The sequence below is a fragment of the Kitasatospora indigofera genome (genome assembly GCF_014655955.1).
GTDB lineage: Bacteria > Actinomycetota > Actinomycetes > Streptomycetales > Streptomycetaceae > Kitasatospora > Kitasatospora indigofera.
In genome coordinates this window covers 1-56,858 of sequence record NZ_BNBO01000044.1, presented here as the reverse complement: position 1 = coordinate 56,858, position 56,858 = coordinate 1, and the positions used below count along the sequence as shown (strand labels likewise).

The following is a 56,858-nucleotide window of genomic DNA, read 5'->3' as shown; positions in this document are numbered from 1 at the left end:
GCACGCCCTCGAAGAGGACGATCAGCACGGTGCGGGTCGTCATGCGCCCCAGCCTCGCAGCGGTCCGGGACGGCAGCAATGACGTGCTTCCCACCATTCCTGCCATCGGCCGGGCCTGCCGTCCGGCCCTCCTGCCGTCCGGCCGTCCTGCCGTCGGGCCGTCCTGCCGTCGGCGCCGGGCACCTCCCGCCGGCGCCGGCGAGCACCCTCAGCGGGCCGGAACCCTCAGAGCAGTCCGGCGAGTTCGCCGCGGGAGGCGACGCCGAGCTTCGGGTAGGCCTTGTACAGGTGGTGGCCGACCGTGCGCGGGCTGAGGAACAGCTGGGCGGCGATGTCGCGGTTGGACCGGCCCTGCGCGGCCAGGCGGACGATCTGGAGTTCCTGCGGGGTGAGCACCGCGAGCGGGCCGCCGGCGGGTCCGGCGGGGGCGGGCGTACCGGTGGCGGTCAGCTCGGTGCGGGCCCGCTCAGCCCAGGGCCGGGCGCCGAGCAGGTCGAAGGCTTCGAGCGCGGCGCGCAGGTGCGGACGGGCGTCGGTGCGGCGGCGCTCGCGACGCAGCCACTCGCCGTAGAGCAGCGCGGTGCGGCCCTGCTCGAAGGGGCGGCCGGAGTCCCGGTGGAGCTCCAGGGCGGCCAGGTAGCCGGATTCGGCGAGCTCGTCCGGGCCGAGCAGGGCCTGGCAGCGCAGCCGCAGCGCGTGGGCCCAGGGCTGCCCGGTGGCGGCGGCCCAGCGGGCGAAGCGCTCGTACGGTTCGGCGGCCGACTCGGGGGTGCCCAGCCGGACGGCGGCCTCGACCAGGTCGGGGACGGCGCGGGTGGCGCCGACGTGGTGGCGGTGACGGCCGGTGGTCAGCGGCCGGAGCCGGTCGGCGGCCTCGCCGGCCCGGCCCCGGCCCAGGTCGAGCAGGGCGAGCGCCCACTGCGCCCACGGCTCGCCGGCCGGCGGGGCGCCGCCCGGCCCCGCTCCGGCGAGGGCCCGGCGGACCAGGGCCGCGCAGCTGTCGGCGTCCCCGCGCACCGCCGCCAGATAGGCCAGCAGTGAGCCGAGTTGGCTGACCCACTGGCGCTGGCCGGTGTCCTCGGCGAGGGCGAGCGCCTCGGTCGCGGTGACCTCGGCGTCCCGGTGGCGCCCGTGGAAGAGCTCGGCCTCGGCGAGGAAGAACTGCACGGTGGGCAGCATGCCGACGGCGCCCTTGGCCCGGGCCTCGGTGGCGAGCCCGGCGGCGAGCTCGTAGGTCTCGTCGTCCCGGCCGAGGATCAGCGTCGCGCCGCAGAGCTGCACCAGGTCGCTGGGGACGGCGCCGGCCCGGCGCGCCTCGGCGGCCGTCTCGCGGGCGGACGGCAGGGGCGGCGCGGGGCGGCCGAGCAGCGGGAGGGTCCCGGCCAGCAGGTGGCGGACGAGCGGCGCGGCCGGCTCCCCCGCCGGCAGCCGCAGGTCCGCCAGCCGGTCGAGGACGGCGCCCACCGGCTCCTCGCCGACGTACCAGGCCGCGTGGAAGGCCTGGAAGAGCATCCGGGCGGCGTGCGAGGCCTCGATGCCGGGGGTGCAAGCGTCCAGCAGCAGGCGGTACGCGGCCGGGTGGTCGCCGCGCCAGAAGTGGGCGGTGGCCCGGACGTGCGCGATCATCGCGTGCGCGAAGGGGTCGTCGGTGCGGGCGCCGGCCCGCTCCGCCAGTGCCTCGGCGTGCTCCAACCGGCCTTCCTCGGTGGCGGCTTCGGCAGCCAGCACCAGCCGGCGGGTGGCGCCGTCGCGGTCCGGGGTGAGCCGGGCGGCCCGCTCGTACGCGGTGGAGGCGGCGCCGTGCCCGCCCCGGGCCTCGGCACGCTCGGCGGTCCGCTCCAGGGCGTCCGCGAGGGCCGCGTCGGGGGCGGTGGCGGCGAGCGCCAGGTGCCAGGTACGGCGGTCGCCGTCCTCCAGGGCCTCGCCCAGGGCCCGGTGCGCCGCCGAACGCTGCTGCAGCGGCGCGCGGTGCAGGATCGCGGCCCTGACCAGCGGATGCCGGAAGGCCAGCACGGCGGCGCCCTCCGGGCCGGTGATCCGGACCAGGCCGGCCTGCTCGGCGGGGGCCAGGGCGTCGGGGCCGGCGCCGAGCGCGGTGGCCGCGCGCAGGACGGCCGCCAGGTCGCCGGCCTCCTCGGCGGCGGCGGCCAGCAGCAGCGTCTGGGTGGCGGCGGGCAGTCCGCTGACCCTTCCGTGGAAGGCGAGTTGGAGCCGGCTGGTGAGCGGCAGGCTGCCGGAGCCGGCGCTGCCGGCCGGTTCGGCGGCCAGCGCCGCGGGCAGCTCGGTCAGGGCCAGCGGGTTGCCCCGGGCCTCGGCCAGCACCCGGCGCCGGACGTCCGGCGGCACCCGGCCGGCGCCGCCGGCGGGAGCGTCGGCGGAGCCGGCCGGACGATCGGCCGATCCGGCCGGGGCTGCGAACCCGGCCGGGGCTGCGAGCAGTTCGGCGGCGGCCGCCTCGTCCAGCCCCGCGAGCCGCAGCTCCGGCAGGCCGGCCGCCGGGAACGCGCCCTCGTCGTCGCGGGCGGCCAGCAGCAGCACGACGCCCTCCGCCTGGAGCCGCCGGGCGGCCAGCAGCAGCGCCTCGGCGGAGGAGCCGTCCAGCCACTGGGCGTCGTCCAGCAGGCACAACAGCGGCTTCTCGGCGGCCATTTCGGCCAGCAGGCCGAGGGTGGCCAGGCCGGTCAGCAACCGGCCGGCGGCCGGCCCGGACTCCTCGGCCAGCCCGAAGGCGCCCTCCAGCGCCCGGCGCTGCGGCCCGGGCAGGGCGGGCAGCCGGTCCAGCCCGGGCGCGAGCAGCAAGGTGAGCCCGGCGAAAGGGAGTTCCGCCTCGTACTCGACCCCGGTCGCCCGGATCACCCGGAAGTCCGGCCCGGCGGCCGACGCGGCGTGCTCCAGCAGCGCCGTCTTGCCGATGCCCGGCTCGCCGCGCAGCACCAGCACCCCGCTGCGGCCGCCCCGCGCCTCGTCCAGCAGGCGGCCGATGGCGGCCTGCTCCGCACCCCTCCCGTACAGCATGCCCCCGACCCTACCGACCTCAACGCCGGTAGGACCGACGGCGATTACCGATGCGTGACCGATTCGGCCGGCGGGCGATCTCCGTACCTTTTTGACCAGCGGGAACGGCCCGCCACCGAGGACGAGGGAGCAGGACCATGACGGATCTCCAGCAGCTGGCCGAGCGCTACATCGCCACCTGGAACGAGGCCGACGCCGACGTCCGCCGCAAGCTGGTGGGCGACCTGTGGAGCGAGGACGGCGAGTACACCGACCCGCTGATGGCCGTCACCGGCCCGGACGCGATCTCGGCGGCGATCGGCGCGGCCCGGGCGCAGTTCCCGGGGCTGGTGTTCACCCTCGGCACCGTGGACGCGCACCACAACCTGGCCCGGTTCACCTGGGACCTGGGACCTGCCGGGGCGGAGGCGCTGATCGTCGGCTTCGACGTCCTGGTGGCGGACCCCGAGGGCCGGGTCGCGTCGGTGCTCGGCTTTCTGGACCGCGTCCCCACCGCGTGATGCCCCACCGCGTGATGCCCCATCGGGGGACGCCCCATCGGGGGACGCCCCATCGGGGGACGCCCCATCGGGGGACGCCCCAAGCGTCCCCCGGGCCCGGCCCAGTCCCCGCCCCCAACCCCACCCCCCGTTCCCGACCCCGGCCCTGGACCCAGCCCCAGGCCGGGCCCGGGGCCCGCGAAGAGCCCGGCACCGAGGAGAGTCCCGCGATGAGCAGCATCCTGCGCAGCACCCGGCCGGTCCCCCGGCCCGAGTCCCCGGCCCCGGGCACGCACCCCGCACCGGCCCCGGCCGGACGCCCCGCCCGGGGCCTGCTCCCGGTCGTCCTGACCGCGACCTTCATGACCGCCCTCGACTTCTTCATCGTCAACGTCGCCGTCCCGTCCGTGCAGGTCGACCTGCGCGCCGGACCGGCCGCCGTGCAGTGGGTGATCGCCGGATTCGGGCTGGCCCTGGCCGCCGGGCTGGTCACGGCCGGGCGGCTGGGCGACCGCTACGGGCGCCGCCGGGTGTTCGCCCTCGGGCTGGCGCTGTTCACCCTCGCCTCGGCCGGCTGCGGGCTGGCCCCGACGGCGGGCGCGCTGGTCGCCGCCCGGGTGCTGCAGGGGCTGGCCGCCGCACTGACGGGCCCGCAGGTGCTCGCCATCCTGCGGACGGCGTTCAGCGGCGCCGCGCAGGCCAGGGCGTTCGCGATGTACGGGCTGACGCTGGGGGTCGGCGCGGTGTTCGGGCAGCTGATCGGCGGCCTGCTGATCCGGGCCGACCTGTTCGGCCTGGACTGGCGGACCTGCTTCCTGATCAACCTGCCGGTCGGCCTGGCCGCCCTGCTGCTGGTGCGCCGCTGCCTGCCCGAGTCCCGCGCGCCGCGGCGCCCCGGGCTGGACCCGGCCGGCGTCGTCCTGGTCACCCTCGCCCTCACCACCCTGGTGCTGCCGCTGATCCAGGGCCGGGAGCAGGGCTGGCCGCTGTGGACCTGGCTCTGCCTGGGCGGCTCGGCCGTCCTGCTGGCCGCCTTCGGGGTGCACCAGCACCGGCTCAGCGCCTCCCCGCTGGTGGACACCCGGCTGTTCCGCGAGCGTGCCTTCGCCGCCGGGATCCTCGCCCAGCTGGCGTTCTGGCTCGGCCAGGCCTCCTTCTTCCTGGTGCTCGCCCTCTACCTGCAGCAGGGTCGCGGCCTGGACGCGCTCGGCGCCGGCCTGGTGTTCACCGCGATCGGCCTCGGGTACCTGCTGACCTCGGTCACCGCGGACCGGCTGGCCGCCCGGATCGGGCGCCAGGTGGTGGCGGTGGGCGCGCTGCTGATGGCCGCCGGCCTGGGGCTGATCGGCCTGGCCGCCTACGGGGCGGGGACCACCGGCAGCGTCTGGTGGCTCGCGCCGGGCCTGTTCGTGGACGGCCTCGGGATGGGGATGGTGATCGCCCCGGTGACCACGACGGTGCTGACCAGGGTCGCCCCCGAGCTGGTCGGCTCGGCCGCGGGGGTGCTGGCGACCGTCCAGCAGGTCGGCGGGGCGCTCGGGATCGCGCTGATCGGCATCGTCTTCTACGGCGCCGACGGGTTCCCGCGGGGCTTCGAGCTGAGCGTGGCGGCCCTGGCGGTGCTGGAGCTCGTGCTGGCGGCGCTGGTCCAGCTGCTGCCCCGCACCGGCCCGGCCCCCGCCGTTACGGCACCGGCCGGGGGCGCCCGACCGTCCGCCTGACCGGCCCGGCCCTCCCCGCCCCGCGGTCCCGGCAGCCCCTGCCGGGGCCTCCGGCGTTCCGATCACCTCCGCGCATCGGGTTGGATGGGCGGATGAGTGACGACAAGAGCGCGGTGCCGGTCTGGGAGCAGCGGTTCAGGGCGGCGCGGGTCTCCCTGCCGGACTGGGCCGAGGACGCCCCCGACCGGTCCCTGTACGTGTCGAACGCGACCGGCACGTACGAGGTGTACGCCTGGGACCGCGCCACCGGCGTCCACCGCCGGGTGACCGACCGGCCGAACGGCACCACCGACGCGGAGCTGTCCCCGGACGGCGAGTGGATCTGGTGGTTCGACGACAGCGACGGCGACGAGTTCGGCGTCTGGCGCCGGCAGCCGTTCGCCGGCGGACCGGACGAGCCGGCCGTCCCCGGCCTGGCCGCCTCCTGGTCGGCGGGCCTGGCCCTGGGCCGGGACGGCACCGTGGTGGTCGGCCGCTCCACCGACGAGGACGGCACCACCCTGCACCTGCGCCGGCCCGGCGCCGCCGAGCCGGAGGAGATCTACCGGCACGAGGAGTACGGCGGCATCGGCGACCTGTCCCACGACAGCACGCTGCTCGCCGTCGACCACACCGAGCACGGCGACGCGATGCACTCCGCGCTGCGGGTGCTCCGGCTGGCCGACGGCGCGACGGTCGCCGAGCTGGACGAGGTGACCGGCCACGACGAGCCGCGCGGGGTGGCCTGCCTGGGCTTCGCCCCGGCCGAGGGCGACTCCCGGATGCTGGTGGCCCACCAGCGCCGCGGCCGCTGGGAGCCGATGCTCTGGGACGTCCTGACCGGCGCCGAGACCGAACTGGTGCTGCGCGACGAGGACGGGCGCGAGCTGCCGGGCGACGTCACCGCGCAGTGGCGGCCGGGTGCCCGGTCCCTGCTGGTGGAGCACGAGTTCGAGGCCCGCAGCGAGCTGTTCTCCTACGACCTGGAGCAGGGGCTGCTGACCAGGCTGGCCACCCCGCGCGGCACGGTCGGCGGGGCCACCGCCCGCCCGGACGGCTCGGTGGAGTTCCTCTGGTCCTCCGCCGCCGAGCCCTCGGCGGTCCGCTCGACCTCGGGCGCGGTGGTGCTGCGGGCACCGGGCGAGGTGCCGCCCGGGTCGGTGCCGGTCGAGGACGTCTGGGTGGACGGCCCCGGCGGGCGGGTGCACGCGCTGGTGCAGCGCCCGGCGGGCGAGGGCCCGCACCCCACCGTCTTCGAGATCCACGGCGGTCCGACCCACCACGACAGCGACTCCTTCGCGGCCGGCCCCGCCGCCTGGCTGGACCACGGTTTCGCAGTCGTCCGGGTCAACTACCGGGGCTCCACCGGCTACGGGCAGGCCTGGACGGACGCGCTGCGCGAGCGGGTCGGGCTGATCGAGCTGGAGGACATCGGCGCCGTCCGCGCGTGGGCGGTGGCGAGCGGCCTCGCCGACCCGGCGCGGCTGGTGCTCTCCGGCGGCTCCTGGGGCGGCTACCTGACCCTGCTCGGGCTCGGTGTGCAGCCGGAGGACTGGTCGCTCGGCCTGGCCGCCGTCCCCGTCGCGGACTACCTCACCGCGTACGGCGACGAGATGGAGGCGCTCAAGTCGCTGGACCGTACGCTCTTCGGCGGGACGCCGGAGGAGGTGCCGGAGCGCTGGGCGGCGTCCTCGCCGCTGACGTACGTCGAGCGGGTCCGGGTGCCGGTGTACATCAGCGCCGGGCTGAACGACCCGCGCTGCCCGATCCGCCAGATCGAGAACTACGTCGAGCGGCTGGAGCAGCTGGGCCGGCCGCACGAGGTGTACCGCTACGATGCCGGCCACGGTTCGCTCGTGGTCGACGAGCGGATCAGGCAGCTGCGGCTGGAGATCGACTTCGCGCTGCGGCACCTGGACATGGGGGAGAACCGATGAGGAACCGCACCGGGCCGGCGGCCGTGGTGATAGCCGTCGCCGCGCTGGCCCTGACCGGCTGCGCCGGCGAGGACGCGCAGGCCTGCCCGGACACCCGGCAGGTCTTCACGCCCGCGGCCACACCGTCGGCCGCCCCGTCGCCGAGCCGGACGCCGGCCGTCCCGACGGCCACCAGGGCGGCGTTCGGCGGCGCGGGCGCGGTGCACCCGGCGGTGTTCAGCAGCCGGCCGGCGTCCGCCCCGGCCGGGCCCGGCGGGGCAGGCGCCGCAGTCGCGGACGCGACGCTCGCGACCGGCGGCACGGAGGCGGCGGGCGCGACCTCGGTGAGCCTCTTCGCGAAGAGCTCGAAGAGCAGCAGCTCCAAGAGCAGCAGTTCCAAGAGCAGCGGTTCGAAGAGCAGCAGCTCCAAGAGCAAGCGGAAGGTGCGCCACCACACCGACCACGACGACGACACCAACTCCTCGGGCAACAACAGCTGCGACGACCCGTACCCGACGAGCTCGCCGTACCCGTCCTCGTCCCCCTCGCCGTCGCCCTCCTCGTCGGCGAGCGGCGCGGCCGCGGTCCCGACCCCGTCGGCGAAGCCGGTCGTGCCGTCCCCGGCGCCCTCGGTCAAGCCGTCCCGCTAGCCCGGGCGTTCCTGCGGTCCCGCCGTCCCGGCACCTCGCCGGGGCCGGCCGGGGCTCAGTCCAGGGCCGGGTCCAGTCCGAGGGCCCGGTCCTGCTCGGCCTCCGCCTCGCGGCGCACCAGGCGGAACCACATGAAGACGACGAAGCCGCCGAAGACGAACCACTCCAGCGTGTAGCCGAGGTTCTGGAACGCCCGCAGGCTCAGTCCGTCGCCGCCCTGCGGCTGCACGGTCGGCACCACGGTCAGGCCGGCCGGCACGCTGTCGGCGGCCACCCAGCCGTCGTACCAGCCGTCGTAGGGGAGCATGTTGAGCAGGGTGGCCCGGCTGATCGTGCCGAGCTGACCGGGCGGCAGGCCGCCTGCGACCGCGCCGTTGCTTCCGCTGCTCTCGCCCGCCTGCAGCCGCCCGGTGACGGTGACCTCGCCGGCCGGCGGCGCGGGCGCTGCTGCGGGCGCGCCCGGGGCCCAGCCCCGGACGACGGCGACGGTACGGCCGTCGGCGGTGCGCAGCGGGGTCAGCACGTAGTAGCCCTGCCGGCCGTCCAGCACCCGGTCCGGCACGAGCAGTTGGTGTCCGGCGTCGAAGCTGCCGGTGGCGCTCACGTTCCGGCCGACGGTGGCGGTGCTGACCTGCGGGTCGGCCTCGGTGAGCACGCCGCCCAGCGGCTCCGCCGCGACGGCCCCGGCGGCGGCCACGGCCGCGCCGGTGTCCCGGTGGGCGGAGACCCGGTCCTCGAACCGGCCGAGCTGCCAGGAGCCCAGCCAGAGGCAGACCGCGACGGCCACCAGGGCGAGGACGGTGCTGCTCAGCCAGCGCGGAGTCAGGAGGAACCGGTACACACCCCCCACGGTAACCAGTGCCCCCGGATCGCCGGACCGCTGGGGTGCGCCCTGTCCGTCCGTGGCGGGCCGACGGTGCGTTCCCGGCACTCCCCGGCACTCCCGGTTCCCTCGCCGGTCACCACGCCGTTCGCCACGCCCGTCACCGCGCACGGGCTGCACGGAACGCGCCGGGCGAGCCCGGACGAGGCCGGACGGCCGTTCGGCCGCCGCGGCGGCCGGCTGATCGGCCGGTGCTCAGCCGGTGGTGGTGGGGCCCGAGGGGGCGGGCGGGGCCGGCTGCGGAGCCGTCCGGTAGACCGTGCCGGAGCAGGCGCCCGCGACGGCGGCCATGACCGTGACGGCACCGGCGGGCGCCGGGGTGTACGCCAGGGTGATGCTCGCGGCGGGGGCGCTCGACCCGGCGGTGGGGCTTGCGGTCGGGCTGGGCGCGCTGGTGGCACCGGCCGACGGGGAGCTGGAGGCAGCCGCCGCCAGGCCCGCCGTCGGCGCGGCCGAGGGGCCGTCCGCGGCCACCCGCGGCGCCGGCGAGGCCGGCTCCTGCGGGCCCGGGGCGGCCGGCCCGCCGGGCCGCGGGCAGGAGCTGCCGCCCGGCACCCAGCCGAACTGCACCCGGTACGCGGCCTTCGGCGCCAGGACGGGCGGCCCGGCGGCGGCGATGCCCACCGGGTCCGGCAGCGCCGTCGCGGCGTCGCCGGCGAGGTGGTCCAGGACCTTCACCAGGGCCGGGTCGGACCCGGACGCGGCGCTCACCAGCAGGGTGCCCGGCCCGCCCAGTACGCAGCTGCGCCCGGAGGTGTTAACCAGCGTGAAGGAGCCGTAGACCGCTCCCGCCGCGTCCGGCTCGCCGACCTGGGCGGTGCCCTGGCCCAGATCTGCGCGCTCGCACTCGGGCGGTGACGGCGCGCCCGCCCCCGGCCCGGCGGAGACGGCGCCGGCCGCCGTCCCGCCCGCGCTCGCCGCGGCGGTCGTGCTCGGTGACCCGGGCCAGCCGCCGGTCGTGCCGCCGGCGCCGCCCCAGGAGTAGGGGCCGCTCGGCCGGCCGGCCGGGGCCCCGCCGGTCGTCCGGGCGGGCGTGGGCACGGTGCCGGTGGCGTCCGCGGTACCGACCGCGGCCGGGCCGGAGAGGCCGAGGCCCTCGGGGTAGTGCAGGGCGGGCAGAACGACCGCGGCGGCCACCGCCACGGCGACGGCGCCCGTCCAGACGCCCCGGCGCACGGCCCGGCGGCGGGGCACCCCGCTGCGGATCCGGGCCAGCGCGGTGCCGTCCGGGTGGAGTCCGGCGACGGAGCGCCGCATCAGGTCCCGGACGAGCAGTTCCTCGGCCGACAGCGGCCCGCCGGGGCCGGCGAGATCGGCGACGTCGGCGGCCGGGCGGCCCGGCCCGTCGGGACCGCCCGGCCCGTCCAGGTCCCCCGGGGCCTCCACGGCGCCGGGGCCGCCCGGGCCGCCGGGGCCGACGGGACGGCCGGTACCGCGGACGTCTTCCGGGCCCCCGTACTCGCCGGGTCCACCGGGTTCGCCGGGCGGGGCGGCCGGCCGGGGCGCCGGCCGGTGGTCCTCGGTCATTGCCCCGCCTCCATCTGCACCCGCAGCGCGGCGAGCCCCCGTGACCCGTACGCCTTCACCGAGCCGAGCGAGATGCCCAGGGTGTCGGCGACCTGCGCCTCCGTCATATCCACGTAGTAGCGCAGCACCAGCACCTCCCGCTGACGACGTTGCAATCCCCCCAGAGCGGCCTTCAGTTGGTCGCGCTCCAGCGCATCGTAGGCGCCTTCTTCTGCACTGGCCATGTCAGGCATCGGCTTCGGCAGCAGCCGCAGGCCGAGGATGCGCCGGCGCAGCGTGGACCTGGAGAGGTTCACCACCGTCTGCCGCAGGTAGGCGAGGGTCTTCTCCGGCTCGCGGACCCGCCGGCGGGCGGCGTGCACCCGGATGAACGCCTCCTGGACGACGTCCTCACAACTGGAGAGGTCGTCGAGGAGCAGCGCCGCCAGCCGCAACAGGGAGCGGTAGTGGGCCTGATAGGTCTCGGTGAGCAGGTCTTCGCTGGTACCCGCCGTGCCGGCTGCGACCGCCGTCATCGTGCTTTCTACCGACCTATCCACCGGCCGCAGGGCACGCGGGGGCAGTGTCGCGACGTTCATCGCCCCGACACCGGCCCCTACCCCGACCATGTTCGCCACGCCCGTTGGACACTCGATCCCCTGTCATGGTTGCCCAGCTCGCGGCACATTCTCCCGCATAGGCCGAATCCCCCTCCAGGGGTGGGAGGGGGATTCTGACAGTTTGTCTCAGAAGAGGCCCGGCAGTACCGGTTCGCCCGGCCGTGCACGGCGGTCCCGAGCGGTCCGGGACGCGGCGCGGCGGCCGTGCGGCCGGGGCCGGGCCCCGCCGCACCGGGCGGCGGGACCGGGCCGGTGGCTCGGCGGCCGGTGGTTCAGCGGCCGGTGCCGCCGTAGACCACGGCCTCGTCCGTGTCGCTGTCCAGACCGAAGGCGGAGTGGACGGCGCGGACGGCCTCGTTCACGTCGTCGGCGCGGGTGACGACCGAGATCCGGATCTCCGAGGTGGAGATCAGCTCGATGTTGACGCCGGCCTCGGAGAGCGCCTCGAAGAAGGTCGCGGTGACCCCCGGGTTGGAGCGCATGCCGGCGCCGACCAGGGAGATCTTGCCGATCGCGTCGTCGTAGCGCAGCGACTCGTAGCCGATGCCCTCCTTGACCCGGCCGAGCGCGTCGATGGCCTTCTGGCCCTCGGCCTTCGGCAGGGTGAAGGAGATGTCGGTCAGACCGGTGGCGGCCGCCGAGACGTTCTGCACCACCATGTCGATGTTGACCTCGGCATCCGCGATGGCGCGGAAGATGCGGGCCGCCTCGCCCGGCTTGTCCGGCACGCCGACGACCGTGACCTTGGCCTCGGACGTGTCGTGGGCGACCCCGGAGATGATGGCCTGCTCCATCTCGCCCCCTTCGGGCTTGGTCGGGTTGGTGCTGCTGACAATGGTCCCCGGAAGCCCGGAGAAGGACGAGCGTACGTGAATCGGGATGTTGTAGCGGCGCGCGTACTCGACGCAGCGGTCCAGCAGCACCTTGGAACCGGAGGACGCGAGTTCCAGCATGTCCTCGTAGGCGATCCAGTCGATCTTGCGAGCCTTCTTGACCACCCGCGGGTCGGCGCTGAAGACGCCGTCCACGTCGGTGTAGATCTCGCAGACCTCGGCCTTGAGCGCCGCCGCCAGGGCGACGGCGGTGGTGTCCGATCCGCCGCGGCCGAGGGTGGTGATGTCCTTGCTGGACAGCGAGACACCCTGGAAGCCCGCCACGATCGCGATGTTGCCCTCGTCCAGGGCGGTGCGGATCCGGCCGGGCGTCACGTCGATGATGCGCGCCTTGTTGTGGACCGAGTCGGTGATGACCCCGGCCTGACTGCCCGTGAACGACTGGGCCTCGTGACCCAGCGATTTGATCGCCATGGCCAGCAGCGCCATGGAGATCCGCTCCCCAGCGGTCAGCAGCATGTCGAACTCACGGCCGGCAGGGATGGGTGACACCTGCTCCGCGAGTTCGATGAGCTCGTCCGTCGTGTCGCCCATCGCGGACACCACGACGACGACCTCATGGCCGTCCTTCTTGGTGTCGACGATTCGACGGGCCACGCGCTTGATGCCCTCGGCATCCGCAACGGATGAGCCGCCGTACTTCTGCACGACAAGGCCCACGTGCGCTCCTCGACTTGTGTCGGTTCTCCGGTGGCCGGGTCAGCCGCGGGTGGCGCCTGCCGGCCGCCGGACCCCCGGTGTGCACCGGGGCTCTGCGGTCCGCGCCAGTCTACCGAGCAGGGCGGGCCCGCCAGCCGTTTTCCATATGATGAGACGCCTGTTTCACCTGATGGTCAACCGTCCGACACTCCGACGGGCAGGTCTGCGGACCGGCCGGTGCGGGCCCGGAGAATCGGCGGGCGGCGAGGGGCGGGCCCCGGAATTCTTTGACCGGCCCACGCCGAAAAGTTTTTCCGAGGCCTGCGTCACAGTCCCTCCACAAGCCCGTGCCGGCCGCCGGCCGGGCTCCGGAGCCCGCCGGGGCGTCCACCGCCCCGGCGGGCCGGCGCCGCCCGGCGCCACCCGGCAGCACCGCGGCCCTACAGGCCGAGTTCGGCCGCCATCAGGTCGCCCGCCTGCTGCTCCAGCTGCTCGTCCGTCAGCCCGTCGTCGTCCGTGTCCGCGCCGTCCTCGGCCGCGCCCAGCGGGCTGTCCAGCCGGACGTGCGCGATCAGCGACTGCAGCGCGCGCAGCACCGCCGAACAGGTCGAGCCCCAGTTGGAGAGGTACGAGAACTGCCACCACCAGAGCGCCTCGCTGACCCGGCCCTCGCGGTAGTGGGTCAGCCCGTGCTGCAGCTCGCTGACGACGCCGGCCAGATCGTCCGAGATCCGGAAGGCGTTCGGCCTGGTCGGCGGCTCGTACGGGTCGAAGACCTCGTGGTAGACGTCGATCGGCGCCAGCAGTTCGGCCAGCCGCTCGCGCAGCTCCACGCCGTCCGGCTCCGGGCCCGCGTCGGGCTCGAACCGGTCTTCCGGCACGACGTCCTCGATCGCGCCGAGCCGGCCGCCCGCCAGCAGCAGCTGCGACACCTCCAGCAGCAGGAGCGAGACCGCGCTGCCGGGCTCGTCGCCCTTGGCCACCTCGGTGACCGCGAGGACGAAGCTCTCCACCGAGTCCGCGATCTGCACCGCGAAGTCGTCCGGCTCCGAGCCGTGGGCGTGCGTGTGGGTACCGTGCGTCTGGTCAGACATCGAGCAGTCGTCTCCCTTCGAAGGCCCGGCCGAGGGTGACCTCGTCCGCGTACTCCAAGTCCCCGCCGACGGGCAGTCCGCTCGCCAGCCGGGTCACCCTCAGGCCCATCGGCTTGCAGAGCCGGGCCAGGTAGGTGGCGGTCGCCTCCCCCTCCAGGTTGGGGTCGGTGGCCAGGATCAGCTCGGTGACCGTGCCGTCCGCGAGCCGCGCCAGCAGCTCCCGGATCCGCAGGTCGTCCGGGCCGACGCCCTCGATCGGGCTGATCGCGCCGCCCAGCACGTGGTAGCGGCCGCGGAACTCCCGGGTGCGTTCGATCGCCACCACGTCCTTGGACTCCTCGACCACGCAGATCACCGCGAGGTCGCGCCGCGGGTCCAGGCAGACCCGGCAGCGCTCGGACTCCGCGACGTTGCCGCAGACCGCGCAGAACCGGACCTTGTCCTTGACCTCCAGCAGCGAGTGCGCCAGCCGGCGGACGTCCGTCGGGTCGGCCTGCAGGATGTGGAAGGCGATCCGCTGCGCGCTCTTGGGCCCGACGCCGGGCAGCCTGCCCAGTTCGTCGATCAGGTCCTGAACCACGCCCTCGTACAACGTCGTGCCTTCCCTCGTGCCTGCGGTCCGGTCTCCCGGTCCTGTCCGCGGTACCGGTCGCCCGGTGTTCCGCCGTCCTGCCGTGCTCCGCCGTCCTGCCCGGTCCTTCCCGGCCTGACGGGGGAAGCGGCCATGCCTCCGGCCGCCCCGCGGCGGGTGCCGGAGGTCCGGTGCCATCATCCAACGAATCGGGCGCCGGACACACCGTCCGACGCCCGACTCCCTCACAAATCACACAATGCCGTCGCCGTGGTCACCCGCTGTTCGAACGGACGCCCCCGGCCGGCCGGAAGCGACCGGGCCTGACCGCACCTGGACGAGGTACGGGGCGGGGCAGGCGTGCGAGGCGGGTGTGCGCGCGGCGCAGGGTGTGTCCGGCCGGAGCCGGGTGGTCAGAACGGCAGACCGGGGATGCCGCCGCCGCCCAGGCCCTGGGTCAGCGGGCCCATCCGCTCGGCCTGGATCTTCTGCGCCGCCTGGTTGGCGTCCCGGACGGCCGCCAGGACCAGGTCGGCCAGGGTCTCGGTGTCCTCCGGGTCCACGGCGGCGGGCGCGATGGTTAGTGCCACCAGCTCACCGGCCCCGGTCACCGTCGCCTCGACCAGGCCACCGCCCGCCGAACCGCTCACCTTCGCCTCGGCCAGCTCCTGCTGGGCCCGGGCGAGCTCCTCCTGCATCTTCTGCGCCTGCTTCAGCAGCTGCTGCATATTGGGCTGGCCACCACCGGGGAACACGGCTCACTCCTGCCTTGGTTCGGACGTCGGGTACGCCCTGCATCACACCGCCGACGCGGCGGCTCCGGACCCGGAACCCCGTACCGCGGTGTACGTCACCGGCGAGCCTACGTGCTGCGGGTGAACGGCGCGGGCCCATCCGGCGCGGAACCGCCGCGGCCCGCCCCCGGCCCGAGCCGGGGCTGTGCCCTGGCGTCCGTCGTACCGCTGCCGTGCCTCCGCCGTGCCCCTGCCGTCCCTCCGCCTTGCCTCCGCCGGTCCGCACCGGGCCCTGGGCCGGGCCCGCACGCGGCCCGGCCCTCGGCTGCGCGGCGGCGGCGCCGGGGTACCGCCTGGACGCCGCTGACCGGACGACGGCGCCCGCGTCTCTCACCCTCCCGTGTGGTGGATCTCCTCCAGGATGGTCGCGCCCAGCTCGCGGATGATCAGCTCCTGCCCGGAGAACGCCTCGGCCTGCGGGGCCGGACCGTCGTTCTCGGACATGTCGTCCTCCGGCCCCGCCCCCGGGCCGGCCTGCGGCGCAGCCGGTTGCGGCGGACCGTCCGACGGCCGCCCCTGGGCCGGCCCGGGCCCCTGGCCCGGCCCGCCCTGCGCCGAGGGAACCGGCTGGACGGGCGGCGCGGCCTGGACCGGCCGGGCCGGCGGCGGCGCGGCCGGTGTCGACATCGGCGTGAAGGCGGCCGGTGCCTGCGACAGCGGTCCGGGCGCGGCCGAGGCCGCGTGGGCGCCACCGCCCCAGCCACCACCACCGCCGACACCGCCACCGGAGGCGGGCGGCGGCGCACTGCCGCCGGACGGGTCGACGATGCACTCGATCCGCCAGTCCACGCCCAGCGCGTCGGCGAGGGCCTGCTTCAGGACGTCGTCGCTGTTGCTGCTGACGAAGCTGTCCCGGGCGCCGGCATTGATGAAGGAGACCTGCAGCACGCTGCCGTCGAAGCCGGCCACCTGCCCGTTCTGGCTGAGCAGGATCCAGGTGAAGCGGCGGCGGTTCTTCACCGCCTCCAGGATCTGCGGCCACATCTGCCGGATCTGCGCCGCACCCTGCGCCGCGGCGGGCGACGGCTGGCCGCCGCCGGGCGGCGCCACCACGGGGGCCGGAGCGGCCACCGGCGCGGGGGCGACCGGAGCCGGCGCCACCGGCTGCGCGGGCGCCGGGGCGGGCGCCCCGCCGGCCGGCGGGAAACTGCGCGGGATCGGCCAGGCCCCGGGGGCCGGTGCCCCCGCTGCCGCGGGCTCGGGGGCGGCCGGGGCGGGGGCCGGCGCGACCGGCGGGTAGGCCGCCGGGGCGGGGGCCGGCACGGGAGCCTGGTACGCGGGTACGGCGGGCGCGGGCGCCTGCGGCACGGCGGCGGCCGGAGCGGCCGCCGTCGGCATCGCCGCGACCCCTGCTCCTGCTCCTGCCCCGAACCCTGCCGGTGCCTGGGCTGCGAAACCGCCGGCGGCCGCCCGCCGCTCCAGCTTGTCGAGGCGGGCCTGCAGCGACAGCTCGTCGCTGTACGCCCCGGGCAGCATCACCCGGGCGCAGATCAGCTCCAGCTGCAGCCGGGGAGCCGCGTTGCCCCGCATCTCGGTCAGGCCGGTGTTGACGATGTCGGCCGCGCGGCTCAGCTCGGCCGCGCCGAAGGAGTCCGCCTGCGCCTGCATGACCGCGACCCGGTCCGCCGGGGCGTCGATCAGGCCCTTCTCCCCCGCGTCCGGGACGGTGGCGAGGATCACCAGGTCGCGCAGCCGCTCCAGCAGGTCCGTCACGAACCGCCGGGGGTCGTGCCCGCCCTCGACCACCCGGTCGATGACCTGGAACACCGTCGCGCCGTCCTGGGCGGCGAAGGCGTCCACCACCTCGTCGAGCAGCGCCGAGTCCGTGTACCCGAGCAGGGCCGTGGCCATCGTGTACGTGACGCCGGCCTCGTCGGCGCCCGCCAGCAGCTGGTCCATCACCGACATCGAGTCACGGACGGACCCGGCACCGGAGCGCACGACCAGCGGGAACACCGAGTCCTCGACCTGGATGCCCTCGCGCCCGCAGACCTGCGCCAGGTAGTCCCGCAGCGTGCCGGGCGGCACCAGCCGGAACGGGTAGTGGTGGGTCCGGGAGCGGATCGTCCCGATCACCTTCTCCGGCTCCGTGGTGGCGAAGATGAACTTGAGGTGCTCCGGCGGCTCCTCCACCACCTTCAGCAGCGCGTTGAAGCCGGCCGAGGTCACCATGTGCGCCTCGTCCAGGATGAAGATCTTGTACCGGCTGTGCACCGGCGCGAAGAAGGCCCGCTCCCGCAGGTCACGCGCGTCGTCCACACCACCGTGCGAGGCCGCGTCGATCTCGATCACGTCGATCGACCCGGGGCCGCCGGTCGCCAGGTCCGTGCAGGACTGGCAGACCCCGCACGGCGTCGGCGTGGGCCCCTCCGCGCAGTTCAGGCAGCGTGCCAGGATGCGCGCGCTCGTCGTCTTGCCGCAGCCGCGCGGGCCGCTGAAGAGGTAGGCGTGGTTGACCCTGTTGTTGCGCAGGGCCTGCTGGAGCGGAGCGGTCACGTGCTCCTGCCCGATGACCTCGGCGAAAGTCTCGGGGCGATAGCGGCGGTACAGGGCTAGGGACACACCACCGACGATATCGGGACGCACGGACAAACGCGGCGCCCCTCGGCCCCCGGCCCCACCCGGCCCCGCCCCCGGGAACGCAAAGACCCCCCGTGCACCCGCCAGAGCCCTCCTACCCTTGCTGCCTTCCGGCCCTGGGGGGGTTCAGAGAGATAACGCCACACGAGGGGCTGCCCCCAGAGTAGCGGATCCCGGCCCCACCTCCTACCGCCCACCCCACCTTCCGATCCGCAGGTCCCCGCCCACGACCACCTGCGGATAGCTGGTCGCGAGCACCCCCAAACATGTACTAAGCTCTCCCACGGAGGATTCGCCTAGTGGCCTAGGGCGCACGCTTGGAAAGCGTGTTGGGGGCAACCCCTCACGAGTTCGAATCTCGTATCCTCCGCCGGCCGAAGGCCCGGACCGCTCAGCGGTCCGGGCCTTCGTCGTTTCATGGTGGGACTGCCTTGCTCGGCAGTTTGTGGCGGGCCCGCAGGCACAGCACGGCCGGCCGTGGTCGATCCCTCATCGTGTCGCGCACCGCGGACGACCGACGGATCAACCCACGATCTTCGGCCGGGACCGCGGGAGGCCGCCGACGGCCGGCAGGAGGTGTCGCCAGTCGGCGGGCCAGTTGGCCAGGGCGAGGATGCCCATGATGACAAGGTGGGTCGGCGCGGCCCAGCTCTCCACCGGCGGGTCGTGGTTGACGATGTGGGTGGTGGCCGCGCCGGTGAGCACGAACACCAGCGTCGTGGCAGCCAGGAATCGTGTGCGCCGGTCGGGCATCACGAGCAGGACGGCGGCGACGCCTTCCAGTGCAGCGACCACGAAGCGCATCCAGGACGGGTAGCCCCACTCGGCGAACTTCACGGAGTACGCGGTGCTGAACATCGTGTCGCCCGGCCAGCACTTCGTCACGGCTCCCAGCGCGAACTCAAGGGCAAGGAACCAGTACAGGCCGGTTCTGAGGTATTTGGACATGCACGTCTCTTTCCGGGGTCGGGCAAGGCCGGCCCTCCGCTCGGCGTCTGATCGGCCGGCGAAGTCGTTGTTCGGGTTCAGTCCCGCAGGGCGGCGACGGCCTTCTCGATACGCCGCCGGCGCGTCTCGGGCTTCTTCGCGTTCTCGACGGCGCGCACGTGTTCACGCTTGCGGCTGTCGGTGAGATTGTCGAAGGCGGCACGGGCGGCCGGGTCGTCGTCGAGGGCCCGGGCGAAGTCCGTGGGTTCGACGACGACGCGCGACTCGGTGTCGAGCTCCAGCTCGACCTCTACCTCGTCGCCGGTCGCGACAGCGGCGGCCCGCCGGTTGGCGTTGCTGAGACCGAGCAGGTGACGGCCACGCATGACGGCGACGCGGCTCCTCCAACGATGCCCGTTGACGGTGATCGTCACCGGCGGTCGCGCGCCCCCGCCGAGCGCCTCGACCACCTCGGGCGGAACTTCCAATCCCCGCATGGGCTCGGGTGGCTCGACGAGAGTGCGGAACTTCACGACGTACTCCTTCGCTCCGCGCAGGGCCGGTCGGTTCCCTGGGCGCTGTAACTGAGATTCCGGACGTAGCCGTCCGGGTCGGTGCCGCCGCACCCGCCCCACGGCAGGGCGCCGGCGGGCTTGAAAATCGTGGCTGGTCCCGGCCCCGGTCGGCCTCAGCCCACCGCCTTTTCATGCGGGGTTCAGGACGGTGCGGGAGCGGGCTACGCCGCGGCCTCCCAGGCGAAGCCGTCCGCGTCGGTGAAGGTGTCGGCGGTGCCGCCGAGGACGATGCGGTGCGAGCCGGTGCCGTCGGCGGGGACGCCGAGGTCCTTGGCCAGGGCGCGGCGCTTGTACAGCGCCAGCTTGACGCGGCTGGAGGCGCCGGGGGCGAACTCGGCGTACTTGCCGCCGAAGCTCTTGGCCACGGTCAGGCCCCGGTCGACGTAGCACTGCTTGGTGGCCTTCACGTCCTCGACGCCGATCAGCAGGACCAGCTCGTCGATCTCGCGGGTGGCGGGTCCGGTGTCCTTCTTCGCCGAGGTCGCGATCTTCCAGATCGTCCCGTCCGGGGCCTGGACGACGCCGCTGTAACCCCACAGCGACTTCGCAGCGGGCTTCAGCACCGTGGCGCCCGCCTCCACCGCTGCGGCGACGAAGCCGTCGACGGTGGCCGGCCCGGACACCGTCAGCGCCAGGGTGAAGCCGCGGAATCCGGTGGAGCGCCCCTCCGACGCCCGCAGACCTATGTACGTGTCCACACCGAAGGCGGTGTAGAAGCGGCGGGCGGCCTCGGGGTCGGCCACCTCAAGGGTGACGGACGCGAGGGACGTGCGGGCTGCGGTGGAAGCGTTGGTTGCCATGACCATCACGCTAGGGGCGGCACGGCTGCCGGGGCTTCTCGATTCCTGACCGGTCGCGCGACCTGCTCCGCACGCAACCCGGCATCCCCTCCCCCGTGATGGCCGAACCCGCCTCACGGGCCCTGCCCGCGTCATGCGCCGTACCCGCGTCATGGGGGTCGCCCGACGTCGCTGCGACGAGCGGGAAGAATCCGTCCGGCCGACGGGCTTCAACCGCCGTACGGGGGGCTAGTCCCGACGGGCCTCCCATGTGCTCCGGACCACCCTCGCCCGCATCTTCGGCCACCTGCCGGACGAGGCCGCCCACACGCTCGAAGCCGGTCGATCGGCCCACCTCCGGACGGCGACCGTCAGACAGCCACGAGCCGGACGCGATCCCCGCAGAGCTTGGTCATGTCGTCGATGTCCGACGTCAGCAGAACGACCGGCCGCTGCTGTCGCAGCGCCATCTCGGCCACCGCCGCGTCAATCGCGTACTTGTGGCCGTGAAGACCTGCGGCGATCAGCATCGCGGACGCAGCTCGGGCCTCCTCGTCCCCCACCTGCACGATCCGCAGTCCGGAAAGAATCCACCGGAGGCGAGCCTGATCGGTACGGCTGTGCACGGCTTCGATGATGGTCAGGGCGCTGATCGCCACCTCCATGCCGCGCTTCCGGGCTTCCGCGACCAGCGCGACAGCGGGCTCGTGGTCGTTGAGCAGCTTGGACAGACCCTCGGAGTCGAGCACCAGCGTTCCTTCGTGGCTCAGCTTGCGACGGGCCATCCGCCCTCCTCGGCGAACACCTCGTCGAAGACCTGACGGGCCCGGTCCTGCTCCGTCGCCGAGATCGCCCCCTTCCGGCGTTCATAGTCGGCCAGGTACTCGTCCAGGATCTGACCGCGCAACTCCCGCTCGACGGCTGCGGTGATGAACGCGGAGAACTCACGCTTGCCCACCCGTTGACGGATGGCCTCGGCCGTACCTTCGGGCAGGGAGAGGCTGACCCTGGTGGCCGGCCCCTCGCCGATGCTGTAGGGCATCTCAGTCATGGAGCCAGATTATCAAAGAAGTAGGAATTGAGACCCCTGGCCTGAACTGCCGGTCGATGTGGTTGCCGTTTTTGGTTGCGTTCACCCCCGTCCGGCGTCGTCCGCGGCCTGGCGAGCGATCCGCACCACCCCGGACCGGAACGCCTACGGCCACCGCCGGACAGCCGGACGAACAGGTGGAAGGCGTGTTGGGGGGCAACCCCTCACGGGTTCGCACCCTCCGCCTTCGCCCGCCAGGGCAAACGTCGTCCCGTGGTTGAAGGGCACAGCACCACCTACTCCTTGCGCGCCCACCGGAAGAGGCCGAGCCAGAACCTATGATCACTCTCCGGAGTCGGCACGGCCGTGGTTTGGAGTGGGAGCCAGTGCACAACAGCTCCTCGAATGCTGCTAGTTGGTTCTCCCTGACTGCGCAGCGAGCGGGTAGGGTGTCACTGTACGCAGTCGAAGACGAAGGGGGCCGGGGTGTCGGATGCCGGGGAGTGGGACGGACTGTTCGAGGGCATCGAGGAGGTGGCCGCGCGGCCCGGGATGGCGTGGGCGTGGATCTCCGGGCTCTGCTGTCACCCCGCGCTGGACGTCCGGGTGCGGCTGGCCGCCGTCGAACCGACCCTGGTGGGGTACTCCGACCGGACGCACCCGCCGGAGGTCGTCGACGCCGCCGTCGCCCGGTCCGAGTGGAACATCCGCCGGGCATGGGCGGAGCACCAGCGAGGGATGAGCGTCGCGCAGTGGGTGCGGCTGATCGGCGACGAGCCCGCCGGCTGGCGCCGGGACATCCTGCTGTACCGGGCCTCCTGGCATGCACCGCGCCCCACCGCGGAGGATTTCGCGGGCTGGGCCACCGATCCGGACCCGAAGGTGCGACTGCGGGCCCTGTACTTCCGCGGCCTGCCCGAGCCGGTGGCCGCGGCCCTGGCCGCCGACCCCGACCCCGAGGTGCGCGCGCTGCTGTGCGAACGCGGCTGGGAGCGGCTGGGAGCGCACTCGCGTGCCGCCCTGGTGGCCGATCCCGACCCGGAGGTGCGGGCGGCCGCCGGGCCCCGCGCCGGGCACGAACTCCCGATGTCCCGCGCGGAGTTCGATGCCCTGGACGAGGATGAGCAGTGGGAAGCGGCGAGCCTCCAGCACTTCGACGAGGACTGCCTGCGACACCTGCTCGACCACCCCGACAAAAGCGTCCGCCGCTACCTGGCCGAGAACGAGCGGCTGACCCCGGACACACTCGCCGTCCTGGCCCGCGACCCCGAGGCGATCGTCCGTTCCAGGGTCTCGGTCCGCCCCGACACCCCTGCGGAGTTGCGCGCCGAGATCCAGCCCGGCCTGCCCGCCCGCATGCCACGCTGGCAGATGCACTGGGTCGAGGACCAGCACGGCGATCCCGTGGCAATGCGCCGGCTCGCCGCCTCCGCGAGCACGGACGTCCGGGAGGCCGTCGCCGCGGCCCGGACCTTGCCGCCCGACGTCCTGGAGCTGCTCGCCCGCGACCCCGCGACCTCGGTGCGGTACGCCGTCGTCCACCACAACGAGGCACCGCCCGCCGACCTGCTGCTGGAGGCCGCCCTGAACTGGACCGAGCCCTGGCCCGTTCTGCAACGCCCCGACTTCCCCCGCGAGGCGCTGAACGGCCTCGCCGACCACCCCGACCCGAAACAACGCCGACTCGCCCTGTACGCCGCCGAATGCACCCCCGAGACCGTCGAACACCTCGCCACCGACCCGGACCCGATGGTGCACGCCCCCGCCGCGGCCGACCCGCGCCTGTCCCCCGCCACCGCGATGCGCCTGCTCGCCACCACCGAGGCGGACTTCCGGGCCACCCAGGAAACCCGCGACCTACCCGTACCCACCAATTACCAGCTCCGCGCAGCCGTGACCCGCAACCCGCAACTGCCGGTGCCCACACTGACCACCCTGCTCCGCGACCAGGGCTCGGCCCAGAACGCTGCCGCCAACCCCGCGATCCCGGCCACGGTCGCACACCACCTGATCGACCTGGCCACCCACCACCGCTGAGCCGCAGCGACGCGATTCCACCCGATGCCGGCCCGCGAGGGCAGGCAAGGATGATCGCCGCAGGGCAGACCTGGTCCCATTTTCGCTCGGGCCTCCTCGTCCCCCACTTGCACGGTCCCCACCTGCACGGTCCGCGGCCCGGACAGGATCCACGCAGTCGCAGAGAAGTAGGAATTCTGACGGGCGCCCGTTGCGCGCTCCACGCCGCCGGGCATGTTGGGGACCCTTCACCGTTCGAATCCGGCACCCTCCGCCGGCAGCGGGCCCGGACCGCCCGGCGGCCCGGGCCTTCGCCGCACTCCGCCACGGTTCCGTTGGAGAGCGATCCGGTGTCGGAGCGGTCACGAATCAGCGAACCTCCGTCCCGCCGGTGCGGACCGGGGCTTCGATGTCCACTACGCCCGTCCCGTCCCGATCCGTTCTCCCGGAAGGGGCCGCCCCATGGCCTCCAGCGCAGTGGTCCTGACGAAATCCTCCCCCAGCGTCTCCTTGGACAAGCACGGCGTGACGTCCGGTCTCATCCGGGTCAACCTGAACTGGACCTCGGCGCAGGCCGCCGCACAGCAGAAGGCCGGGGAAGCGCGAGGCCTGCTCCGGCGGATGCGGGCCTCTCTGCAGGCGGGGTCGGTCAAGGACGTGGATCTCGACCTCGGGTGCATGATCAGGTTCAGCGACGGCAGCAAAACCGTTGTCCAGGCGCTCGGCGATTCGTTCGGCGCGGTGGGCCACTTCCCGTACGTCGCGCTGGACGCGGACGACCGGACCGGCGCGCGGGCCGCGGGCGAGAACCTCGTCATCAACCTGGATCACCAGGCCGAGTTCTCCAAACTGCTGCTCTTCGTCTACATCTACGAGGGCTCGGGGGACTTCCGTGGCCTCGACGCGCTGGTGACCCTCACCTCCGACCGCGGGGACCGGTTCGAGGTGCGTCTCGACGAATGCCCGCCGCAGGCACGCGCGTGTGCGATCGCCCTGATCAAGCGGCAGAAGGGTGAACTCGTCGTCGGACGCGAGGTCCGGTGGTTCACGCCGCAGGACGGGCCCGGCATCCAGGACGTGATCTCGCGGGCATACCGGCTCGGCATGAAGTGGACACCGGGACGCAAGTAGCCGGCCGACCGGAGATCCGGGGCGGCTCGAAGGCCCCGACCGCGGTCGGGGCCTTCGGCGTTCACCGTCCCGGCCCCGGGTCCGGCCGGCAGCGGTTACACCTTGGCGTGGGGGTAGTCCGGGGACCGGTGCTGGAACGCCAGCACGGCCGGGTTCTGGACAGTGCCTCCACGGATCTCGATGGCACGACGGATGGTCTCGTCGGCCTCCCAGCTGCTGGGACCGCCGAGGACCGCGCGCAGGTGCGGGATCAGCGCCTCGCTGTTCTCCCAGGTGGCGGAGTTCCACAGGTAGGAGGGGCTGTGGTCCACGCCGTAGTAGTGCACGTTGTCACCGACCGTGAACATCGGATCGGCGAAGGTGGTGGGCCGCGCCCAGCTGAAGCCCATCCCCTCGTCGCAGGAGACATCGATGACGAGGGTGCCCGGAGCCAGCGTGTCGAGGTCCTCGTCGATCAGGAACGTCAGCGGCGCCCCGGTGTCCTGCAGCACGCAGTTGACGATGATGTCGTGTGCGGACAGGAACTCCGCCAGCGGTATCCGGCCGTCCTGGGTGAGGGCGTGGCTGCGGCGCGGGTCGGTGGTCTCGTTCGCCTCGTCGTGATCGAACTGGACGATGCGCGCGGAGTGGATCGGTGAGCTGACCGCGGTGACGCCACGCGCGGTGAGCACGTCGACGTTGTGCACCCCCAGGGAGTTCAGGGCCGTCACGGCTCCTCGGGCGGTCGCCCCGAAGCCGATCACGACCGCGCGCAGCCGACGGCCGTAGTCCCCGGTCGAACCCCGCAACTGAAGGGCGTGCAGCACCGAGGCGTACCCGGCCATCTCGTTGTTCTTGTGGAAGACGTGCAGGTTGAACGAGCCGTCACTGGTCCAGTGGTTCATCGCCTCGAAGGCGATGAGCGTCAGCCGGCGGTCGATGGCCGTCTGGGTGACCTTCTCGTCCTGAACGCAGTGCGGCCAGCCCCAGAGGACCTGCCCCTCGCGCAGCTCGGCGACGTCCTCGGGCATCGGCTTCGCCATCAGGACCACGTCGGACTGCGCGATCAGCTCCGCCCGTGGGATCAATCCGGCGACGAGGGGGGCCAGTTGCTCGTCGGAGACCCCGAAGCGCTCCCCATAGCCCTGCTCAAGGTGAATGCGTCCACGGAGGTCGGCGTCGATCCGGTCGAAATGTGCGGGATGGACCGGCAGTCGGTGCTCGTTCTCCTTGCGTGACTGCGCCATGATGCCGAGATTCAGTTGATGCAAAGTGCCCCTTTGATTACTTCAGGTGTAGCACGCCCCACCTAATCGCGAGCACCGCGAGCGGCTGACCCGGGCCCCGTACGGCCGGCCCCCGTTCGGCCGGGCCGCCCCGCCCGGGGCCGGTCCACGAGGCGATGCCCACCGATCGCCCCGGCCGCACCCGGCCCCCGGACCCGGGCGGGACGAAGCGGAAGCCGGACCGGGGAAAGCCCGGACAGACCACGGGACGCTGCGGGAACGGCGGGCCGGCACGGGGCCGGCAGGCCGGGCCCGCCGTGATCGTCGGACGATGGTTTCCGTGACCGCGATCGCGTCCCACGGGTGCTCCCGGACCGATAGCGTCTGCTCCGGACGCGTGGGGCGGGGACGGCCGAGCAGGGCGTCGAGGGGAGCGTGGGCATGCAGCCGCTGACGGCGGACGATCCGCGGCAGGTGGGCGAGTACCGGTTGCTGCGGCAGCTCGGCGCGGGCGGGATGGGCCGGGTCTACCTCGGCCGGACCACGGGTGGGCGGACCGTCGCCGTCAAGGTGGTCCGCCCCGACCTGACCGGGGACCCCGAGTTCCGGGCGAGGTTCCGTCAGGAGGTGGAGGCGGCCCGGCGGGTCGGCGGCACCTGGACGGCGCCGGTCCTGGACGCGGACACCGAGGGCGGGCGCCTCTGGGTGGCCAGCGGCTACGTCGCCGGTCCCGCACTCACCACCGCCGTGAGGGAGTTCGGTCCGCTGCCCGAGCCGGCCGTTCGGACCCTGGGCGTGGGCCTCGCCGAGGCGCTCACCCATGTGCACCGCCTCGGGCTGGTTCACCGGGACGTCAAACCGTCGAACGTGCTGCTGACCCTGGACGGGCCGCGGCTGATCGACTTCGGCATCGCCCGTGCGCTGGACGCCACCACCGTGCTGACGCAGTCCGGCCAGGTGTTCGGCTCACCGGGCTTCATGTCGCCGGAGCAGGCGAACGGGCTGCCCGCCGGGCCGGCCAGCGACGTCTTCTCGCTCGGCGCGGTCCTCGCGTACGCGGCGACGGGCGCGATGCCGTTCGGCTCCGGGGTGAGCGCGCCCGTCCTGCTCTACCGGGTGCTGCACGAGGAGCCCGACCTCTCGGGGCTGGCCGGTCCGCTGCTCCTCCTCGTCCGTGACTGCCTGGCCAAGGACCCGTCGGCCCGCCCGACCACCGGGCAGCTGCGGGCACGGCTGGACGGCGACGGCGCGGCCACCGCCCGGCAGGGCCACGGGGACTGGCTGCCGTCGGCGCTGGCGGCGGCGGTCGGGCGCAGCGCCGTGCAGTTGCTGGACCTGGAGGGGGAACGCGAGACCGCGGAGGAGACGGCCCGGAGGAGACGGCCCCGGAGGAGAAGCCCGGGACGGACGGGGCCGCGGCACGGGCGCCGGAGGCGGCGACCGGACCCCGGGCTCCCGCCGGGAGCCCGACAGTTGCCGAGGCGGCGCGGGCGGCGCGGGCGGCGCGGGCGGCCGAGGCCACCCGGGCCGTACCGGGCGCCGGTGTTCCAGCGGCTCCCGATGCGCCATGGGCCACCGGTGCGACCGGAGTTCCCGGGGCGCCCGGGTTCGGGCCCCCGGCCGCCCCGGGTTTCGGCCCGCCGCCCCCCGGGCCCTACGGGCCGGTCGGACCGTTCACGCCGACCCCGGTCCCCACCCCGGTGCCGACGCCCGCACCACCCGCGCCGGCACCGGCCGCGGTGCCGGGCCACGGGCCCCACCCGCGGCGGCCGGACGGCCGACGGGGGTACGGCGCGCTGGCGGCCGTGCTGGCCGTCGTCCTGCTGCTCGGCGGCGGGTACCTGCTGATCGAGCGGCTGCGGGAGACCGACCGGAAGGGCGGCGCAGCGAACTCCGGGCAGACCACCCCGGCCGGGGGCAGCACGAAGCCCGCGGCTTCGAAGAGCCCCGAGCCGGCCGGCGACGACTCCGGTCCGGCCGAGGACGGTCCCGCGCCCGGCGCGACCCCCACGGACCAGGGGCCGGGCAGCATCCCCGCGAAGTTCCTCGGGACATGGGTCGGCGAGCGCAGGGCGGCCGACGGGGACGTCTCCACCGTCACCCTCACCATCGTCCAGTCGGCGCCGAGCGAGGAGAGGAGCAAGGTCCGCACCGAGACGCCGAAGACCGGCAGCTGGTGCGAATTCGCCTGGACGCTCACCGATGCCGACGAGAGCCGGGTCACCTACGCGTCCCGGGTGACCGGTTCCTCCTCCGGTCGGGAGTGCCTCGCCGCCGACGACCACGGGGTGGTCTACCCCAAGGTCATGATGCTGCCGGACGACACCCTCCGTTACGAGATGGACCTGATCAAGCCGGACCAGTTCGTGGTGCTGCGGAAGAAGGGCTGAGGCACGCGGGCGTCCTCCGCGGGGTCGAGGCGCCCGGTTCGGGCACAGGCACAGGCACGGGCACGGAGGCCGGACGCACCGGCTGCCGGCCGCCCTCGCCGGGCGCAGCACTCCGCCGGCCGTCGCGACGAGCGCGGCGGCCGGCGGAGGGCGGCGATCAGGCCTGCGAGGAAGGAGGATCAGGCCTGCGGAGAAGCGCGATCAGGCCTGCGGGCGGCGGCGCGAGGCGACGACCGCGCCGGCGCCCAGGACGACGGCCGCACCGGCGGCGGCGCCGAGGGGCCCGAGCGGGACGGTCGAGCCGGTGGCGGCCAGCGAGCCGCCGGCGCCCCGGGTGCCGGTGGTGACGACCGGGGTCGAGGTGACGGTCGTCGAGCCGGCCGTCGTGGCGGTGGTGACGGAGGCGGGGACCACGGCGCCGCCCGCCGGGGTGCTGCCGGCGTTGGCCCCGGCGGCCTCGGCGGCGGCCTGCTCCGCCGCCTTGTCCTTGGCGCGGGCCGTGAACTGGCCCTCCTTCAGGAAGGCGCGGACGTCCTCGACGGCGCCGTCGAGCGCGGCGGTGCCGGCCTTGCGGACCTCGGGGCCGCCGGCCTCGATGAGCTGGGAGACCCGGATCCGGTCGTCGCTCGCCCGCAGCGGCTCCAGCTCCACCTTGAGGAAGTGCTCGACGTCCGCGGCGCTGCCCGCGAGCGCCTTCTGCGCCGCCTCGCGGACGTGCCGGCCGGTGGCCGGGTCGTCGATGATGCGCTGGGCCTCGGCGCGGTTCTCGTCCTCGGCCCGGGCGATGTACTGACCGGTCTTCAGGAAGGCGCGGACGTCCTCGATGGTGCCCGACATCGCCTTGCTGGCGGCCTTGTGCACGGCCGGGCCGCCGCGGGACAGGATCTGCATGAGCAGCACACGGTCGTCGACCTCCCGCAGCGACCCCAGCTCCACCTTGAGGAAGTGCTCGACGTCCGCGGCGGTACCGGCGAGCGCCTTCTCCGCACCCTCGCGCACGCCCAGGCCGCTGCCCGGGTCGTCGAGGAGCCGCTGCGCCTCGGCGCGGTTCTCGTCCTCGGCGCGGGCCGTGTACTGGCCGACGTTCAGGAAGGCGCGGTACACGTCGAGGTCGTCCGTCGGGAACGCGGCGTTGCCGGCCTTCTTCACCGCCGGGCCGCCGACGTTCATGATCTGCAGGATGGCGATCCGCGCGTCGTCCCGGCGGATCCGGTCCACCTCCGACGCGAGGAACCGCGCGCGGTCGGCCGGGGTGCCGGCGAGCGCCGCCGCCGCGTGCTCGCGCAGGTAGTTGCTCGGGGCGGTGAGCAGGTAGTCGTTCGGGTAGACCAGCAGCCTCTCGATCGCCGCCCGGTTCTCCTCGTCCGCCGTCGTCCCGGCCGGGTCGGTCTGCTCCTGCCCCGCGGGGACGGTGTCGGCGAACGCCGGGGCGGTTCCCGCTGCGAGGGGTGCGGCCGCGGTGGCCAGGAAGACGGCGGCAGCGAGCGAACGACGGATCTTCAACGGTCCCCCGGGGATCTGTGCATGAATGAACTCCGCCGCGACTCGACAGCGGTCGGCCGAATGATCGTATAACCACAACAGCCCATGGGCGAACACGTTTCCGTCACGTCCTGACCTCGGGATTCCCTCGTACGCCCCGTCCCGTCGGCGTCGGCCTCGTGCCGTGCCGGCAGACCGGCACCGTGCCGGGCGCCCGGGAGCGCCCGGGCGTCGGTGAGGTTTTACGCAGCGGCAACAGAAAGATCGTTCCTGCACCCCGTCCGCCGTCGTTGAACCGATCATGATGACGACGACCGCCACACCTGCCACCCTCGACCTCGACGGCTTAACCGGGCTCCTCTTCGAGGACGGTCCCGACGGCGCCTACCTCCACGGGCACTGGCGCAAGGCCGTCTCCGCCGACCTGTTCCGCTACCGCCCCGGGGCCCGGATCGAGGAGCGGTGGCAGCTCGCTTACGACCGCCTGCGCGCGCTGAACGCCGAACTCCCGCTCTCCCCCGAGTGGTTGGCCGGGGATCCGCGCGGGCTGGCCGCGCTGCACGAATGGGCCGCGGTGGTGGACGGCGCGACGGCCACCGTGGCCGGCATCCACTACAACCTCTTCCTGGGCAGCGTGCTCGACGACGAGGTCTCACCGGAGCGCCAGTTGGGCGAGTTCACCTCGCTGGCCCGGATCGGAACCTTCCTGTGCACCGAGCGGGCGCACGGCAACGACGCGGCCGCGCTGGAGACCGTCGCCCGCTACGACCGGGAGAGCGACGGGTTCGTGCTGCACACGCCGAACGAGGGCGCCCGGAAGTACATGCCGAACACCGGCCCGGCGGGCGGGCCGAAGACGGCCGTCGTCGCGGCCCGGCTGCTGGTCGACGACCGGGACCAAGGGGTCTTCCTGTTCCTCACCCCGTTGAGCGACCACCGGGGGACGCTGCCGGGGGTCACCGTCACGATGCTGCCGGAGCGGACCGGCAGTCCGGTGGACCACTGCGTCACCGGATTCCACCACGTCCGCCTGCCGCGGACCGCGCTGATCCAGGGGCCGCACGGCCGGCTGCTGCCGGACGGCACGTTCACCAGCACGGTGGGCAGCTCGCGCAAGCGGTTCCTGCACGCCATCGGGCGGGTGACGGTGGGCAAGCTCTGCATGAGCGCGAGCGCGCTCGGCGGCTGCCGGGCGGCCCTGGCCACGGCGGTCCGCTACGCCTACGTACGGCACATCTCGGGCCCGGGCGAGGGCTGGCGGGTCCCGCTGGCCGCGCACCGCAGCCACCACGGCCGGCTGCTGGAGGGCGTGGCCACCGCGTACGCCATGACCTTCCTGCACCGGGCGGTCACCGAGACCTGGACCACCCACCGGCCCGGGGAGCGCGCGGACACCGAGCGCCTGGTGGCCGTCGCCAAGGGCTGGATCACCTGGCAGTCGCGGGACATCATGACCGAGAGCCGGGAGCGCTGCGGGGCCCAGGGGCTCTTCCCGGTGAACGGGCTGGCGGAGTACACCGCCAACGCGGACGGGGCGATCACCGCCGAGGGGGACAACCTGGCGATCTGGTGCAAGGCCGGCGCCGAGATGATCTTCGGGCACGAGCCGGCCCCGCCGGCCGGGGAGGCCACCGGCGCGGAGGACCCGACCGACCCCCGCTTCCTCCGGCGGGCCCTCGCCGCCGCCGAGCGCCACTGGCACCTCGCCGCCCGGCGCGACCTCCGCGGCAACGGGACGGACGGGGACGGGGCGGGCGGCCACCGGGCGGGCGACGGCCTGGGCCGCTGGAACAACGCGTCCGACGCGGCGCTGGCCCTGGTCGAGGCGTACGCGGTGGGGAAGGCCGCGGACGCGTTCGTCGCGGCCTGCGCCCACGTCGCCGACCCAGCCACGCGCGCCGTCCTGGAGGACCTGTGCGCGCTCTTCCTGCTCGGGCAGGTGGACTCGCGCAGCGGGCTGCTGCTGGTGGGGAAGGCGCTCACGGCCGGTCAGGTCGGCGCCCTGGCCGGGACCCGGCGGCGGCTGGTCGCCCGGCTCGCCCCGCACCTGGCCGCCCTGACCGAGGCCTTCGACATCCCGGAGGAGCACCTGTCGTCGCTCCCGATGCTGGCGGCGGGCCCGGCGTCCCGCTCCTGAACCGGCGCTCCCCGAGCCGGCCTGTTCCTGACCGGCCCCGCCCGCACCGGCCCCGCCATGACCGGCCCCGCCCGCACCGGCCCCGCGAGGGCCGGCAACAGCGAGCCAGCACTTCGCGGACCACCACAGCACGGGCCGGCGCCTCCTGGACGGGCACCGGCCCACGGGCCGGACCTTCCCCGGCCGCCGGACCGCCCGGCCCTCCGCGCCGAGGGTCCCGGCTCCCCTGCGGCCGGGACCCTCGGTGTGGACCGGCCGGTGGCCGGGGAGCCTCAGCGGCGCAGGTGCCCCAGGACGGACCGGACGGCGTGGCGCACCGCCGCACGGGCCTCCTCCGTCCGGTCGACGGTCTCGAAGCCGTGGTGGCCGCCCGGTACGTCGATCACCTCGACCTCGGCCCCGGCGTCCTTCGCGGCGGCCAGGAACCCCTCGACGGTGGCCGCGATCTCCGGGATGTCCAGCTCCACCCGGGTGAGGACGATCGGCAGCCGGCCCGCCGACCGCACCGCCGCGGCGGGGGCGAACCGTCCGTCGGCCGCCATCCCCCAGCTGGGCAGCGGCGCGAGGACGGGGTAGGTCGCCGCGACGCAGCGCAGCCAGGACGGCGGCGCCGCCAGCACCTCCGCCGAGAGCGGGCCGCCGCCGGAGAAGTACCAGATCGCGATGCGGTCGCCGTCCACGCCCGGGTCGGCCCGGACGAGTTCGACCGCCGCGGCGACGTTCTCGGCGGCCTCGGCGAAGTCCTCCAGGCCGTGCAGCCCGTGGTCCACCGTCACCCCGACGGCGCCCAGGCCCGCGACGTACCCGGCGTAGCCGGTGAAGGACGGCCAGTCGCGCGGGGTGGGCCGCGCCCCGGCCGGCACCGGGCCCCCGTGGACGAACACGATCGCCGGGGCGGGCAGGTCGCCGTCGGGGCGGTAGAGGTCGACCGCGCCGATCCGCTCCCGGGGGCGCTCCGGGACGTCCAGCACGAAGGGCTCCAGGTGCGCGGGCCGTTCGGCGGCCGCCGCGGACAGCCGGTGGCCCTCGCCGGCGGCGGCGGCCAGCAGGGCGGCGGAGAGTTCCTCGGGCGCCGAGAGCATCGGCCAGTGGCCGGTGTCGAGGTCGAAGAAGCTCACCCGCGGGTCGGTCAGCGGCTGCAGACCCGGGTCGCCGAGGCCGACCAGGGCCTGCACCAGGGCGATGCTCCTCCCGTTGGCCGTGCAGAGGACGCCGGTGGTGGGCAGGCCGGCGGCGGCGCCCGTCAGGCGGAGCGGCTGGGTGAGGGTGGCCCTCGGCTGCGGTGCGGCGAGCCGGGTCATCCGCGCCAGCGCCTCCGCGGTGAGCCCCGCGACGCTGCCGCCGCGCTGCCACTCGTCGGCCCCGGGCGCGGGGATCCGCCAGTCGGCGGTCTCCTGCCCGTCGAGGCCGGGCAGCAGGTCGCGGACGCTCTGGTCGGCCAGTTGCAGCGCGGCGTCGCCGTCCTGCGGCATGCCGGCGTCCAGGTACACGACCCGGGCGATCCGCTCCGGCCGCCGGTCGGCGGCGCCCAGCACCGGGTGGATGCCGTAGTCGTGGCCGACGATCACCAGCTGCGGGTCCCGCACCTCGTCGATCACCCGGACCAGGTCGTCGATGTGGGTCTCCAGGTCGGTGCCGGGGCCGGCCAGGTGCTGCCGGTCCCCCATGCCGGTGAGCGTCACCGGGTGCACCTCGGCGCCCGACTCTCGCAGCCGGTCGGCCACCTCCTGCCAGATCCAGCCGCCGGTCCAACTGCCCGGCACCAGTACGAACGCCGTCATGACTGCCTCCCCGCCCACCTCGGTCCGCGCGGTCGGCCGGGCCGGCCGTCCGCGCTCGCCGGTACGGTAGGAACTCCCCCTGCGGGAGATTCAAGGCCGCCGGCGGGGCTCCGGGGCCGAAGGCCGGGGGTCCTGGGGCCGAAGGCCCCGGCCACCCGGCCTAGATCCAGCCCCGCTCCTTGGCCAGCAGGCCCGCCTGGAACCGGTTGGCCGCGCCCAGCCGCAGCATGATGTCGGCGATGTAGCGCCGGAAGGTGCGCAGCGAGACGCCCATCTCGCGGGCGGCCGCCTCGTCCTTGTCGGTGCGGGTGAGGACCTCCAGGACCCGGCGTTCGACCTCGGACAGCGGCGGCGGGACGCCCTCCCCGTCGCTCTCCTCGGCGGGCAGCTCCCGGCTGCTCTCCCAGACCTGTTCGAACCAGGCGACCGTGTTGGCGACCAGGCCGGCCTGCCGGACCACCAGGGTCGCCTGCTGGTAGTCGTCCGGGTCGACCGGCACCATGGCGACGCCGCGGTCCCAGATCACCATCCGCCGGATCGCCTGGTCGGTGAACCGTACTTCGCCGCCGAGCGCGACGAGTTCGCGCAGGTAGGCGCTGGTCCCCGGGTCGGCGACCGCCTCCGGGCCAACGACCGTGCGCCAGCGGATGCCGCGCCGCAGCATCCGCAGGTCGGACTGCCGGGCCTGCTCGATGCTCTCCGGCTGCCACCGGTTCGGCAGCAGCGCCATCAGCTCGCGGAAGGTGAAGAAGGCCAGGTCGGCGAGGCGGTCGCGGATGGCGTCGACCCCGTCCACCCGCTCGATCTCGCCGACGGGCGTCTCCGCCAGGCCGTGCTTGTGCTCCTCGGCGAGCGCGGCGATCACCTTGCGGGCGGCGACGACCTGGTCGGTGGTGTTCCGCAGCTCGCCGAGCTGCTGCTCGACCAGCCACTCGACCGCCACCGAAGGGTCCGAGACCAGCACGGTGTGCTGGTCCGAGAGACGGATCAGGCCCTTCCCCTGCAGCCGCTCCAGGGCCTCCTCGACGGTGTCGCGGTCCCAGCCGAAGGCGGTGCCGGCCGCCTCGGCCGCATGGCCCGGATGTCGCAGGAAGTACCGGTACAGCCGCAGGTGTTCGTCCGGAACCCCCAGCGCGATCAGACCCGACAACGTTCCCCCGATCCCCGGTCGAGTGGCAACAAGCTGTCATCCGTTGCCGTTTCTGACACTAGAACAGGTCCCGGCGGGGGAGCACGCTGGGGTCATGCCCAAGATCTTCTCGTCCTCGGCCCGCCCGGCCGCCGCGCCGGACCGCACCGCCGGCAGCCGGCCGGAGGCGGCCGTCAGCCTGTCCTCGGTCACCAAGGTGTACGGCCGCGGCGCCGCCACCGTGCACGCGCTGCGCGGCGTCAGCGTCGACATCCCGCGCGGCAGCTTCACCGCCGTGATGGGGCCCTCCGGCTCCGGGAAGAGCACCTTCCTGCACTGCGCCGCCGGCCTCGACCGCCCCACCGGCGGCACGGTGACGCTCGGCGGGAGCGAGCTGACCGGGCTGGACGAGACCCGGCTGACCCGGCTGCGCCGGGACCGGATCGGCTTCGTGTTCCAGGCGTTCAACCTGATGCCGTCCCTGACGGTCCTGCAGAACATCACGCTGCCGCTGCGGCTGGCCGGGCGCCGCCCCGACCGGGCCTGGCTGGCGGAGATCGTCGAGCGGGTGGGCCTGGCGGACCGCACCGGGCACCGCCCGGCCGAGCTGTCCGGCGGGCAGCAGCAGCGGGTGGCCGTCGCCCGGGCGCTGGTGACCCGGCCGGAGGTGGTGTTCGGCGACGAACCCACCGGCGCGCTGGACACCGTGACGGCGAAGGAGGTGCTGGGACTGCTCCGGCAGACCGTCGACGAACTGGGCCAGACCGTCGTGATGGTCACCCACGACCCGGTCGCCGCCTCCTACGCCGACACCGTGCTCTTCCTCGCCGACGGCGCCCTCGCGGACGCGCTGACCGCGCCGACCGCCGAGCTGGTGGCCGACCGGATGAGCCGGCTGGGAGCGTGGGCCTGATGTTCTTCCTCGCCCTGAGCACCCTGCGGGCCCGCAAGGGGGCCTTCGCCGGCGCGTTCGTCGCGCTGATGTGCGCCGCCGCGCTGGTCACCGCCTGCGGCGCGCTGCTGGAGACCGGCCTGCGCGGCCGGATCCCCACCGAGCGGTACGCCGGTACGCCCCTGCTGGTCACGGCGGACCAGGAACTGCACCGGGTCGAGCGGAAGGGGGACAAGACGAAGGACAAGGCCAAGGCGCTGACCGAGCGGGCCTGGCTGGACGCCGGCACCGCGGACCGGCTCACCGCGCTGCCGGGTGTCCGCGCGGTCGTCCCCGAACTCACCTTCCCCGCCGAGGTGCTGGCCCCAGCCGGCCGGGCCGCCGGCGGCTCCTCCTGGGGGCACGCCTGGGAGTCCGCCGTGCTCACCCCGTTCGGGCTGGACGCCGGGCGCGCGCCCGCCGCCGACGACGAGATCGTGCTGGACGCGGCGGCCGCCCGGAGCGCCGGGGCCGGCGTCGGCGGCACGGTCACCGTGCAGTCCGGCGCCGCGCCCGCCGCGTACCGCGTGGTCGGGGTGGTCTCTCCCGCCGGCGGCCGGCCGGCCCGGCAGTCGGCGCTGTTCTTCACCGCCGGCGAGGCCCGGCGGCTGGCGGGCCGCCCCGGGCAGGTCGCCGCGGTCGGACTGCTCACCGAGCCCGGCGCGGACCTGGCCGCGGTACGGGCCCGGGCCGTCGCGGCGCTGGCCGGCACGACGGCCGAGGTCCGGTCGGGCGACGCCCTCGGCCCGGCCGAGTTCCTGGCGGCCGGCAAGGCCCGAGTGAAGCTGGTCAGCATGGGCGCCGCGATGGGCGGCACCTCACTGCTGGTGGCCCTGCTGGTGGTGACGGGCACCTTCTCGCTCTCCGTCCAGCAGCGGGTGCGCGAGCTGGCGCTGCTCCGCGCGATCGGGGCGACGCCCCGCCAGCTGCGCCGGACGGTCGGCCGCGAGGCCCTGGTGGTCGGCCTGCTGGCGGGCCTCCCCGGCGCGGTGGCCGGCCTCGCGCTGGCCGGCTGGCTGCACCGGCGCTTCCTCGCGATCGGCGCGCTGCCGGACACCCTGCACCTGCTGCTGAGCCCCTTCCCGCCGGTCGCGGCGGTGCTGGCGACGCTGCTGGCCGGCTGGGGCGCAGCCCGGGTGTCGGCGCGGCGCCCGGCCCGGGTGCACCCCACCGAGGGACTCGCCGAGGCCGCGGCACCGCGGGCCCGGCCGGGGGCCGGGCGGCTGGTCGCGGGCGTGCTGGCGGCCGTCGGGTACGTGGTGCTGGTGCTCGTCCTGTCCGGTCTGCACACGGACGCCGGCGCCACCCCGGTGACCTTCCTGTCCGTGGTCCTGGCGGCGGTCGCCACCGCCCTGCTCGGCCCGTCGGCGGTCCGGTTCGCCACGACGGTGCTGGGCCGGGTCGTCCAGGCCCTCTCGCCATCCGCCGGGTTCCTCGCCGCGCAGAACGCCCGCGCCTCGGCCCAGCGCCTCGCCGCCGTGGTCACGCCGCTGAGCCTGGCCGTCGCGATGGCCTCGACGATCCTGTTCACCCAGACCACCGCGAGCCACGCGGCGGGCGAGCAGGTGCGGGCCGGCACCACCGCCCCGTACGTGCTGGCCGCCGCCGGGCCGGGCGTGCCCGGGGCCGCCGCCGAGGCGGTGCGCGGGGTGCCGGGCGTGGTGGCGGTGACCGAGGTGGTCCGGTCGACGGTCTACGCGGGCCCGGACCGGTTCCCGGCCCAGGGCGTCACCCCGCGCGGCCTCGGCCGGACCATGGACCCGGAGGTCACCGCCGGGTCGCTGGACGCGATGGGCGAGGACACCGTCGCCCTCAGCCGGCTCGCCGCCGACACCAGGAGGGCCACGGTCGGCGGAACCCTGCCGGTCACCCTGGGCGACGGGGTCACCGTGCCGCTGCGGGTGGTCGCCGTCTACGAGCGCGGCCTCGGCTTCGGCGACCTGCTGCTGCCCCTGGGTGTGCTGGCGGCGCACGTGGACAACCCGCTCGCCTCCTCGGTGCTGGTGGCCGGCACGGCGACGCGCGAGGAGCTGGCCGCCGCGGCCCGGCCCTTCCCCGCCGTACGGATCCTCGGCCGCGCGGAGCTCGACGCCGTCCGGAGCGCGCAGGCCGGCAGCCAGGCGCAGGTCAACTACGTCGCGATGGGCCTGATCATCGCCTTCACCGGCATCGCGGTGGTGAACACCCTGGTGATGGCGACCGCCGCCAGGCGCCGGGAGTTCGCGCTGCTGCGCCTGATCGGCACCACCGGACGGCAGGTCCGGGCGATGCTCCGCTGGGAGACGCTGATGGTGGTGCTGCTCTCCGTCGGGCTCGGCTCGGCCGTCGCGTACGCGACGCTGGCGGCCTACAGCACCGGCATGACGGGGGCGGCCCGGCCGTACGCACCGCCGCTCACCTACCTGGGCGTGGTCGCCGCGGCGGCGGCGCTCGCCTTCGTGGCCACCGCGCTGCCGGCCCGGCTGGCGCTGCGTGCGGACGCGGCGGGGGCGATCGGCGCCCGCGAGTAGGGGCCGCCCGTCCCCCACCCGCCGGTGGGGGACGGTCAGAGGCCGGGCGGGACCGGCGAACGGCCCGGGTCCGGGAACGGCGAACGCTCCGGGGCAGGGTCCGGGTCCGGGGCCGGTGGCAGGATCCGGCAGAGCGCGTCGAGCGCGGGGCCGTAGGCGGACTCCGACGGGGTGGCGTACCCGACCACCAGCCCGTCGGCGGGCGGCACCACGGCGTCCGGGTGGCGGAAGCCGGCCAGGCCGTCCAGGGCGACGCCCTCCCAGGTGGCGGCCTTGACCGAGGAGGCCTCCGTCCCGGGCGGCAGCCGCAGGACGGCGTGCAGCCCGGCGGCGATGCCGGTCACGGCGATGTGCGGCGCCTGCTCGGCCAGCTGCTCGACCAGCCGGCCGCGCCGCGCGCGGTAGCGCTGCCGCATCCGCCGGACGTGCCGGTCGTACCGGCCGGACTCGATCAGTTCGGCGAGCGCCAGCTGGTCCAGCGTGCCGGTCCAGGCCTCGCGTTCGCCCTTGACCGCGAGCACCGGCGCGACCAGGTGCTCGGGGAGCACCAGCCAGCCGAGGCGGACGGCCGGGGACAGGCTCTTGCTGACCGAGCCGAGGTACACCACGTGTTCGGGGTCGAGTCCCTGCACGGCGCCGACCGGCTCACGGTCGTAGCGGAACTCCCCGTCGTAGTCGTCCTCCAGCACCAGCGTGCCGTTGGCGCGGGCCCAGTCGACCGCGGCGGCCCGCCGGCTCGCGTGCAACGGTCCGCCGGTCGGGAACTGGTGCGCGGGGGTGAGCAGCACGGCCCGGGGGGCCGTCCGCGGCGAGGCGGCGGTCGCCGTCGCCAGCTCGTCCGTCCTGGTGCCCTTCGCGTCGATGCCGAGCGGCACGGTGCGGACGCCCGCGGCGTGCAGCAGCCCGCGGTGGAAGGGCAGTCCGTACGCCTCCACGGCGAGCGGGCCGCGCAGCACCTGGCCCTCGAAGAGCAGCCGCAGCGCGTGGGCGAAGCCGGCGCAGACCACGATCCGGTCCGGGGTGGTGCGTACCCCGCGGACCCGGGCGAGGTAGTGCGCGAGCGCCTCGCGCAGCTCGGCCCGCCCCTGCGGGTCGCCGGGCCCGAAGGCCTCGTCGGGGGCGGCGGTGAGGGCCCGGCGGGTGGCGGCGATCCAGTCGGCGCGGGGGAAGGACGCGGCGTCCGGCCGGCCCTGGCCGAGGTTGTGGGCGGGACCGGGCCGGTGGCCGGAGGGCCGCTTGGGGGTGCGGACCGGGTGGGCCGGCGCGGCCCGCTCGGCGACCCGGGTGCCGGAGCCCTGCCGGGCGGTGAACCAGCCCTCGGCGACCAGTTCGGCGTAGGCGTCGGCCACCGTGTTGCGGGCCACCCCCAGGTCGAGGGCGAGGGTGCGGTACGGCGGCAGCCGGGTGCCGGGGGCGAGCCGGCCGGCGCGTACGGCCTCCCGCAGTGCCTGGGTGAGCGCGGCGCGGCGGCTGCCGGTGGCGGGCAGGTCCAGGTGCAGGTCGGGGCCGGTGGCGTCGGCCGCCGGCTCGGCTGCTGGTTCACGCATCGGGTTGGCCCTTCGGTCGGGCTGCCGCTCCCGGTCGGCAGGGCTCGGCGGACGGTCGGGCAGCGCCCGGGCGGGCGGTCAGCGGATGGCGCGGGGTCAGCGGGCGGTGTCCTCGTCGTCGGCCCGGCGGCGCAGGGCGTCCTGCGCCGCGACGTACTTCAGCATCAGGCGGGCGAATTCGAGGCGTTCGTCCTCGGACCAGTCCGCGGTGACGTACTCGAAGGCGGACCGCTGGTGGCGCCGGAAGCGGGCCATCAGTTCCCGGCCTTCGGGGCTGAGATGAAGGATCGTCCGGCGGCCGTCCTGCTGGGAGGCGGTGCGGACCAGGTAGCCGGCCCCGATCGAGTCGGAGACCATCCGGCTGGCCACCGACGGGTCCACGCTGAGGTGCTCGGCCACCGCACCGACGGTGATCTCGCGGGCCTCCGCCGCCTGTTCAGCCTCCAGGACGATGTTGAGGACGAGGGTCCGGCTCAGGTCCTTCTGGGAGATCGGGTTCTCGACGTCCAGCAGCGAGGAGCGGCGCAGCTTCCCGAAGGCGGGGCCCACGGCGTTCAGCAGCTCGTCGGCGGTTCCGGGCCGGTGCTTGGTCATGCCCTCATCGTACATAGGTGACTCCGCGCAAGCATGTGTTGACACGCAAACGTGTGCATGTGAGCATGCATATGTAGCAAGCAAGCAATCGACCGACCGGAGTTCTCATGACCACCCTCGTCACCGGCGCCCGCGGCAAGGTCGGACAGGCCGTCATCGGCCGTCTGCACGCGGCCGGCCACACCGTCCGCGCCGCCAGCGCCGACCCCTCCGCGCTCACCGTCCCGGACGGCGTCGAGATCGCCGAGCTGGTCCTCGACCGGCCCGCGACCTTCGGCGCGGCGCTCCTCGGCGTGCGCCAGGTCTTCCTCTACCCCAACCCCGCCGGCATCCATGAGCTGGTCACGGCCGCCGAGGCCGCGGGCGTCGAACACGTCGTCCTGCTGTCCTCGTCCTCCGTGCTCGGCCCCGACGCCGAGCAGGACCCGCTGGCGAGCCACAGCCTCCGGGTCGAGCGCGCCCTCGCCGCCTCCACCCTCACCTGCACCTTCCTGCGGCCGGACGCCTTCGCCAGCAACTCCTTCGGCTGGGCCCGCGCGATCGGCGGCTCGCTCCCGGTCGAACTGGCCTACCCGGACGCGCACATCGCGCCCATCCACCCCGAGGACATCGCCGACATCGCCTTCGAGGCGCTGACCGGCGACTCCCTCACCGGCCGCTCGCTCACCCTGACCGGCGCCGAGTCGCTCGCCTTCCGCGAGCAGGTCGCCCTGCTCGCGGACGCCGTCGGCCGCGAGATCGAGGTCCGCCGGATCACCCGGCCCGAGGCCGAACGGCAGCTGGGCGCCTTCATGCCCGCGCCGATGGTGTGCTCGCTGCTCGACCTGTGGGAGGCCGCGGACGGCCGGCCCGCCGAGGTCGCCGACACCACCGCGACCCTGCTCGGCCGTCCCGCCCGCACCTTCCGGCAGTGGGCCCAGGAGAACGCCGCCGCCTTCGCCGGACACTGAGCCGGCCGCCGGCACCCGCCCGATCCCGACCGCTCGGGAACAGGGACAGGCACAGGGACACCAACAGGGAGACGAACAGGAGCAGGAGCAGAACATGGAACAGCAGCCGCCGACGAAGCCCGTCGGCTACTGGCTCAACCGCACCGACGCCGCGCTGACCAGGTACCTCGACGGGATGCTGGCCGCGGACGGCCTCACCCGGCTCGGCTGGCAGGTCCTCAACGTGATCGCGGACGACCCGGAGGCCACCGACGCGGAGGTCCTGGCCGTCCTGACCGCCAACGGCGAGGCCACCGAGTTGGCCGGCACCGTCGAGTCGCTGGTCACCGGCGGCTGGGCGGCCCGCCCGGCTCCGGGCCGCCTCGCCCTGACCGACGAGGGCCGGGCCCGGTTCGCCCGGGTGGCCGTCCGGGCCGGGGCCTTCCGGAAGCGGGTGACGGCCGGCGTCCCGGACGAGGAGTACCGGATCGCCGTCGCCGTGCTCGAACGGATCGCGCACAACGCGGAGGCCGCCGCCGACGCGGCCGGGTACGCCGGCGGGCGGCGCTGAGCCCCGCCCGCTCCTTGCGGTCCCCCGGTGCGGTCCCCGGGTCGGCCCCCGGGTCGGCCCCCGGCCTGGAACCGCGCAGCCCCCGGGCCTGAGCCGCTCAGCTCCCCGGCTTGAGCCGCCCGAGGGTGAAGCCCTCCCCCGCCGGGTCCAGCTCCCTGGTGGCGCGCTTGAACAGGTACTCCGCCCGCTCGTACGAGAGCCGGCCGCGGCCGGTGTGCGGGCAGAGGTCGGCCGGCCCCGGCGTCCGGGCCGGACCGGGCCGCCGATCGGCGAGGAAGAGCGGGCCGCGACTGCGGCCGGCCAGCAGGCCGGGGAGCAGCCGGGCCGTCCCGGCGCGCCAGCTCACCCAGCCGTCGCCCGCGCGGGCCCGGCGGTCCTCCAGGTCCAGGTCCTCGACGTTCAGCGCCAGGACGGTCCGCACCGCGGCCGCCGACTCGTGCAGCAGCCGCCACAGGGCCAGCTCGCGCGGCGCCGGGCCCGGGCTGCTCCAGAGGGCCGCCAGCTGGTCCGGCCCGAGCGGGAGGGTCCGGTGCCCCGGCCCGGCCCGCCGGGCCAGGCCGTCCGCCAGGCCGTCCGCGCCCGCCCAGGCGCCGAAGGAGCGGACGGCCGAGCGGTGGCGGTTCCAGGTGGCGGCCGCCGTGTCGCCCCAGGTCGCGGTGAAGGTCCGCGCCACCTCCTCGGGGGTCACGGTGGTCAGCGGCCGCCGCTCGCCCAGGGCCAGGCCGAGCCGGCGCAGGGTCTGCCCGTACGAGCGGACCGTACCGGCGTCCAGGTCCTCGCGCGCGAGGAACTCCGCCGCCGCGCCACCGAGGGTGGGCCCCGGCGCGGCGGCGGGCGCGATCCCGTCCGCCCGCCGGTGCAGGAAGGCGCGCTCGGCGGCGTTCCCGGTCAGGGCGGCGGCGCGCTGGAACTCCAGCCGCGCCTCCTCGCGGCGGCCGAGCCCCAGCAGCAGGTCGCCGCGGACGCTCGGCAGCAGGTGGTAGTCGCGCAGCGCCGGGTCGGCGGCGAGCGCGTCGGCCACCACGAGGCCGGCCTGCGGCCCGCGCGCCCGGCCCAGCGCCACCGCCCGGTTCAGTTGCACCACCGGCGTGGGCAGCAGCCTGGCCAGCGATTCGTAGAGCGCCGCGATCTGCTCCCAGTCGGTCTCCTCGGCGGTCCGGGCCTGCGCGTGGCAGACCGCGACGGCCGCCTGCAGCACGTACGGGCCGGGCGTCCCGCCGATCCGGCGCGCCGTCAGCATCGCGGTGAAGCCGCGGCGGATGCGCAGCTGGTCCCAGCGGCCGCGGTTCTGCTCGTCCAGCCGGACGGGCTCGCCCGCCGGGCCGGTCCGGGCGGCCGAGCGGGACTCCTGGATCTCCATCAGGGCGAGCAGCCCGTGCACCTCGGCCTCGTCGGGCACGAGTTCGGCCAGCAGCCGCCCCAGCCGGAGCGCCTCGTGGCAGAGCCCGGGGCGCATCAGGTCGTCGCCGGAGGTGGCCGAGTAGCCCTCGTTGAAGATCAGGTAGACCACTTCGAGCACCGAGGACAGCCGCCCGGCCAGCTCCGGCCCCTCCGGCAGGGTGAACGGCACCCGCTCCTCGGCCAGCGTCCGCTTCGCCGCGGCGATCCGCCGGGCCACGGTGGGCTCGTTGACCAGGAAGGCCCGCGCGATCTCCTGGGCCGTCAGCCCGCCGAGCAGCCGCAGGGTCAGGGCGATCCGGCCCTCGGGCGGCAGCACGGGGTGGCAGGAGATGAAGATCAGCCGCAGCAGGTCGTCCTGCTCGGGACCGGACGGCGGCTCGGGCTCGACGTCCCGCTGCTGCTCCAACTCGTGGGCGAGCTGCTCCTGTTGCAGCGTCAGGCGCCGGGAGCGGCGGACGTGGTCCACGGCCCGGCGTTTGGCGACCGCCGTCAGCCAGGCGCCGGGGTTGTCCGGCACCCCGGTCGCGGGCCACTGTTCGAGTGCGGCGACCAGGGCGTCCTGGGCCAGCTCCTCGGCGAGGCCCACGTCGCGGACCATCCGGGTGAGGGCGGCGACGATCCTGGCCGACTCTAGCTTCCAGACCGCGTCGATCGTGCGGTGGGCATCCAGCACAGCCACGATCAGAGCATCCGCCCCGGCCGGGCCGCAAACCGGGACGGCCGGGGCGCCGCGGACTCCGCTGACTCCAAGTGGGGGGACGGACGGCCGGACGCGGTGCCGGACGACGCGCCGGACCGCCGGACGAGGCGCCGGACGAGGTCCCGTCGGGTGCCCCGCCCGGCCCGGCGGCCCGCTCAGGGGCCGAACACCTGCTGGACCACGCTCTCGCCGTCGCCGACGATCCGGCGGAACCGGCGGGCCAGTTCGATCGCCTCCTCCTTGGAGCGGACCTCGATCAGGGCGAAGCCGGCCACGGCCTCCTTCGCCTCGGCGAACGGTCCGTCCGTCACGGTGATCTCCTCCCCGGAGGAGGTCACCAGGATCCCGCCCGGCTCCAGCCCGCCGGTGGCCAGCAGCACCCCGGCCGCGCTCAGCTCCTCGATGAACCTGCCCATCTCGGCGAAGAGGGCCTCGTCGGGGGCGGTGTCGGTGGCCTTGGTCGTCATCAGGTAGCGCATGTTCTCTCCTCGGTCGGGTCGTCCGGTGACTTGCTCCTGCCCAGACGTCGATCGGGCCGATGTGACAGGGAACGATGACGTTCCCTGTCACATCGGCGGTTCGACGTGGAGGCGAGACCCGAGCAGCCCGTCCCGGAAAGAGGGATCCACCATGAGCACCGTCCAGCTCCCCACGGCTTCCACCGCCACCACCGCCACCACAACCACCGCCGCCACCCCCGCAGCCGCCCGGACGGGCACCCGGGCCCTGCTGGCCTGCCTGGTCGTCGCGGCGCCGCTGTGGGCCGTCGTCTCGCTGACCCAGGCGGCCTGCCGGGAGGGCTTCGACATCACCCGGCACCCGCTGAGCGCGCTGAGCAACGGCTCCCTCGGCTGGCTGCAGATCAGCAACTTCCTGCTGGCCGGCCTGCTGACCGCCGTCGGCGCGAGCGGCCTGCGCCGGGTGATGCGCGGCACGCCCGGCGGCACCTGGGCACCCCGGCTGGTCCGGCTGTCCGGCCTGGGCATGGCCGCGGCCGGCGTCTTCGTGATGGACCCGGCCGACGGCTTCCCGGCCGGCACCCCGGCCGGCCCGCCCGCGACGCTGGGCCCGGGCAGCTACGGCCACATGGCGGCCGGGTCGATCACCTTCACCGCCCTGATCGCCGCCTGCTACGTGCTGGGCCGCCACTTCTCGCGGGCCGGGCGGCGGGGCCCGGCGGTCGCCTCCCGGGTGGCCGGCACCGCGCTGCTGCTGGGCGACGGCTGGGCGATGGGCGGTGGCCCGGCCGGCACGGCGACCCTGGCCGTCGGCGCGATCACCGCGATGCTCTGGGTCTCCGCGGTCGCCGCCCGGGCCCGCCGCACCACCTGAACCCGGCCGGCCCGGGCCGGCCGCACCACCTGAACCCGGCCGGCCCGCCCGCCGCACCACCCGGGCCCGGACGGACGAGGGCCCCGACCGGAAACCCGGCCGGGGCCCTGTCCTGCCGCCTGGGGACCCCCGTACCCCAGGCCTCCCACGCCCCGGCGCTGCCGCCGGGCGGCCCTCAGGCCGCCAACGCGTGGTCGGTACGGTGGGCGACCCGGCCGCGCAGGGCGAAGGTCGCCGCCGAGCAGCCCAGGCCGCCGAGCAGCGCGGTCCACCACAGGGCCGCCGCGCCGACCCCGGTGTAGAGGGTGACGCCCAGGGTGAGGGCGGCGAACCGGGCGAGCCCCCAGACCCAGCTGAAGGCCCCCTGGTAGCGGCCGCGGGCGTGCTCCGGGGCGAGGCCGGCGACCACCGAGGCGGCGATACCGGCCACGCACGCCTCGCCCAGCGACCAGACCGCCACCGAGAACGCGAACCCGGCGATGCTGTCCGCGAGCCCGGTGAGCGCCACCCCGACGGCGATCAGCACGCTGCCGGCGCACTGGACCGGCAGCTGCGGCAGCCGGGCCGACCAGGCCGTCGCGAACGGCTGGACGCCCACCACCAGAAGGGCGTTGACCGCCGCCATGGCGCCGTACACCGCCGGCGAGAGCCCGCTGTCGCGGACCGCCAGCGGCAGCGCGACCTCGGTCAGCGAGTAGACGAAGAGCTGCACGCCGAACAACGGGAGCAGCGCCATCAGCAGGCCGTCCCGCAGGACGACGCCGTAGCCGACGCCGTCCCGGCCGCCCGCCGGTGCCTTCGCCACCGGCCCGGCCTCGCGCAGCCGGGTCACCACGACCAGGGCGTAGACCAGCACGGTGCCGGCGTCCACCGCGAACAGCAGCCGGTAGCCGTGCTCGGCCAGGTAGCCGCCGAGCACCCCGGCCGCCGCCGTACCGATGTTGACGCCCCATCCGAACAGGGCGTAGGCGCGCCGGCGGCGCTCCGCGTCCACCGCGTCGGCCATCAGCGCGTACGCGGCCGGGCCGACCGTCGCCCCGGCGGCGCTGAGCAGCAGCGCGGCGGCGGCCATCGTCGGCACGCCGGGCGCCACGTACAGCGCGCCCTGCGCCGCCGCCGCGCCGAGCAGGCCGATCAGCATGGTCGGGCGGCGCCCGATCCGGTCGGCGAGCAGACCGCCGACCGCCGGGCCGAGCAGGTTGCCCGCCCCGAGGGCCCCGAGCACGTAGGAGGTCTCGCTGCCGGTGACGCCGCGCGCGGCCAGGAAGAACACCAGGAACGGGGTGACCAGGTAGCCGAGGCGGTTGACGATGCTGCCGGCGAACAAGGTCCAGACGGTGGGCGGGAGTCCGCGGAACGTGGAAAGCATGCAAGGAGACTGCGGCCGCGCCGCCTCCGCGCACCATTGATTAAGCTGAGACCGAATCAGTCGGACGATCCCGGGGGGTCACTGGATGGATTCCGGGCTGAGCTTCTCCACGGCGGACCTGGCGCAGACCCGCTTCGCGGTCTCCCCGATGTGGGAGGTCGTCACCAGCTTCCGGCTGCTCAGGGCGCAGGCCGAACCACCGGTGCACCGCCGCTGGGCGGCGCAGGTGCGGCCCCGAGTGGTACGGGCCGGTCTCGGCCACGGGTGGCTGGCCGAGCTGATTCCCGCGCACGGCTACCTGGCCGACCTCCTCAACCCGACCCCGGACAGCCCCTTCCCCACCCTCGAAGCCGAGTTGGCGGCGATCCGGCGGACGGCCCCCGAACGGGTCCGGACCGAACTGGAGATGCTGGGCACCGAACGCGACCTCGGCTCCTCCCCGCGGGTCCGGCTGCTCCGCGAGGCGCCCGAGGCGGCACTGGCCAAGGTGACGGCCGAGATCGAGGTGTACTGGGAGATCGCCCTGGCGCCCTACTGGGCCCGGATCCGCCGGCTGCTCGAAGCCGATGTCTTCCACCGGGCCCGGCAGGTGGCCGAGCACGGCTCCGCCCACGTCCTCAACGAACTGCACGGCTCGGTGCGGTGGGACGACGGCACCCTGCACCTGGTCCGCCGGCAGTGCGCGCTGACCCGGGACCAGGCCGGCTCGGGACTGCTGCTGGTGCCCTCGGCCTTCGCCTGGCCGCGCGTGCTGACCCGGTCGGTCCCGCCGGACCCGCCCCAGCTCGCCTACCCGGCCCGCGGCACCGGCACCCTCTGGGAGCCGCGGGCCGGCACCCCGGCCGACGCGGTCGCCGGCGTCCTCGGCCGCTCCCGGGCCCTGCTGCTGGCGGAACTCGACACCCCGGCCTCCACCACCCAGCTGGCCAAGCACTGCGGCCTGTCCGCGGCCGGCGTCTCCCAGCACCTCACGGCCCTGCGGGACGCGGGCCTGGTCACCGCCCACCGCAGCGGCCGGTCGGTCCTGTACGCCCGGACGGCCGTCGCGGACGCCCTGCTCTGCCCGTCGCGCGGCGCCCCCGACCTGGCCTGACCCGCCCCGGCCCTCCCCCCGTCGCACCCCGGCCCGGACGCCGGGACCTGCCCCGGCTCCGACCCGCGGCCGGGCCCGCGGCCCCGGTGCCCAGCGCTCGGCACCGTCCCCCCGCCGGTGCCAGACTGGTGGTGAGCGACGGAGGACGCCATGGGCTTCTACACGACGCAGGTCGTTCCGCGGATCATCAATGTCGCCTGCGGCATGAAGGAGGCCGATCCCCTGCGCCGACGCGTCTGCGACGGCCTGGCCGGCGAGGTCGTCGAGATCGGCTTCGGCTCCGGCCTCAACATCCCCTTCTACCCGGCGACGATCACCCGGGTCTCCGCCGTCGAACCGTCCGACCTGGGCTGGCGACTGGCTTCCCGGCGGCTCGCGGCGACCAGGATCCCGGTGCAGCGCACCGGCCTCGACGGCCAGTCGCTGCTCTACCCGGACGACAGCTTCGACGCCGCGCTGTCCACCTGGACGCTGTGCACCATCCCGGACGCCGAGGCGGCCCTGCACGAGCTGCGCCGCGTCCTCAAGCCCGGTGCGGCCCTGCACTTCGTCGAGCACGGACTGGCCCCGGACGAGTCGGTGCGCCGCTGGCAGCACCGGCTGGACCCGATGCAGCAGCGGCTGTTCGGCGGCTGCCACCTCACCCGCCCGATCGTCGACCTGCTGACCGCCGCGGGCTTCACCGTCACCGAGCTGGACGTCTTCTACGAGAAGGGCGCCCCGAAGGTGATGGCCGCCGACTCCCTGGGCATCGCCACGGCCGGAGGCTGACCCGCCCGGCCCACCGGCGGCCGCGTCAGCCCGTCGGCAGGCCCCGGTCCGCGGCGAGCCGGCCCAGCAGTCCGGCGAGGACGGCGTGCTCCTGCTCGCTCAGACCCTCGGCGAACTCCGCGTCCAGGTCGCGGGCCAGGGCGGAACAGGTGTCGAGCAGCTCGCGGCCGTGATCGGTGAGGGTGAGCAGCTGGCGGCGGCGGTCGGCCGGGTCGCGGGTCCGCCGGATCGCGCCGAGACCCTCCAGGTGGTCGGCGAACCCGACCACCAGGCTGGGCGCGACGCCCATCACCCGGGCGACGTCCAGCTGGGAGGCGGCCAGCCCCTCGGACAGCACGATCATGAGGCCCACCTGCTTGGGCTTGAGCCCGTGGGGTTCGACGGCGGCGGCGAACCGCTCGGTGGCGACGGCCCCCAGGACCCCGAGCCGGAAGACGGTCGAGGCCTGGACCGGCGGGACGACGGGTGCGCCCCCACCCGCTGCGCCGGCCGGCCGGGCGGCGGCGAGGGAGGAGGGGCCGGCCGCGGCGCGGGCCTCGAAGCGGGTTCCGGCACGGGTTTCGGCGCCGTCCTCGGCACTGACATCGGACATGCAGCCATGCTACATTCCAGAAATCATTCAAAGCTCGAATGATTCAAGCTCTGATCGAGGAGTCACCGTGCCCGATCTCTCCACCGTTCAGCTGCACGTCGCCGACCTCCAGGACGGCATCGTCGGCCTGGCCGCCACCAACCCCGCCGTCACCCTGCGGCGGTCGGCCCGGATCCTCGCGGACATGGCCCGCCTGCTGGACATCCCGGTCACCCTCTCGGCGGCGCCCCGGCCCGGCGGCCCGGCCGTGATCGCCGAGCTGACCGAGGCGCTGCCCGACGCGCCGGTCTTCGTCCGCAGCGGCCCGTGCGCGTGGGACGACGAGGGCGTCCGGCAGGCGATCACCGCGCACGGCCGGCCGGACCTGGTGCTCTGCGGAGTGCTCACCGAGGTCGTGGTGCTGCACACCGCCCTGGCCGCGATCGAGGGCGGCTTCACCGTGCAGGTCCTGGTCGACGCCTGCGGCGGCATCTCCGCCCGCACCGAGGAGGCCGCCCTGCGGCAGATCGAGGCGGCCGGCGGACGCGTCACCAGCGTGGCGGGCTTCATCGCCGACCTGGTCCGCGACTTCACCACCCCCACCGGCCGTCAGGTCGTCACCGGACTGCACGGCCTGCTGGCGCCGGCGCACTGACCACCGGCGCACTGACCACCGACCACCGACCACCGACCACCGACCACGGACCGCCGACCACCGCACCGGGGGCCGGCCGGGCTCTCCCGGGTCCGCCGCCCGCGTCCCCGGCGCCACCACCGGGACAGGACCGGGGCAGGACCGGGCCGGCAGGACGACACCAGTCCCGCCCGCCCTCGCGGCTCGGCCGCAAACGGCCGCGCGGAGCGTAGCTTGAAAGGACATGGCAAGGGCGGGCCGCCGGCGGTCACCGCCGCGACCAGGCCCTTCGCCGCTCGGAACCTTCCCGGAGCCCCGCCCCCGCGCAGCCGCCCGGCTCGCCGGCGGACCGGACGGCGCAGGAGGAGAAGGCCATGTCGTTGCGGACCGGATGGGTCGTCACCGCGCTCGCCCTCCTGCTGGCTTCCGGCACGGTGACATCCTGCGGCTCCCCGCCGGGCACCGGTACCGGGACGGCGCGGACGACCGCCGCTCCCACCGGCACCGGCTCACCGGCCGCGCCGGACGGCTCGGCGCCGGCCGCCACCACCCCGACGGCCACCACCACCGCCACGCCCGCGCCGAGTCCGACTCCGAGCAGGGGAGCACCGACCCTGAACCCCACCGCACCGCAGCCCACCGGCACGGCCGGCTCCGACGAGGGGACGGACGGGCCGACCCCGGCCCAGCTGGCCGGCCGGCGGGTCGTCTACTCCTACCCGGGCCTGACGCCGCCGCCCGCCCTGCTCGCGGACATCCGCGCGGGGCTGGCGGCCGGGGTGATCTTCTTCGGCGAGAACGTCTCCAGCCCCGAGCAGCTGCGCTCGGTCGTCCGGCAGCTGCGCGAGGCGCAGCAGCAGAGCCCGGTGCAGGCCCCCCTGCTGCTGATGACCGATCAGGAGGGCGGCCTGGTGCGGCGGCTGCCCGGCGCCCCCGAGCTGTCCGCCCGGCGGATCGGACAGGCCGCCGACCCGGTGGCGGCCGCGACCGAGGCCGGCACCGGCGCGGGCACCAACCTGGCCGGGGTCGGACTCAACGTCAACCTCGCCCCGGTGCTCGACGTCTACGACGTTCCCGGCAACTTCGCCGACCGCGCCGAACGGTCCTTCAGCTCCGACCCCGATGTCGTCGCGGCCCTCGGCACGGCGTTCATCAAGGCCCAGCAGAGGACCGGCGTCGCCGCCACCGCCAAGCACTTCCCGGGGCTCGGCACGGCGCCGGCGAACAGCAACACCGACACCGGCCCGGTGACCCTGCCGGCCGGGCTGAGCAGGCTTCGGGATGTCGACGAGGCGCCCTACCCGGACGCGGTCGCGGCGGACGTCGGGCTCGTCATGCTGTCCTGGGCCGTCTACCCGGCCCTGGACCCGGACCACCCGGCCGGCCTGTCGGCCACGGTGGTGCAGCGGGAGCTGCGGGAGCGGATCGGCTTCGAGGGGGTCACCATCACGGACGCCCTGGAGGCCGGCGCCCTCCAGGCGGTCGGCACCACCGGCCGGCGCGCGGTGGCGGCCGCCCTCGCGGGCATGGACCTGCTGCTCTGCTCGGCCCGGGACACCGGCCAGGGCGAGCAGGCCACGGCGGCCCTGGCCGAGGCCCTGACCAGCGGCCGGCTCGACCGTGACGAGTTCACCGCCGCCGCGGACCGGGTGACGGCACTGCGGTCCGGCCTGGGCTGACCCCTGGACAACCCGGGCCGGACCAACTCTCCCCCGCGCGCCGCGCCCCGTACCGCCGGTACGCCGCCCTCCGGGCCCGCCCACCGGCCACGCGATCGGCCCCGCGCTCAGCCCTGCCACACCGCGGCCACCTCGGCGGCCCGGGCCAGGCCCTCCGCGTGGCCGGCCGCGGCGGCGGCCGCCCGGCGGGCGGGGTCCATCAGCTTGCGGCCGAACACCCGGCGGGCCTCCCGCCCCGGAACGAGCAGGACGACCTCGGCGCCGCCGTCCCGCAGCTCCGCCGCCTGCCGGGCGGCGCTCGGGCTCGGGCCGGGAGGGCTGGGCACCGGCGCGATCACCACGATCCGGCGGTGACCGCGCGCCAGGTCGGCGTTGGCGGTCGACCGGATGCCACCGTCGACCAGCCGTTGTCGGCCGACCGTGATCGGCGGCCAGACGATCGGCAGCGCGCAGCTCGCGGCGACCGCCCTGACCAGGCCGACGCCGCTGCCGGCGTCGAGGACGGCCGGGGCACCGGTGCGCGCGTCCACCGCGACCAGGCGCAGCGGCCGGCCGGGCCATTCGGTCACCCGGACCAGGGACCCGACGACGGCGAGCACGTCCTCCTCGGGGACGGTCCGCGCGGCCAGGGCCGCCCGCCCCAGCCGTCGGACGGCACGCTGCTGGCTGCCGGCGAGCGCCGCCAGCAGGAACCTGGCCCCCTGGACGGCGGTGATGCCGACGGCGGGCGCGTCGGCCGGGTCGCCGAGCTGCTGCCGGTGCAGCTCCGCCGGCGTGACCCCCGAAGTCAGCTGGGCGCCCAGCAGGGCGCCGGCCGAGGTGCCGACGACCAGGTCGGCGCCGGAGAGGTCGGCACCCGCCTGCGCCAGGCCGGCCAGCAGGCCGGCCGCCCAGGCGCAGCCGACGATCCCGCCGCCGCCGATCACCAGTGCGCGCTGTTCCATGACTGCCCTGCCTTCCCCCCGGACGGACAAAACGGGGATGACTCCCCGGTTTCCTTCAGGACGATAGCATCCGAACCGGGGAATGCTCCCCGAATTCATCCAGGGAGTGGCCTTGAGCACCGAGGACTTGGGCACCGAACACGCGAACACCGGGCCCACGGACACCGGGCCCACGGACACCGGGCCCACGGACACCGCGGAACAGCACCCGGTGTCCGCACCGGAGCCGGCCGTCGCCCGCCGCCCGCCCGCCCTGCGGCGGGACGCCCGCCGCAACCGCGAGCTGCTGACCACCGCGGCCCGGGAGGCCTTCGCCGAGCAGGGGCTGGACGCGCCGCTGGACGAGATCGCCCGCCGCGCCGGCGTCGGCAACGCCACGCTGTACCGGCACTTCCCGAACCGGGCGGCGCTGATCGAGGCGGTCTTCCGCGACTCGCTGGCCGAGACCCTCCGGGCGGGCGAGCTGGCCCGGGAGACCGAGGACGCCTGGGCAGGCCTCACCGGCTACCTCGACACCGTCTTCGCCGGCCTGGCCGCGGACCGCGGCACCACCGACCTGATGACCACCGCGATCCAGGGCGTCGCCTCGCTGGAGGCCCTGCACGTGAGCAACCGGGAGACGGTCGACCTGCTGCTCGGGCGGGCCCGGCGGCAGGGCACCGTGCGCGGCGACGTCACCACCGAGGACCTGCTGTTCTCGCTGGCCGCCCTCGGCCGGGCCGTCCCCGCGCTGGCCGCCACCGCCCCCGCCTCCTGGCGCCGCTACCTGGCCCTGTTCCTGGACGGCCTGCGGGCCGGGGCCGCCGGCCCCGCACTGCCCGCACCGCCGCTCACGCCCGACGAACTCGGCGGCGTCCTGCGGGAGCTGGGCCCGAACAGCGCGCGGTAGCCACCCACCGCCCGTCGTCCACCGCCCACCGCCCACCGCCCACCGCCCACCGACGGCCGGGGCCGACCTCTCCGGCCGGAGAGGTCGGCCCCGGCCGGCTTCGCGTCAGAGCCCCTGCGGCGCGGCCGGCGCGGTGGCCTTCCCCGGCGCCCGGAGCATCACGAGGGCCAGCACGAAGGCGGTGACCAGCAGTCCGGCACCGACCGCGAACGCGAGGTGGTAGCCGCCGGTCAGCGCCTCGGCGCGGCTGCGGCCGTCCGCGAGCAGACCGTCGGTGCGGGAGGCGGCCAGGGTGGAGAGCACCGCGACCCCGAGCGCCATGCCGATCTGCTGGGTGGTGTTGAACAGTCCGGACGCGAGCCCGGCGTCGTCGGCCCCGGCGCCGGACATCCCGAGCGTGGTCAGCGCGGGCAGGGCGAGCCCGAAGCCCGCCGCGAGCAGCATCACCGGAAGCAGGTCGGTGACGTAGTCGGCGTGCACGGGGATCCGGACCAGCAGGCCGAGGACGCCGACCAGCAGGGCCAGCCCCGCCAGCAGGACGTTCCGTTCGCCGAAGCGGGCGTTGAGGCGGGCCGAGACGCCGAGCGACACCGCGCCGATCACCACGGCCGCCGGGAGCATCGCCAGACCCGTCCGGGCGGCGCTGTAGCCGAGCACCTGCTGCAGGTACAGCGCGACCAGGACCTGGAACGAGAAGAGCGCGGCGACCATCAGGACCTGGACCAGGTTGGCCCCCCGGACGCCGCGCGGCCGGAGCACCCGCAGCGGCATCAGCGGGGTCCGCGCGGTGGCCTGCCGGACGACGAAACCGGCCAGCAGGGCGACCGAGAGCGCACCGAGGCCGAGCGTCCGCGCCGAGGTCCAGCCCTGCTCGCCGACCTTGACGACGGTGTAGATCCCCAGCATCAGCCCGGCGGTGACGAGCAGCGCGCCGATCACGTCGGCCCCGGCCGCGAGGCCGGACCCCTTGTCCGCCGGGAGCACCAGCTTGGCGCCGGCCAGCGCCGCGAGTCCGATCGGCAGGTTGATGATGAAGATCCAGTGCCAGTTCAGCGCGTCGGTGAGCACCCCGCCGAGCACCTGGCCGATCGAGGCGCCCGCCGCGCCGGTGAAGCTGAAGACGGCTATCGCCTTCGCCCGCTCGGCGGGCTCGACGAACAGCGTCACCAGGATGCCGAGGCTGACGGCGGCGGCCATCGCGCTGCCGACCCCTTGCAGGAACCGGGCGAGGACCAGCACGGCCGGCGAGCCGGCCACGCCCGCCAGGAGCGAGGCCGCGGTGAAGACCGCGGTGCCGGCCAGGAACATCCGCTTGCGGCCGAGCAGGTCACCGAGCCGCCCGGCCAGCAGCAGCAGGCTGCCGAAGGCGATCAGGTAGGCGTTGACCACCCAGCTCAGCCCCGCCGGGGAGAAGCCCAGGTCCCGCTGGACGGCCGGCATCGCCACGGTCACGACGCTGCCGTCGAGGACGATCATCAGCATCCCGCTGGCGATCACCGCGAGGGCGAGCCCGCGCGAGCGCGGCCCGGCGGGTGCGGCCGGCCCGGCGAGCGGATCGGCACCGGGCAGGGGGGTGGAGCCGGAGAGCGGGGTGGAGCCGGGGGAATCGGAGACTACGGGCGTGGCAGGCATGGGTCTCTCCCGTCGGATGAGGTCAACGAGAGAGACCGTAGCAGATAGTTCCGTAATAGACGATCCTCTTCGGACCTACTTGCTGCGCTGCCGCGCCCGGCGGACCGGCTGGGGGTTCTCGGCCGGGGTGGCCAGCGGCCCGCCGACCAGCCGGTTCAGCACCCGCAGGAAGACCTCCCGCTCGCTCTCCGGCAGCTCCGCCAGCGCCTCCCGGTGCACCGCGTCCACGATCGACCGGCTCTGCCCGGCCACCCGCGCGCCCTCCTCGGTGACCGCGATGATCCGGGCCCGCCGGTCCTTGGCGGAGGGGCGGCGCTCGGCCAGGCCGGCCTCCTCCAGCGCGTCCACCGTCACCACCATGGTGGTCTTGTCCATGCCGCCGATCTCGGCCAGCTGGATCTGGGTGCGCTCCTCCTCCAGGGCGTGGACCAGCACGCAGTGCATCCGGGCGGTGAGTCCGATCTCGGCCAGCGCGGCCGACATCCGGGTCCGCAGGACGTGACTGGTGTGGTCCAGCAGGAAGGACAGGTCCGGTTGGTTGCGCGCGGGCGCCATGGCGGTCATGCCCACCAGCATAGGCAATTCGGTCCGTAGCGGATTATCCGGAACAGGACCGGGATCCGGGGGCGGACCTCGCCCGAGGGCAGGAAGTGCCCGGCCGGCAGCTACCCCATGGTCTTGGCGCCGTCGAGGGACTCCCGGATGATGTCGGCGTGCCCCGCGTGCTGCGCGGTCTCGGCGATGACGTGCAGCACCACCCGCCGCACCGACCACCGCGCCCCGGGCTCGAACCACGGTGCCTGCGGGAGCGGATGGGCCGCGTCCAGGTCGGGGAGCGTCGCCACCAGCTCGTCCGTCCGCCGGGCCACCCGCTCGTACTCGTCGAGCAGTCCGGCCAGCGTCTCGTCCCCGATCATCCGGAACTGGTTCTCCCAGTCCACCGGGTCGCTCGCCATCGACTCGGCACCACCGACCGCGAAGCGCAGCCAGCCCGCCTCGACGCCGGCCACGTGCTTGATCAGGCCGCCCAGGCAGAGTTCGCTGACCGTGGTCCGGCGGGCCGCCTCCTCGTCGGTGAGGCCCTGGACGGTCTGCCGGAGGAAGCCCCGGTGCCGTGCGAGCGACTCGAGCAGATCGGCGCGCTCGCCGGCGGGAGCCTCCCGAAGAGCCGACATGGCACTGCCTCCTCTGACGTCCAACGGGTAAGGGCGGCGGCCGGTGCGGGCGGGCCCCCGGGCCGCGCCGGCCCGGCTGCCAGCCAACCACAGGGTGCGGGCCGGTTCCCGGAACCGGGCCGGACCGTCCCCGGTTCGGCCCACCGGGACGGCCGGCGGTACCGGCCCCGACCGCCGGTCCGGTCCGGGCCGACGGCCGCAGCGCGGGGCGGGGCGGGGGCGAGGGGTCGGTCCGGGGAACGGGTCCGGGGAGCCGGTCGGGGAAGCCGGTCCGGGAGGCCGGTCCGGCGGACGATCCCGGTGGTTCCGACCAACAGTTCGACCGTTCGGTGCCCGCCGGAGCGTCCGGCGCGCATCATGGACGCATGTCACTCGCCGGGATCGCCGGACTGCTCGCCGACCGGACCCGGGCCGCGTTCTGCCTGGCCCTGCTGGACGGCCGGGCCTGGACCGCGGGCGAGCTGGCCCGGCACGCCGGGGTCTCGCCGTCCACCGCCAGCGAGCACCTCTCCCGGCTGGTCGCGGGCGGTCTGCTGGCCGAGGAACGGCAGGGCCGGCACCGCTACCTCCGGCTGGCCGGCCCGGACACCGCGACCATGATCGAGGACCTCTGCTCCTACGCCGCCGGGGCGCCGGACGTTCCCGGGCCGGGCGCGGCCGCCGCCGGGCCCAAGGGGCTGCGGGAGTCCGGCCGGCACGGCGCCGAGGCCCGGGCCCGGACCTGCTACGACCACCTCGCCGGGCGGCTCGGGGTGGCCGTCGCCGACGCCGCGCTGGCCCGGGGGCTGGTCGCGGACGACGCCGGGCTCGTCCTCACACCGGCCGGCCTGGACTGGCTCGCCGGGCTGGGAGTCACGGCGGCCGAGCTGAAAGGGTCCCGCCCGGTGGTCCGCGGCTGCCTCGACTGGACCGAGCGCCGCACCCACCTCGCCGGGGCCGCCGGGGCGGCGCTCTGCCGGCGCGCCTTCGAACTGCGCTGGGTGGAGCGGATCGGCACCGGCCGGGCCCTGCGGACCACGCCGGCGGGCCGGCGGGACCTGCGGGAGCTGCTCGGGATCGAGGTTCCGGTGTAGCCGCGCCCGGGCGCCCACCCGGCTCACAGCTCGGCGGGCACAGCTGTGCGGCCGCCGTAACCCCTGGCCACGGGTGATGTGACGTCCGCGCAACCGGCACCGCCTAGGGTCCCCCGTGGGACACGCCCACCGACAGCCGACCGCGCCCCCGCCGTGCGGGCGGCACTCCCCGGTCCTCCGACAAGCAGCTCTCCGGCAAGCAGTCCTCCGACAAGCGGTCTTCCGAGAAGGGGTCTGCCCGTGACGGCACCGAACCCACCGAGCACCACCGACACGGTGAAAACCGTCTGCTCGTACTGCGGTGTGGGCTGCGGCATGCTGCTCGACGTCACGATCGACACCGGTACCGGACGGCGCACGGTGGTCAAGGCCTCCGGCGACAAGACCCACCCGGCCAACCGCGGCCGGCTCTGCACCAAGGGCGCCACCCACGCGGACATGCTGGCCGCGCCCGGCCGGCTGACGACGGCGCTGGTCCGGCAGGAGCGCGGCGCGGCCCTCGTGCCGACCGGCGCGGACGCGGCGATCGGGGAGACCGCGCGGCGGTTGCGGGCGATCCTGGAGGAGCACGGGCCGGACGCGTTGTCGTTC

General features: G+C 75.2%; 50 protein-coding genes, 1 tRNA gene and 1 other RNA gene (1 of these 52 running past the window's edge). 22 read left to right on the top strand and 30 right to left on the bottom strand.

Features of this window, described 5'->3' with window-relative positions; all coding sequences use genetic code 11:
- Positions 1–43, bottom strand: partial view of a GlxA family transcriptional regulator gene (locus IE329_RS29075; RefSeq protein WP_190213974.1) — the 5' portion only. The gene continues 944 nt to the left of window position 1, outside the view; only the first 43 of its 987 coding nucleotides appear in the window; the start codon lies at positions 41–43; its stop codon lies off the left edge, out of view.
- Positions 44–225: 182 nt separating this feature from the next.
- Positions 226–3,015: an ATP-binding protein gene (locus IE329_RS29070; RefSeq protein WP_190213973.1), complete on the bottom strand. Its 2,790-nt coding sequence runs from the start codon at positions 3,013–3,015 to the stop codon at positions 226–228.
- Between the two features lie 137 nt (positions 3,016–3,152).
- Between IE329_RS29070 and IE329_RS29065 the strand changes: the two genes are divergently transcribed.
- From IE329_RS29065 to IE329_RS29050, 4 genes are all read left to right on the top strand, one after another.
- Complete coding sequence (locus tag IE329_RS29065; RefSeq protein WP_190213972.1) at positions 3,153–3,515, top strand: nuclear transport factor 2 family protein; 363 nt, start codon at positions 3,153–3,155, stop codon at positions 3,513–3,515.
- Positions 3,516–3,724: 209 nt separating this feature from the next.
- Positions 3,725–5,215, top strand: coding sequence for an MFS transporter (locus IE329_RS29060; RefSeq protein ID WP_190213971.1), 1,491 nt, complete (start codon positions 3,725–3,727; stop codon positions 5,213–5,215).
- Positions 5,216–5,307: 92 nt separating this feature from the next.
- Positions 5,308–7,131 carry a S9 family peptidase gene (locus IE329_RS29055; RefSeq protein WP_190213970.1) on the top strand — a complete coding sequence of 608 codons (1,824 nt, stop codon included), beginning with the start codon at positions 5,308–5,310 and terminating at the stop codon, positions 7,129–7,131.
- Positions 7,128–7,760 (top strand): hypothetical protein, encoded by a 633-nt coding sequence (locus IE329_RS29050; RefSeq protein ID WP_190213969.1) that lies wholly within the window; start codon positions 7,128–7,130, stop codon positions 7,758–7,760. The genes IE329_RS29055 and IE329_RS29050 overlap by 4 nt, the downstream gene beginning before the upstream one ends.
- 55 nt (positions 7,761–7,815) lie before the next feature.
- On the opposite strand, the gene IE329_RS29045 is transcribed toward IE329_RS29050, so the two are convergent.
- The 9 genes from IE329_RS29045 to ffs all read right to left on the bottom strand — a co-directional run bounded on the left by IE329_RS29045 (position 7,816) and on the right by ffs (position 17,497).
- Positions 7,816–8,601 carry an SURF1 family protein gene (locus tag IE329_RS29045; RefSeq protein ID WP_190213968.1) on the bottom strand — a complete coding sequence of 262 codons (786 nt, stop codon included), beginning with the start codon at positions 8,599–8,601 and terminating at the stop codon, positions 7,816–7,818.
- A 237-nt stretch (positions 8,602–8,838) separates the two neighbouring features.
- Positions 8,839–10,170, bottom strand: a complete 1,332-nt coding sequence (locus tag IE329_RS29040; RefSeq protein WP_190213967.1) for a hypothetical protein — start codon at positions 10,168–10,170, stop codon at positions 8,839–8,841.
- Complete coding sequence (locus IE329_RS29035) at positions 10,167–10,685, bottom strand: SigE family RNA polymerase sigma factor (protein WP_073924682.1); 519 nt, start codon at positions 10,683–10,685, stop codon at positions 10,167–10,169. Before IE329_RS29035 ends, IE329_RS29040 begins: the two co-directional genes overlap by 4 nt.
- 356 nt (positions 10,686–11,041) lie before the next feature.
- Positions 11,042–12,322: an aspartate kinase gene (locus IE329_RS29030; RefSeq protein WP_073924683.1), complete on the bottom strand. Its 1,281-nt coding sequence runs from the start codon at positions 12,320–12,322 to the stop codon at positions 11,042–11,044.
- A 419-nt stretch (positions 12,323–12,741) separates the two neighbouring features.
- Positions 12,742–13,395, bottom strand: a complete 654-nt coding sequence (locus IE329_RS29025; protein WP_190213966.1) for a DUF5063 domain-containing protein — start codon at positions 13,393–13,395, stop codon at positions 12,742–12,744.
- Positions 13,388–13,987 (bottom strand): recombination mediator RecR, encoded by a 600-nt coding sequence (recR, locus tag IE329_RS29020; RefSeq protein WP_073924685.1) that lies wholly within the window; start codon positions 13,985–13,987, stop codon positions 13,388–13,390. The genes IE329_RS29025 and recR overlap by 8 nt, the downstream gene beginning before the upstream one ends.
- A 392-nt stretch (positions 13,988–14,379) precedes the next feature.
- Positions 14,380–14,721 carry a YbaB/EbfC family nucleoid-associated protein gene (locus IE329_RS29015; protein WP_073924686.1) on the bottom strand — a complete coding sequence of 114 codons (342 nt, stop codon included), beginning with the start codon at positions 14,719–14,721 and terminating at the stop codon, positions 14,380–14,382.
- Between the two features lie 369 nt (positions 14,722–15,090).
- Positions 15,091–17,322: a DNA polymerase III subunit gamma and tau gene (locus IE329_RS29010; RefSeq protein WP_190213965.1), complete on the bottom strand. Its 2,232-nt coding sequence runs from the start codon at positions 17,320–17,322 to the stop codon at positions 15,091–15,093.
- Between the two features lie 78 nt (positions 17,323–17,400).
- Positions 17,401–17,497: signal recognition particle sRNA small type (gene ffs, locus IE329_RS29005), an RNA gene on the bottom strand.
- Between the two features lie 128 nt (positions 17,498–17,625).
- On the opposite strand from ffs, the gene IE329_RS29000 reads away from it, so the two are divergent.
- Positions 17,626–17,710: transfer RNA gene (locus IE329_RS29000), tRNA-Ser, on the top strand.
- A 152-nt stretch (positions 17,711–17,862) separates the two neighbouring features.
- Here IE329_RS29000 and IE329_RS28995 read toward each other — a convergent pair.
- From IE329_RS28995 to IE329_RS28975, 5 genes are all read right to left on the bottom strand, one after another.
- Positions 17,863–18,288 (bottom strand): DoxX family protein, encoded by a 426-nt coding sequence (locus tag IE329_RS28995; protein WP_190213964.1) that lies wholly within the window; start codon positions 18,286–18,288, stop codon positions 17,863–17,865.
- A gap of 77 nt (positions 18,289–18,365) precedes the next feature.
- Complete coding sequence (locus IE329_RS28990) at positions 18,366–18,800, bottom strand: YdeI/OmpD-associated family protein (RefSeq protein ID WP_229927850.1); 435 nt, start codon at positions 18,798–18,800, stop codon at positions 18,366–18,368.
- A gap of 203 nt (positions 18,801–19,003) precedes the next feature.
- Complete coding sequence (locus tag IE329_RS28985; RefSeq protein ID WP_190213963.1) at positions 19,004–19,648, bottom strand: VOC family protein; 645 nt, start codon at positions 19,646–19,648, stop codon at positions 19,004–19,006.
- 344 nt (positions 19,649–19,992) lie between these two features.
- Positions 19,993–20,406 (bottom strand): PIN domain-containing protein, encoded by a 414-nt coding sequence (locus IE329_RS28980; protein WP_190213962.1) that lies wholly within the window; start codon positions 20,404–20,406, stop codon positions 19,993–19,995.
- Entirely contained in the window at positions 20,388–20,672 is a 285-nt protein-coding gene (locus IE329_RS28975; protein WP_190213961.1) for a hypothetical protein, read from the bottom strand. Before IE329_RS28975 ends, IE329_RS28980 begins: the two co-directional genes overlap by 19 nt.
- Before the next feature lie 465 nt (positions 20,673–21,137).
- Here IE329_RS28975 and IE329_RS28970 point away from each other — a divergent pair, with 465 nt between their 5' ends.
- Entirely contained in the window at positions 21,138–22,688 is a 1,551-nt protein-coding gene (locus IE329_RS28970; RefSeq protein WP_190213960.1) for a hypothetical protein, read from the top strand.
- A gap of 441 nt (positions 22,689–23,129) precedes the next feature.
- Complete coding sequence (locus IE329_RS28965; protein WP_190213959.1) at positions 23,130–23,798, top strand: hypothetical protein; 669 nt, start codon at positions 23,130–23,132, stop codon at positions 23,796–23,798.
- A 95-nt stretch (positions 23,799–23,893) separates the two neighbouring features.
- Here the strand turns inward: IE329_RS28965 and IE329_RS28960 are convergent, their stop codons facing one another.
- Positions 23,894–25,048: a N(5)-(carboxyethyl)ornithine synthase gene (locus IE329_RS28960; RefSeq protein ID WP_190213958.1), complete on the bottom strand. Its 1,155-nt coding sequence runs from the start codon at positions 25,046–25,048 to the stop codon at positions 23,894–23,896.
- 396 nt (positions 25,049–25,444) lie between these two features.
- Here IE329_RS28960 and IE329_RS28955 point away from each other — a divergent pair, with 396 nt between their 5' ends.
- Complete coding sequence (locus tag IE329_RS28955) at positions 25,445–26,851, top strand: serine/threonine-protein kinase (protein ID WP_190213957.1); 1,407 nt, start codon at positions 25,445–25,447, stop codon at positions 26,849–26,851.
- Positions 26,809–27,393 (top strand): hypothetical protein, encoded by a 585-nt coding sequence (locus tag IE329_RS28950; RefSeq protein WP_190213956.1) that lies wholly within the window; start codon positions 26,809–26,811, stop codon positions 27,391–27,393. The genes IE329_RS28955 and IE329_RS28950 overlap by 43 nt, the downstream gene beginning before the upstream one ends.
- Before the next feature lie 201 nt (positions 27,394–27,594).
- Here the strand turns inward: IE329_RS28950 and IE329_RS28945 are convergent, their stop codons facing one another.
- Entirely contained in the window at positions 27,595–28,896 is a 1,302-nt protein-coding gene (locus IE329_RS28945; RefSeq protein ID WP_190213955.1) for an ALF repeat-containing protein, read from the bottom strand.
- A 280-nt stretch (positions 28,897–29,176) separates the two neighbouring features.
- On the opposite strand from IE329_RS28945, the gene IE329_RS28940 reads away from it, so the two are divergent.
- On the top strand, positions 29,177–31,012 hold the full coding sequence (locus IE329_RS28940; protein WP_190213954.1) for an acyl-CoA dehydrogenase family protein: 1,836 nt from the start codon (positions 29,177–29,179) through the stop codon (positions 31,010–31,012).
- Positions 31,013–31,284: 272 nt separating this feature from the next.
- On the opposite strand, the gene IE329_RS28935 is transcribed toward IE329_RS28940, so the two are convergent.
- Both IE329_RS28935 and IE329_RS28930 read right to left on the bottom strand, forming a co-directional pair.
- A complete protein-coding gene (locus IE329_RS28935) occupies positions 31,285–32,793 on the bottom strand; it encodes an alpha/beta hydrolase (RefSeq protein ID WP_190213953.1) in 1,509 nt (502 codons plus the stop codon).
- Between the two features lie 160 nt (positions 32,794–32,953).
- A complete protein-coding gene (locus IE329_RS28930) occupies positions 32,954–33,943 on the bottom strand; it encodes a helix-turn-helix transcriptional regulator (protein WP_190213952.1) in 990 nt (329 codons plus the stop codon).
- 94 nt (positions 33,944–34,037) lie between these two features.
- Between IE329_RS28930 and IE329_RS28925 the strand changes: the two genes are divergently transcribed.
- Together IE329_RS28925 and IE329_RS28920 are read left to right on the top strand one after the other, a co-directional pair.
- Positions 34,038–34,835, top strand: a complete 798-nt coding sequence (locus IE329_RS28925) for an ABC transporter ATP-binding protein (RefSeq protein ID WP_190213951.1) — start codon at positions 34,038–34,040, stop codon at positions 34,833–34,835.
- Complete coding sequence (locus IE329_RS28920) at positions 34,835–37,363, top strand: ABC transporter permease (protein ID WP_190213950.1); 2,529 nt, start codon at positions 34,835–34,837, stop codon at positions 37,361–37,363. The genes IE329_RS28925 and IE329_RS28920 overlap by 1 nt, the downstream gene beginning before the upstream one ends.
- Before the next feature lie 35 nt (positions 37,364–37,398).
- Here the strand turns inward: IE329_RS28920 and pdxR are convergent, their stop codons facing one another.
- Both pdxR and IE329_RS28910 read right to left on the bottom strand, forming a co-directional pair.
- Positions 37,399–38,910, bottom strand: a complete 1,512-nt coding sequence (pdxR, locus tag IE329_RS28915) for a MocR-like pyridoxine biosynthesis transcription factor PdxR (protein WP_190213949.1) — start codon at positions 38,908–38,910, stop codon at positions 37,399–37,401.
- A gap of 96 nt (positions 38,911–39,006) precedes the next feature.
- Entirely contained in the window at positions 39,007–39,504 is a 498-nt protein-coding gene (locus IE329_RS28910; RefSeq protein WP_190213948.1) for a MarR family winged helix-turn-helix transcriptional regulator, read from the bottom strand.
- Positions 39,505–39,611: 107 nt separating this feature from the next.
- Here IE329_RS28910 and IE329_RS28905 point away from each other — a divergent pair, with 107 nt between their 5' ends.
- A complete protein-coding gene (locus tag IE329_RS28905; protein ID WP_190213947.1) occupies positions 39,612–40,454 on the top strand; it encodes an NAD(P)H-binding protein in 843 nt (280 codons plus the stop codon).
- Positions 40,455–40,548: 94 nt separating this feature from the next.
- Entirely contained in the window at positions 40,549–41,004 is a 456-nt protein-coding gene (locus tag IE329_RS28900) for a MarR family winged helix-turn-helix transcriptional regulator (protein ID WP_190213946.1), read from the top strand.
- Between the two features lie 97 nt (positions 41,005–41,101).
- Here IE329_RS28900 and IE329_RS41885 read toward each other — a convergent pair whose 3' ends face one another.
- Positions 41,102–43,084: a sigma-70 family RNA polymerase sigma factor gene (locus IE329_RS41885; protein ID WP_308438410.1), complete on the bottom strand. Its 1,983-nt coding sequence runs from the start codon at positions 43,082–43,084 to the stop codon at positions 41,102–41,104.
- A 176-nt stretch (positions 43,085–43,260) separates the two neighbouring features.
- Positions 43,261–43,584, bottom strand: coding sequence for a YciI family protein (locus tag IE329_RS28890; RefSeq protein WP_190213945.1), 324 nt, complete (start codon positions 43,582–43,584; stop codon positions 43,261–43,263).
- A gap of 151 nt (positions 43,585–43,735) precedes the next feature.
- On the opposite strand from IE329_RS28890, the gene IE329_RS28885 reads away from it, so the two are divergent.
- Positions 43,736–44,437 (top strand): DUF998 domain-containing protein, encoded by a 702-nt coding sequence (locus tag IE329_RS28885; RefSeq protein ID WP_190213944.1) that lies wholly within the window; start codon positions 43,736–43,738, stop codon positions 44,435–44,437.
- 175 nt (positions 44,438–44,612) lie between these two features.
- Here the strand turns inward: IE329_RS28885 and IE329_RS28880 are convergent, their stop codons facing one another.
- A complete protein-coding gene (locus IE329_RS28880; RefSeq protein WP_190213943.1) occupies positions 44,613–45,806 on the bottom strand; it encodes an MFS transporter in 1,194 nt (397 codons plus the stop codon).
- Between the two features lie 85 nt (positions 45,807–45,891).
- Here IE329_RS28880 and IE329_RS28875 point away from each other — a divergent pair, with 85 nt between their 5' ends.
- Together IE329_RS28875 and IE329_RS28870 are read left to right on the top strand one after the other, a co-directional pair.
- Positions 45,892–46,899 (top strand): ArsR/SmtB family transcription factor, encoded by a 1,008-nt coding sequence (locus tag IE329_RS28875; RefSeq protein WP_190213942.1) that lies wholly within the window; start codon positions 45,892–45,894, stop codon positions 46,897–46,899.
- Positions 46,900–47,049: 150 nt separating this feature from the next.
- Complete coding sequence (locus IE329_RS28870) at positions 47,050–47,670, top strand: class I SAM-dependent methyltransferase (RefSeq protein ID WP_190213941.1); 621 nt, start codon at positions 47,050–47,052, stop codon at positions 47,668–47,670.
- Positions 47,671–47,695: 25 nt separating this feature from the next.
- On the opposite strand, the gene IE329_RS28865 is transcribed toward IE329_RS28870, so the two are convergent.
- Complete coding sequence (locus IE329_RS28865) at positions 47,696–48,262, bottom strand: MarR family winged helix-turn-helix transcriptional regulator (RefSeq protein ID WP_190213940.1); 567 nt, start codon at positions 48,260–48,262, stop codon at positions 47,696–47,698.
- A 67-nt stretch (positions 48,263–48,329) separates the two neighbouring features.
- On the opposite strand from IE329_RS28865, the gene IE329_RS28860 reads away from it, so the two are divergent.
- On the top strand, positions 48,330–48,896 hold the full coding sequence (locus IE329_RS28860) for an isochorismatase family protein (RefSeq protein WP_229927849.1): 567 nt from the start codon (positions 48,330–48,332) through the stop codon (positions 48,894–48,896).
- 353 nt (positions 48,897–49,249) lie between these two features.
- Positions 49,250–50,554 (top strand): glycoside hydrolase family 3 N-terminal domain-containing protein, encoded by a 1,305-nt coding sequence (locus IE329_RS28855; protein ID WP_190213939.1) that lies wholly within the window; start codon positions 49,250–49,252, stop codon positions 50,552–50,554.
- A 107-nt stretch (positions 50,555–50,661) separates the two neighbouring features.
- Here the strand turns inward: IE329_RS28855 and IE329_RS28850 are convergent, their stop codons facing one another.
- Positions 50,662–51,498, bottom strand: a complete 837-nt coding sequence (locus IE329_RS28850; RefSeq protein WP_190213938.1) for a patatin-like phospholipase family protein — start codon at positions 51,496–51,498, stop codon at positions 50,662–50,664.
- 211 nt (positions 51,499–51,709) lie between these two features.
- Here IE329_RS28850 and IE329_RS28845 point away from each other — a divergent pair, with 211 nt between their 5' ends.
- A complete protein-coding gene (locus IE329_RS28845; protein WP_229927853.1) occupies positions 51,710–52,387 on the top strand; it encodes a TetR/AcrR family transcriptional regulator in 678 nt (225 codons plus the stop codon).
- A gap of 105 nt (positions 52,388–52,492) precedes the next feature.
- Here the strand turns inward: IE329_RS28845 and IE329_RS28840 are convergent, their stop codons facing one another.
- The 3 genes from IE329_RS28840 to IE329_RS28830 form a co-directional block, all read right to left on the bottom strand.
- The gene (locus tag IE329_RS28840) at positions 52,493–54,019 is read right to left on the bottom strand and encodes an MFS transporter (RefSeq protein WP_190213936.1); all 1,527 of its coding nucleotides are present in this window, start codon (positions 54,017–54,019) and stop codon (positions 52,493–52,495) included.
- Positions 54,020–54,094: 75 nt separating this feature from the next.
- Positions 54,095–54,583 (bottom strand): MarR family winged helix-turn-helix transcriptional regulator, encoded by a 489-nt coding sequence (locus IE329_RS28835; protein ID WP_190213935.1) that lies wholly within the window; start codon positions 54,581–54,583, stop codon positions 54,095–54,097.
- Between the two features lie 101 nt (positions 54,584–54,684).
- The gene (locus tag IE329_RS28830) at positions 54,685–55,194 is read right to left on the bottom strand and encodes a DinB family protein (protein ID WP_190213934.1); all 510 of its coding nucleotides are present in this window, start codon (positions 55,192–55,194) and stop codon (positions 54,685–54,687) included.
- Positions 55,195–55,559: 365 nt separating this feature from the next.
- On the opposite strand from IE329_RS28830, the gene IE329_RS28825 reads away from it, so the two are divergent.
- Positions 55,560–56,267: an ArsR/SmtB family transcription factor gene (locus IE329_RS28825; protein WP_190213933.1), complete on the top strand. Its 708-nt coding sequence runs from the start codon at positions 55,560–55,562 to the stop codon at positions 56,265–56,267.
- Positions 56,268–56,507: 240 nt separating this feature from the next.
- Positions 56,508–56,858, top strand: a 351-nt coding sequence (locus IE329_RS28820; protein ID WP_190213932.1) for a hypothetical protein, incomplete at its 3' end; no start/stop codon positions are given.

Coding starts and splice junctions, on each gene's coding strand:
- IE329_RS28865 (WP_190213940.1), bottom strand. CDS start 48,262: ATGTCCGATGTCAGTGCCGAGGACGGCGCCGAAACCCGTGCCGGAACC.
- IE329_RS28980 (WP_190213962.1), bottom strand. CDS start 20,406: ATGGCCCGTCGCAAGCTGAGCCACGAAGGAACGCTGGTGCTCGACTCC.
- IE329_RS28940 (WP_190213954.1), top strand. CDS start 29,177: ATGATGACGACGACCGCCACACCTGCCACCCTCGACCTCGACGGCTTA.
- IE329_RS28830 (WP_190213934.1), bottom strand. CDS start 55,194: ATGTCGGCTCTTCGGGAGGCTCCCGCCGGCGAGCGCGCCGATCTGCTC.
- IE329_RS28905 (WP_190213947.1), top strand. CDS start 39,612: ATGACCACCCTCGTCACCGGCGCCCGCGGCAAGGTCGGACAGGCCGTC.
- IE329_RS29035 (WP_073924682.1), bottom strand. CDS start 10,685: ATGACGGCGGTCGCAGCCGGCACGGCGGGTACCAGCGAAGACCTGCTC.
- IE329_RS28965 (WP_190213959.1), top strand. CDS start 23,130: ATGGCCTCCAGCGCAGTGGTCCTGACGAAATCCTCCCCCAGCGTCTCC.
- IE329_RS28935 (WP_190213953.1), bottom strand. CDS start 32,793: ATGACGGCGTTCGTACTGGTGCCGGGCAGTTGGACCGGCGGCTGGATC.
- IE329_RS28875 (WP_190213942.1), top strand. CDS start 45,892: ATGGATTCCGGGCTGAGCTTCTCCACGGCGGACCTGGCGCAGACCCGC.
- IE329_RS28900 (WP_190213946.1), top strand. CDS start 40,549: ATGGAACAGCAGCCGCCGACGAAGCCCGTCGGCTACTGGCTCAACCGC.
- IE329_RS28910 (WP_190213948.1), bottom strand. CDS start 39,504: ATGACCAAGCACCGGCCCGGAACCGCCGACGAGCTGCTGAACGCCGTG.
- IE329_RS28880 (WP_190213943.1), bottom strand. CDS start 45,806: ATGCTTTCCACGTTCCGCGGACTCCCGCCCACCGTCTGGACCTTGTTC.
- IE329_RS29050 (WP_190213969.1), top strand. CDS start 7,128: ATGAGGAACCGCACCGGGCCGGCGGCCGTGGTGATAGCCGTCGCCGCG.
- IE329_RS28850 (WP_190213938.1), bottom strand. CDS start 51,498: ATGGAACAGCGCGCACTGGTGATCGGCGGCGGCGGGATCGTCGGCTGC.
- IE329_RS28975 (WP_190213961.1), bottom strand. CDS start 20,672: ATGACTGAGATGCCCTACAGCATCGGCGAGGGGCCGGCCACCAGGGTC.
- IE329_RS28985 (WP_190213963.1), bottom strand. CDS start 19,648: ATGGTCATGGCAACCAACGCTTCCACCGCAGCCCGCACGTCCCTCGCG.
- IE329_RS29040 (WP_190213967.1), bottom strand. CDS start 10,170: ATGACCGAGGACCACCGGCCGGCGCCCCGGCCGGCCGCCCCGCCCGGC.
- IE329_RS28825 (WP_190213933.1), top strand. CDS start 55,560: ATGTCACTCGCCGGGATCGCCGGACTGCTCGCCGACCGGACCCGGGCC.
- IE329_RS29025 (WP_190213966.1), bottom strand. CDS start 13,395: ATGTCTGACCAGACGCACGGTACCCACACGCACGCCCACGGCTCGGAG.
- IE329_RS28840 (WP_190213936.1), bottom strand. CDS start 54,019: ATGCCTGCCACGCCCGTAGTCTCCGATTCCCCCGGCTCCACCCCGCTC.
- IE329_RS28925 (WP_190213951.1), top strand. CDS start 34,038: ATGCCCAAGATCTTCTCGTCCTCGGCCCGCCCGGCCGCCGCGCCGGAC.
- IE329_RS29070 (WP_190213973.1), bottom strand. CDS start 3,015: ATGCTGTACGGGAGGGGTGCGGAGCAGGCCGCCATCGGCCGCCTGCTG.
- IE329_RS28855 (WP_190213939.1), top strand. CDS start 49,250: ATGTCGTTGCGGACCGGATGGGTCGTCACCGCGCTCGCCCTCCTGCTG.
- IE329_RS29055 (WP_190213970.1), top strand. CDS start 5,308: ATGAGTGACGACAAGAGCGCGGTGCCGGTCTGGGAGCAGCGGTTCAGG.
- IE329_RS28870 (WP_190213941.1), top strand. CDS start 47,050: ATGGGCTTCTACACGACGCAGGTCGTTCCGCGGATCATCAATGTCGCC.
- IE329_RS29065 (WP_190213972.1), top strand. CDS start 3,153: ATGACGGATCTCCAGCAGCTGGCCGAGCGCTACATCGCCACCTGGAAC.
- IE329_RS28920 (WP_190213950.1), top strand. CDS start 34,835: ATGTTCTTCCTCGCCCTGAGCACCCTGCGGGCCCGCAAGGGGGCCTTC.
- IE329_RS28885 (WP_190213944.1), top strand. CDS start 43,736: ATGAGCACCGTCCAGCTCCCCACGGCTTCCACCGCCACCACCGCCACC.
- IE329_RS28995 (WP_190213964.1), bottom strand. CDS start 18,288: ATGTCCAAATACCTCAGAACCGGCCTGTACTGGTTCCTTGCCCTTGAG.
- IE329_RS28890 (WP_190213945.1), bottom strand. CDS start 43,584: ATGCGCTACCTGATGACGACCAAGGCCACCGACACCGCCCCCGACGAG.
- IE329_RS28955 (WP_190213957.1), top strand. CDS start 25,445: ATGCAGCCGCTGACGGCGGACGATCCGCGGCAGGTGGGCGAGTACCGG.
- IE329_RS29060 (WP_190213971.1), top strand. CDS start 3,725: ATGAGCAGCATCCTGCGCAGCACCCGGCCGGTCCCCCGGCCCGAGTCC.
- IE329_RS28835 (WP_190213935.1), bottom strand. CDS start 54,583: ATGACCGCCATGGCGCCCGCGCGCAACCAACCGGACCTGTCCTTCCTG.
- pdxR (WP_190213949.1), bottom strand. CDS start 38,910: ATGCGTGAACCAGCAGCCGAGCCGGCGGCCGACGCCACCGGCCCCGAC.